The organism is Burkholderia ambifaria AMMD (genome assembly GCF_000203915.1).
GTDB classification, from domain to species: Bacteria; Pseudomonadota; Gammaproteobacteria; order Burkholderiales; family Burkholderiaceae; genus Burkholderia; species Burkholderia ambifaria.
Genome location: NC_008390.1, coordinates 516,326 through 573,299, shown reverse-complemented (window position 1 = coordinate 573,299; position 56,974 = coordinate 516,326). Strand labels below are relative to the sequence as shown.

General features: G+C 66.4%; 54 protein-coding genes and 1 tRNA gene (2 of these 55 cut by a window edge). 23 read left to right on the top strand and 32 right to left on the bottom strand.

Annotated features, from left to right (window positions below):
* The 9 genes from BAMB_RS02605 to BAMB_RS02565 all read left to right on the top strand — a co-directional run.
* Positions 1-9 carry the end of a TlpA family protein disulfide reductase gene (locus tag BAMB_RS02605; protein ID WP_011655922.1) on the top strand. Its footprint begins 546 nt before the window's first position, so 9 of the gene's 555 nt are visible here — the last part of the coding sequence; the start codon falls outside the window, past its left edge; its stop codon occupies positions 7-9.
* 194 nt (positions 10-203) lie between these two features.
* Positions 204-656: a type II 3-dehydroquinate dehydratase gene (gene aroQ, locus BAMB_RS02600; RefSeq protein WP_006756005.1), complete on the top strand. Its 453-nt coding sequence runs from the start codon at positions 204-206 to the stop codon at positions 654-656.
* 66 nt (positions 657-722) lie between these two features.
* Entirely contained in the window at positions 723-1,196 is a 474-nt protein-coding gene (accB, locus tag BAMB_RS02595; protein ID WP_011655921.1) for an acetyl-CoA carboxylase biotin carboxyl carrier protein, read from the top strand.
* Positions 1,197-1,281: 85 nt separating this feature from the next.
* A complete protein-coding gene (accC, locus tag BAMB_RS02590; protein ID WP_006752252.1) occupies positions 1,282-2,649 on the top strand; it encodes an acetyl-CoA carboxylase biotin carboxylase subunit in 1,368 nt (455 codons plus the stop codon).
* A 2-nt stretch (positions 2,650-2,651) separates the two neighbouring features.
* Positions 2,652-3,554 carry a 50S ribosomal protein L11 methyltransferase gene (prmA, locus tag BAMB_RS02585; RefSeq protein WP_011655920.1) on the top strand — a complete coding sequence of 301 codons (903 nt, stop codon included), beginning with the start codon at positions 2,652-2,654 and terminating at the stop codon, positions 3,552-3,554.
* A gap of 45 nt (positions 3,555-3,599) precedes the next feature.
* Positions 3,600-5,015, top strand: coding sequence for a DUF3426 domain-containing protein (locus BAMB_RS02580; RefSeq protein WP_011655919.1), 1,416 nt, complete (start codon positions 3,600-3,602; stop codon positions 5,013-5,015).
* Between the two features lie 72 nt (positions 5,016-5,087).
* The gene (gene tpx / locus BAMB_RS02575) at positions 5,088-5,591 is read left to right on the top strand and encodes a thiol peroxidase (protein ID WP_006758913.1); all 504 of its coding nucleotides are present in this window, start codon (positions 5,088-5,090) and stop codon (positions 5,589-5,591) included.
* A gap of 93 nt (positions 5,592-5,684) precedes the next feature.
* Positions 5,685-6,623 carry a carbohydrate kinase family protein gene (locus tag BAMB_RS02570; protein WP_041491084.1) on the top strand — a complete coding sequence of 313 codons (939 nt, stop codon included), beginning with the start codon at positions 5,685-5,687 and terminating at the stop codon, positions 6,621-6,623.
* A 19-nt stretch (positions 6,624-6,642) separates the two neighbouring features.
* The gene (locus tag BAMB_RS02565) at positions 6,643-7,116 is read left to right on the top strand and encodes an outer membrane lipoprotein (RefSeq protein ID WP_006752247.1); all 474 of its coding nucleotides are present in this window, start codon (positions 6,643-6,645) and stop codon (positions 7,114-7,116) included.
* 229 nt (positions 7,117-7,345) lie between these two features.
* On the opposite strand, the gene BAMB_RS33305 is transcribed toward BAMB_RS02565, so the two are convergent.
* The 7 genes from BAMB_RS33305 to BAMB_RS02535 all read right to left on the bottom strand — a co-directional run bounded on the left by BAMB_RS33305 (position 7,346) and on the right by BAMB_RS02535 (position 15,291).
* The gene (locus BAMB_RS33305) at positions 7,346-8,008 is read right to left on the bottom strand and encodes a histone H1-like DNA-binding protein (protein WP_011655917.1); all 663 of its coding nucleotides are present in this window, start codon (positions 8,006-8,008) and stop codon (positions 7,346-7,348) included.
* Positions 8,009-8,036: 28 nt separating this feature from the next.
* A complete protein-coding gene (locus BAMB_RS33300; RefSeq protein WP_011655916.1) occupies positions 8,037-8,363 on the bottom strand; it encodes a hypothetical protein in 327 nt (108 codons plus the stop codon).
* A gap of 83 nt (positions 8,364-8,446) precedes the next feature.
* On the bottom strand, positions 8,447-9,658 hold the full coding sequence (locus BAMB_RS02555) for a ribonucleotide-diphosphate reductase subunit beta (RefSeq protein ID WP_011655915.1): 1,212 nt from the start codon (positions 9,656-9,658) through the stop codon (positions 8,447-8,449).
* A gap of 359 nt (positions 9,659-10,017) precedes the next feature.
* Positions 10,018-13,017, bottom strand: a complete 3,000-nt coding sequence (locus tag BAMB_RS02550; protein WP_011655914.1) for a ribonucleoside-diphosphate reductase subunit alpha — start codon at positions 13,015-13,017, stop codon at positions 10,018-10,020.
* A gap of 465 nt (positions 13,018-13,482) precedes the next feature.
* The gene (ampD, locus tag BAMB_RS02545) at positions 13,483-14,073 is read right to left on the bottom strand and encodes a 1,6-anhydro-N-acetylmuramyl-L-alanine amidase AmpD (RefSeq protein WP_011655913.1); all 591 of its coding nucleotides are present in this window, start codon (positions 14,071-14,073) and stop codon (positions 13,483-13,485) included.
* On the bottom strand, positions 14,070-14,384 hold the full coding sequence (locus BAMB_RS02540) for a PP0621 family protein (RefSeq protein WP_011655912.1): 315 nt from the start codon (positions 14,382-14,384) through the stop codon (positions 14,070-14,072). The genes ampD and BAMB_RS02540 overlap by 4 nt, the downstream gene beginning before the upstream one ends.
* 13 nt (positions 14,385-14,397) lie before the next feature.
* Positions 14,398-15,291, bottom strand: coding sequence for a cytochrome C assembly family protein (locus BAMB_RS02535; protein WP_011655911.1), 894 nt, complete (start codon positions 15,289-15,291; stop codon positions 14,398-14,400).
* Positions 15,292-15,380: 89 nt separating this feature from the next.
* On the opposite strand from BAMB_RS02535, the gene ffh reads away from it, so the two are divergent.
* Together ffh and BAMB_RS02525 are read left to right on the top strand one after the other, a co-directional pair.
* Positions 15,381-16,748 carry a signal recognition particle protein gene (ffh, locus tag BAMB_RS02530; protein WP_006752240.1) on the top strand — a complete coding sequence of 456 codons (1,368 nt, stop codon included), beginning with the start codon at positions 15,381-15,383 and terminating at the stop codon, positions 16,746-16,748.
* Between the two features lie 94 nt (positions 16,749-16,842).
* Positions 16,843-17,394 (top strand): hypoxanthine-guanine phosphoribosyltransferase, encoded by a 552-nt coding sequence (locus BAMB_RS02525; protein ID WP_006756843.1) that lies wholly within the window; start codon positions 16,843-16,845, stop codon positions 17,392-17,394.
* 78 nt (positions 17,395-17,472) lie between these two features.
* Here BAMB_RS02525 and BAMB_RS02520 read toward each other — a convergent pair whose 3' ends face one another.
* Both BAMB_RS02520 and BAMB_RS02515 read right to left on the bottom strand, forming a co-directional pair.
* Complete coding sequence (locus BAMB_RS02520; RefSeq protein WP_011655910.1) at positions 17,473-18,075, bottom strand: MarC family protein; 603 nt, start codon at positions 18,073-18,075, stop codon at positions 17,473-17,475.
* Between the two features lie 21 nt (positions 18,076-18,096).
* Complete coding sequence (locus tag BAMB_RS02515; RefSeq protein WP_011655909.1) at positions 18,097-19,833, bottom strand: proline--tRNA ligase; 1,737 nt, start codon at positions 19,831-19,833, stop codon at positions 18,097-18,099.
* A 218-nt stretch (positions 19,834-20,051) separates the two neighbouring features.
* Here BAMB_RS02515 and BAMB_RS02510 point away from each other — a divergent pair, with 218 nt between their 5' ends.
* Positions 20,052-20,702, top strand: coding sequence for an RNA pyrophosphohydrolase (locus tag BAMB_RS02510; protein WP_011655908.1), 651 nt, complete (start codon positions 20,052-20,054; stop codon positions 20,700-20,702).
* 13 nt (positions 20,703-20,715) lie between these two features.
* A complete protein-coding gene (locus BAMB_RS02505; RefSeq protein WP_011655907.1) occupies positions 20,716-21,324 on the top strand; it encodes a CNP1-like family protein in 609 nt (202 codons plus the stop codon).
* 113 nt (positions 21,325-21,437) lie between these two features.
* On the opposite strand, the gene proB is transcribed toward BAMB_RS02505, so the two are convergent.
* The 4 genes from proB to rplU form a co-directional block, all read right to left on the bottom strand.
* Positions 21,438-22,556 (bottom strand): glutamate 5-kinase, encoded by a 1,119-nt coding sequence (gene proB / locus BAMB_RS02500; protein WP_006752234.1) that lies wholly within the window; start codon positions 22,554-22,556, stop codon positions 21,438-21,440.
* A 90-nt stretch (positions 22,557-22,646) separates the two neighbouring features.
* Positions 22,647-23,759, bottom strand: coding sequence for a GTPase ObgE (gene obgE / locus BAMB_RS02495; RefSeq protein WP_011655906.1), 1,113 nt, complete (start codon positions 23,757-23,759; stop codon positions 22,647-22,649).
* A gap of 190 nt (positions 23,760-23,949) precedes the next feature.
* Positions 23,950-24,213: a 50S ribosomal protein L27 gene (gene rpmA, locus BAMB_RS02490; RefSeq protein ID WP_006476999.1), complete on the bottom strand. Its 264-nt coding sequence runs from the start codon at positions 24,211-24,213 to the stop codon at positions 23,950-23,952.
* Positions 24,214-24,237: 24 nt separating this feature from the next.
* Positions 24,238-24,549: a 50S ribosomal protein L21 gene (gene rplU, locus BAMB_RS02485; protein WP_006025184.1), complete on the bottom strand. Its 312-nt coding sequence runs from the start codon at positions 24,547-24,549 to the stop codon at positions 24,238-24,240.
* A 210-nt stretch (positions 24,550-24,759) separates the two neighbouring features.
* Between rplU and BAMB_RS02480 the strand changes: the two genes are divergently transcribed.
* From BAMB_RS02480 to BAMB_RS02440, 9 genes are all read left to right on the top strand, one after another.
* A complete protein-coding gene (locus BAMB_RS02480) occupies positions 24,760-25,755 on the top strand; it encodes a polyprenyl synthetase family protein (RefSeq protein WP_006752232.1) in 996 nt (331 codons plus the stop codon).
* A 146-nt stretch (positions 25,756-25,901) separates the two neighbouring features.
* Positions 25,902-25,978: transfer RNA gene (locus BAMB_RS02475), tRNA-Pro, on the top strand.
* A 149-nt stretch (positions 25,979-26,127) separates the two neighbouring features.
* Entirely contained in the window at positions 26,128-27,417 is a 1,290-nt protein-coding gene (locus BAMB_RS02470) for an HlyC/CorC family transporter (RefSeq protein WP_011655905.1), read from the top strand.
* A gap of 82 nt (positions 27,418-27,499) precedes the next feature.
* Positions 27,500-28,777 carry a GspE/PulE family protein gene (locus BAMB_RS02465; protein ID WP_041491081.1) on the top strand — a complete coding sequence of 426 codons (1,278 nt, stop codon included), beginning with the start codon at positions 27,500-27,502 and terminating at the stop codon, positions 28,775-28,777.
* A 5-nt stretch (positions 28,778-28,782) separates the two neighbouring features.
* Positions 28,783-29,988, top strand: a complete 1,206-nt coding sequence (locus BAMB_RS02460; RefSeq protein WP_041491080.1) for a type II secretion system F family protein — start codon at positions 28,783-28,785, stop codon at positions 29,986-29,988.
* A 44-nt stretch (positions 29,989-30,032) separates the two neighbouring features.
* On the top strand, positions 30,033-30,944 hold the full coding sequence (locus BAMB_RS02455; RefSeq protein WP_011655902.1) for a prepilin peptidase: 912 nt from the start codon (positions 30,033-30,035) through the stop codon (positions 30,942-30,944).
* Between the two features lie 84 nt (positions 30,945-31,028).
* A complete protein-coding gene (gene coaE, locus BAMB_RS02450) occupies positions 31,029-31,637 on the top strand; it encodes a dephospho-CoA kinase (protein WP_011655901.1) in 609 nt (202 codons plus the stop codon).
* Between the two features lie 109 nt (positions 31,638-31,746).
* Complete coding sequence (gene zapD / locus BAMB_RS02445; RefSeq protein ID WP_006754990.1) at positions 31,747-32,502, top strand: cell division protein ZapD; 756 nt, start codon at positions 31,747-31,749, stop codon at positions 32,500-32,502.
* A 28-nt stretch (positions 32,503-32,530) separates the two neighbouring features.
* Positions 32,531-32,731: a DNA gyrase inhibitor YacG gene (locus BAMB_RS02440; protein ID WP_006756830.1), complete on the top strand. Its 201-nt coding sequence runs from the start codon at positions 32,531-32,533 to the stop codon at positions 32,729-32,731.
* A gap of 60 nt (positions 32,732-32,791) precedes the next feature.
* Here BAMB_RS02440 and BAMB_RS02435 read toward each other — a convergent pair whose 3' ends face one another.
* From BAMB_RS02435 to secA, 4 genes are all read right to left on the bottom strand, one after another.
* Positions 32,792-33,250: an NUDIX domain-containing protein gene (locus BAMB_RS02435; protein ID WP_011655900.1), complete on the bottom strand. Its 459-nt coding sequence runs from the start codon at positions 33,248-33,250 to the stop codon at positions 32,792-32,794.
* The gene (locus tag BAMB_RS02430; protein ID WP_011655899.1) at positions 33,247-34,116 is read right to left on the bottom strand and encodes an ATP-binding protein; all 870 of its coding nucleotides are present in this window, start codon (positions 34,114-34,116) and stop codon (positions 33,247-33,249) included. Before BAMB_RS02430 ends, BAMB_RS02435 begins: the two co-directional genes overlap by 4 nt.
* A 19-nt stretch (positions 34,117-34,135) precedes the next feature.
* Entirely contained in the window at positions 34,136-35,377 is a 1,242-nt protein-coding gene (argJ, locus tag BAMB_RS02425) for a bifunctional glutamate N-acetyltransferase/amino-acid acetyltransferase ArgJ (RefSeq protein WP_011655898.1), read from the bottom strand.
* Between the two features lie 142 nt (positions 35,378-35,519).
* The gene (gene secA / locus BAMB_RS02420) at positions 35,520-38,315 is read right to left on the bottom strand and encodes a preprotein translocase subunit SecA (protein WP_011655897.1); all 2,796 of its coding nucleotides are present in this window, start codon (positions 38,313-38,315) and stop codon (positions 35,520-35,522) included.
* 267 nt (positions 38,316-38,582) lie between these two features.
* Here secA and BAMB_RS02415 point away from each other — a divergent pair, with 267 nt between their 5' ends.
* On the top strand, positions 38,583-39,062 hold the full coding sequence (locus BAMB_RS02415) for a DciA family protein (protein WP_011655896.1): 480 nt from the start codon (positions 38,583-38,585) through the stop codon (positions 39,060-39,062).
* Between the two features lie 78 nt (positions 39,063-39,140).
* Here the strand turns inward: BAMB_RS02415 and lpxC are convergent, their stop codons facing one another.
* The 15 genes from lpxC to ftsL form a co-directional block, all read right to left on the bottom strand.
* Positions 39,141-40,058 (bottom strand): UDP-3-O-acyl-N-acetylglucosamine deacetylase, encoded by a 918-nt coding sequence (lpxC, locus tag BAMB_RS02410; RefSeq protein WP_006756824.1) that lies wholly within the window; start codon positions 40,056-40,058, stop codon positions 39,141-39,143.
* Between the two features lie 240 nt (positions 40,059-40,298).
* Positions 40,299-40,805: a peroxiredoxin gene (locus BAMB_RS02405; protein WP_011655895.1), complete on the bottom strand. Its 507-nt coding sequence runs from the start codon at positions 40,803-40,805 to the stop codon at positions 40,299-40,301.
* A gap of 198 nt (positions 40,806-41,003) precedes the next feature.
* Positions 41,004-42,200, bottom strand: coding sequence for a cell division protein FtsZ (gene ftsZ / locus BAMB_RS02400; protein ID WP_006752448.1), 1,197 nt, complete (start codon positions 42,198-42,200; stop codon positions 41,004-41,006).
* A gap of 191 nt (positions 42,201-42,391) precedes the next feature.
* On the bottom strand, positions 42,392-43,624 hold the full coding sequence (gene ftsA / locus BAMB_RS02395) for a cell division protein FtsA (RefSeq protein ID WP_006752447.1): 1,233 nt from the start codon (positions 43,622-43,624) through the stop codon (positions 42,392-42,394).
* A 26-nt stretch (positions 43,625-43,650) separates the two neighbouring features.
* Positions 43,651-44,403: a cell division protein FtsQ/DivIB gene (locus BAMB_RS02390; protein ID WP_006752446.1), complete on the bottom strand. Its 753-nt coding sequence runs from the start codon at positions 44,401-44,403 to the stop codon at positions 43,651-43,653.
* 19 nt (positions 44,404-44,422) lie between these two features.
* Positions 44,423-45,364, bottom strand: a complete 942-nt coding sequence (locus BAMB_RS02385) for a D-alanine--D-alanine ligase (RefSeq protein ID WP_011655894.1) — start codon at positions 45,362-45,364, stop codon at positions 44,423-44,425.
* Between the two features lies 1 nt (position 45,365).
* Complete coding sequence (gene murC, locus BAMB_RS02380; RefSeq protein WP_011655893.1) at positions 45,366-46,763, bottom strand: UDP-N-acetylmuramate--L-alanine ligase; 1,398 nt, start codon at positions 46,761-46,763, stop codon at positions 45,366-45,368.
* Positions 46,760-47,863 (bottom strand): undecaprenyldiphospho-muramoylpentapeptide beta-N-acetylglucosaminyltransferase, encoded by a 1,104-nt coding sequence (gene murG / locus BAMB_RS02375; RefSeq protein WP_011655892.1) that lies wholly within the window; start codon positions 47,861-47,863, stop codon positions 46,760-46,762. The genes murC and murG overlap by 4 nt, the downstream gene beginning before the upstream one ends.
* 121 nt (positions 47,864-47,984) lie before the next feature.
* Positions 47,985-49,268 carry a putative lipid II flippase FtsW gene (gene ftsW / locus BAMB_RS02370; RefSeq protein WP_006756816.1) on the bottom strand — a complete coding sequence of 428 codons (1,284 nt, stop codon included), beginning with the start codon at positions 49,266-49,268 and terminating at the stop codon, positions 47,985-47,987.
* A complete protein-coding gene (murD, locus tag BAMB_RS02365; protein ID WP_011655891.1) occupies positions 49,265-50,773 on the bottom strand; it encodes a UDP-N-acetylmuramoyl-L-alanine--D-glutamate ligase in 1,509 nt (502 codons plus the stop codon). Before murD ends, ftsW begins: the two co-directional genes overlap by 4 nt.
* A 27-nt stretch (positions 50,774-50,800) precedes the next feature.
* Positions 50,801-51,970 carry a phospho-N-acetylmuramoyl-pentapeptide-transferase gene (gene mraY, locus BAMB_RS02360; protein ID WP_006752439.1) on the bottom strand — a complete coding sequence of 390 codons (1,170 nt, stop codon included), beginning with the start codon at positions 51,968-51,970 and terminating at the stop codon, positions 50,801-50,803.
* Between the two features lie 16 nt (positions 51,971-51,986).
* A complete protein-coding gene (locus tag BAMB_RS02355; RefSeq protein WP_011655890.1) occupies positions 51,987-53,393 on the bottom strand; it encodes a UDP-N-acetylmuramoyl-tripeptide--D-alanyl-D-alanine ligase in 1,407 nt (468 codons plus the stop codon).
* Positions 53,390-54,928: a UDP-N-acetylmuramoyl-L-alanyl-D-glutamate--2,6-diaminopimelate ligase gene (locus tag BAMB_RS02350; protein WP_011655889.1), complete on the bottom strand. Its 1,539-nt coding sequence runs from the start codon at positions 54,926-54,928 to the stop codon at positions 53,390-53,392. The genes BAMB_RS02355 and BAMB_RS02350 overlap by 4 nt, the downstream gene beginning before the upstream one ends.
* Positions 54,925-56,772, bottom strand: coding sequence for a peptidoglycan D,D-transpeptidase FtsI family protein (locus tag BAMB_RS02345; RefSeq protein WP_011655888.1), 1,848 nt, complete (start codon positions 56,770-56,772; stop codon positions 54,925-54,927). Before BAMB_RS02345 ends, BAMB_RS02350 begins: the two co-directional genes overlap by 4 nt.
* Positions 56,769-56,974: the 3' portion of a cell division protein FtsL gene (gene ftsL / locus BAMB_RS02340; protein ID WP_011655887.1), read on the bottom strand. 136 nt of this gene lie beyond the right edge of the window; 206 of the gene's 342 nt are visible here — the last part of the coding sequence; its start codon lies beyond the right edge, outside the window; the stop codon is at positions 56,769-56,771. The genes BAMB_RS02345 and ftsL overlap by 4 nt, the downstream gene beginning before the upstream one ends.

The following is a 56,974-nucleotide window of genomic DNA, read 5'->3' as shown; positions in this document are numbered from 1 at the left end:
GCGCTGTGATCGTCCTGAACGGCCGCCCGCACGTTGGCGGCGATTTGTGCGTCGATCGCCGCAATTTCACGGAAATTCGCTGATACTTTGCGGTCCTGCCGGTAATTCTTGCAGGTCCGGCGCGCCTGGCCGTTCGGCAAAACTAGACAAATTTCTCTAAATAGCGCTAAAGTTCGCGCAATTCCGCAGAAATAGAAGCGACCATGACACGATTGCTGGTGCTGCACGGCCCCAACCTGAACCTTCTCGGCACCCGGGAACCGGAGGTGTACGGCCGCGTCACGCTCGCGCAGATCGATCAGGCGCTTGCCGCGCGGGCGCAGGAAGCCGGCGCCGAGCTGTCGTCGTTCCAGAGCAACCATGAAGGCGCGCTCGTCGACCGCATCCAGGCCGCGCGGGAGGAACAGACCGATTTCATCCTGATCAATCCCGCCGCGTATACGCACACCAGCGTCGCGATCCGGGACGCGATCGCCGGCGTAGGCATCCCGTTCGTCGAGATTCACCTGTCGAACGTGCACCGCCGCGAAGCGTTCAGGCATCACTCCTACTTTTCCGACCAGGCCGAAGGCGTCATCTGCGGGCTCGGCTGGAAAGGTTATCTGTACGCGCTCGAGTACGCGCTGGACAAGCTGCAAGGCGCGTCGCGCGGCTGATTTCGCGATCTAGATTCAGCGCCGGCCCCTAACCGGCGCTTTCACGTATTGAAAGGGGAATTCCCGATGGATCTTCGTAAGCTGAAAACTCTGATCGACCTCGTTTCCGAATCCGGCATCTCCGAGCTGGAAGTCACGGAAGGTGAAGGCAAGGTGCGCATCGTCAAGAACGCGCCGCCGGTCTACGTGCAGCAGACGGCTGGGTTTGCCCCGCAGGTCAGCGCGCCCGCTCCGTCGGCCGCGCTGCCGACCGACGGCGCCGCCGCGCCGGCCGCAGGCGCGGCAGCCGCACCGGCCGTCCCGCAGGGCCACGTCGTGACGTCGCCGATGGTCGGCACGTTCTATCGCGCGCCGTCGCCCGGCGCCGACCCGTTCGTCCAGGTGGGCGACACGGTCAAGGAAGGCCAGACGATCTGCATCATCGAAGCGATGAAGCTGCTCAACGAGATCGAGTCGGACAAGGCCGGCGTCGTCAAGGAAATCCTCGTCGAGAACGGCCAGGCCGTCGAATACGGCCAGCCGCTTTTCGTGATCGGCTAAGTCCGCCGCGCGGCCCTGCCGGCCGCGCGCCGCCGATGCTCGCCAGGCGCCGTTCGCGCGCCCCTCGAAGAGACGAATACTCGCTATGTTTGAAAAAATCCTCATTGCCAACCGCGGTGAAATCGCGCTGCGCATCCAGCGCGCGTGCCGCGAACTCGGCGTCAAGACGGTGGTTGTCTACTCGGAAGCCGACAAGGAAGCCAAGTACGTGCGCCTCGCGGACGAAGCCGTCTGTATCGGTCCCGCCCCGTCGAACCTGAGCTACCTGAACATGCCCGCGCTGATCAGCGCCGCGGAAGTCACCGATGCCGAGGCGATTCACCCCGGCTACGGCTTCCTGTCGGAGAACGCCGATTTCGCGGAGCGCGTCGAGCAGTCGGGCTTCACGTTCATCGGGCCGCGCCCGGAAACGATCCGCATGATGGGTGACAAGGTCACCGCGAAGCAGACGATGATCAAGACCGGCGTGCCGTGCGTGCCAGGCTCGGAAGGCGCGTTGCCGGACGATCCGAAGGAGATCGTCAAGATTGCGCGCACGATCGGCTATCCGGTCATCATCAAGGCAGCGGGCGGCGGCGGCGGGCGCGGCATGCGCGTCGTGCACACCGAGGCCGCGCTCGTCAACGCGGTCAACATGACCCGCGAGGAAGCCGGCCGTGCGTTCGGCAACCCGCAGGTGTACATGGAGAAGTTCCTCGAGAACCCGCGCCACATCGAAATCCAGGTGCTGTCGGACGCGCACAAGAACGCGATCTGGCTCGGCGAGCGCGACTGCTCGATGCAGCGCCGTCACCAGAAGGTGATCGAGGAAGCGCCGGCGCCCGGCATTCCGCGCCGCCTGATCGAGCGCATCGGCGACCGCTGCGCGGACGCGTGCAAGAAGATGGGCTACCTCGGCGCGGGCACGTTCGAATTCCTGTACGAGAACAACGAGTTCTACTTCATCGAGATGAACACGCGCGTGCAGGTCGAGCACCCGGTGTCCGAGATGATCACCGGCGTCGACATCGTGCAGGAACAGATCCGCATCGCGGCCGGCGAGAAGATCGCGCTGCGCCAGCGCGACATCCAGTTCCGCGGACATGCGATCGAATGCCGGATCAACGCGGAAGATCCGTTCAAGTTCACGCCGTCGCCGGGCCGGATCACGTCGTGGCATACGCCGGGCGGCCCCGGCGTGCGCGTCGACTCGCATGCATACAATGGCTATTTCGTGCCGCCGAACTATGATTCGATGATCGGCAAGCTGATCACCTACGGCGCGACACGCGACCAGGCGATCCGCCGGATGCGCATCGCGCTGTCGGAAATGGTCGTCGAAGGCATCCACACGAACATTCCGCTGCACCGCGAGCTGATGATCGACTCGAAGTTCGTCGAAGGCGGCACCAGCATCCACTACCTCGAACACCGGCTCGCCCAGAAGCAGCAGGTCGCACCGGAAGAAGCGTAAGCATGAGCTATCGCGAACTCGTCGTCGAACTGGCCCGTGAGCATGCGGAGGCGCTGTCCGACGCGCTGCTCGAACTCGGCGCGCTGTCGGTGTCCGTCGAAGACGCCGATGCCGACACGCCCGACGAACAGCCGCTCTTCGGCGAGCCCGGCCTGGTTCCCGATCGCACCGCGTGGCAGCGCTCGCGCGTGATCGCGCTGCTGTCGCCCGATCACGAGCCGGCCGTGCTGCTCGCGGCGGCCGTGAACGACATCGGCGTCACTGAAACCCCGAAGTTCGACGTGCGCGAAGTCGAGGAACAGGACTGGGTGCGGCTCACGCAGTCGCAATTCGAGCCGATTCCGATCGGCGAGCGGATCTGGGTCGTGCCGTCGTGGCACGACGCGCCCGACCCCGACGCGTTGATCCTCGAACTCGACCCCGGTCTCGCGTTCGGCACCGGTAGCCACCCGACCACGCGCCTGTGCATGGAATGGCTCGAGCAGTCGGTGAAGCCCGGCCAGTCGGTACTCGACTACGGCTGCGGCTCCGGCATTCTCGCGATCCTCGCGCGCAAATGCGGGGCGAACCCCGTGGTGGGCATCGACATCGATCCGCAGGCGGTCGAGTCGGCGCGCCAGAACAGCGAACGCAACCATGCGGAAGTCACGTACGGGCTGCCCGACGCGTGCCCGGCCGGCGAATTCGACATCGTCGTCGCGAACATCCTGTCGAACCCGCTGAAGCTGATGGCGTCGATGCTCGCGTCGAAGGTGAAACCGGGCGGGCGCATCGCGCTGTCGGGTGTGCTCGCGCGCCAGGCGGACGAAGTCGCGGCCGTCTATGCGCGCTACGTCGACATCTCGGTCTGGCGCGAACACGAAGGTTGGGTGTGCCTCGCCGGAACCCGGCGCGAAAGCCATTAGAATAGCGCTGTCCTTCACTCTGGCCAGCAGGCCGCCCGGCTCGACATGCTTCTTGCGACGCGCTGCCCTCATTGCGAAACCGTCTTCCGGCTGCAGCAGGAACAGCTCTCGCTGCATGACGGGCTCGTGCGCTGCGGACACTGCCAGCAGGTCTTCAACGCCGCGCAGTCGCTCGTACCTGATCCGGCTCGGCAGCCCGACCCGGCGCTGACCGAAGCGGCACCGGCCGGGCCGGGCGCCGCCGCCCCGCAATCCGACGCCGCACCCGACGCCGCCCCCGCGCGGCTCTTCGCCACCGACGCCCCCGTCAAGTCAGCATCCGATATCGACTACAAGCCGGAAGGCTGGGACATGTGGGCGCCGTGGCTCGATGCCGGCGTCGATCCATCGTTGCAGCACACGGTGCAGACCGTGCGCGCCGAGCCGCTGGTGCCGCTCGCGCTGCCGGCCATCGAAGCCGGTGTCGTGCGCCTTTCCGGCACGCCCGCACCGATTGCCTCCGCCCCTGCCGAGCTGGACGCCGCGCACATGCAAGCGGCCGAGCCGGACGCGACGCTGCACGAAACCGACGCGTCGGGCACGTCGTTCGCCGCGCCCACCGCCGAGCCGGACCTGCGTGAACCGCGCTTCGTCGCGCACACGCCGTCGGCCGAACCAGCCGCAGCGGAGCCCGCTGAACCGGTTGGCAACGCGCGCTTCGCGGTGCCCGACGACGAGCACGCACCGCGCGAACCGCGCTTCGCGTTCAGGCCGGCGCAAGCCGTATCCGAACCCGAATCGGCACCCGAATCCGGACCCGACACCCACGCCGACGAACGCGCGCCCGCACCGACCGCGGCCGCCAGCGAACCGACCGCCGAACCGGACATCCAACCGGCCGCCCAACCGGCCCTCCCCTTCCCCGCCGCGCTAACCGATGACGACCGCCCGCATTTCGCCGTGACGCGCGAGACGCGGGAGACGGGCGCGCCGCCGCGACGCGGGATGCTCGGCGGCTTTTTCGGCGGGCTCGTCGCCGCGGCGCTCGCGGTGCTGCTCGTCGCGCAACTCGCGTGGTGGCAGCGCGAAACCGTGATGATCTACTGGCCGGTCACGCAGAGCTGGTTCCGGCAGGCGTGCGCGCCGCTCGGCTGCAGGCTCACGCCGCCGCGCGCGATCGACGGCCTGCGGCTCGACGCGACCGACCTGCGCCAGATCGACGGCCCGCGCACGCTCGAGCTGAAGGTGCCGCTGACGAACCGCTACCGCGTCGCGCTCGCCTATCCGTCGCTCGAGCTGACGCTGCTCGACGACACGAATCACGTGACCGTGCGCCGCGTGCTCGCGCCGCGAGACTACGTGCGTCCGGGCACGCCGATCGACGCCGGGCTGCCGCCCGGCTCGACGCAGACGATGGTCGTCCGCCTCGACACGAACGGCACGCCCGCCTCGAATTTCCGCGTCCAGATCTTCTATCCGTGACGCCCCGCGGCGCGCGCATGCGCGCCGTCTCAACCCGCGCGCCGCAGCGGCGCGCTATTTCGGAGCACGAACATGAGCAAAGTTACGCTGGGTGGCAACCCGATCGATCTCGCCGGCACGTTCCCGGCCGTCGGCTCGCAAGCCCCCGACTTCAAGCTGGTCGGCAAGGACCTCGCCGATCTGTCGCTCGCCAGCTTCGCCGGCAAGCGCAAGGTGCTGAACATCGTCCCGAGCCTCGACACGCCGACCTGCGCGACGTCGACCCGCAAGTTCAACGAAGCCGCGTCGTCGCTGGACAACACGGTCGTGGTCGTCGTGTCGGGCGACCTGCCGTTCGCCGCCACGCGCTTCTGCACGACCGAAGGCCTGGCGAACGTCGTGACGGCTTCGACGTTCCGCGGCGGCCGCGCCTTCGCGAACGCCTACGGCGTCGACGTGACGAGCGGCCCGCTGAACGGCCTGACGGCCCGCGCGGTCGTCGTGCTCGACGCGCAGGACAAGGTGATCCACGCGCAACTCGTCGACGAGATCAAGGACGAGCCGAACTACGACGCAGCACTCGCCGCACTGAAGTAATCCGCTGCCACCCGCCCTGCCGCGCGAGGCCGGACGGCCTGCGCGCGCCGGCCGGGTGGCCGCTCCCCTTTGCTCTCTACAGGAACGCACGCCTTGACTACGCTGATTTGCGGCTCGCTCGCCTACGACAACATCATGACCTTCGAAGGCCGGTTTCGCGAGCACATCCTGCCCGACCAGGTTCACCTTCTGAACGTGAGCTTCCTCGTGCCGACGATGCGTCGCGAATTCGGCGGTTGCGCGGGGAACATCGCTTACGCGCTGCACATGCTCGGCGGCGACGCGCGCATCATGGCGACGGTCGGCGCGAACGACGCCGATCGCTATCTCGAGCGTCTCGACAGCCTCGGCCTGTCGAAGGCCAGCGTGCGCGTGGTGCCCGAAGCGCACACCGCGCAGGCAATGATCACGACCGATCTCGACAACAACCAGATCACCGCATTCCACCCGGGCGCGATGATGGTGTCGCACCTGAACCGCGCGGACGAAGTGGCGGGCGTGAAGCTCGGCATCGTCGCGCCGGACGGCTTCGACGGGATGGTCCAGCACGCCGAGCAATTCGCGAAGGCCGGCGTCCCGTTCGTCTTCGATCCGGGCCAAGGCCTGCCGTTGTTCGACGGTGCGACGCTGCGCCGCATCATTGAACTCGCGACCTTTGTCGCGGTCAACGACTACGAGGGCAAGCTCGTCAGCGACAAGACGGGCTGGTCCGAACAGGACATCGCCAGCCGGGTTCAGGCGCTGATCATCACGCGCGGCGAGCACGGCTCGACCATTCTTCACAAAAACGGCGAAGAACAGATTCCGGTCGTGCAAGCAGAACGTGTCGTGGATCCGACCGGCTGCGGCGACGCCTTCCGGGGCGGCCTGCTGTACGGCATCGAGAATGGCCTCGACTGGGCAACCACGGGCCGTCTCGCGAGCCTGATGGGCTCGATCAAGATTGCCCACCAGGGGCCCCAGACTTACGCACTGACGCGCGCCGAAATCGACGCGCGCTTCGAGGCTGCCTTCGGGTACAGTCTCAAATGAATATTGTGGGAGAGCAAAGATGTTGACCAAAAAAACCCTCACGCTCGCGGCCATGTTGACCGCCACGCTGACGCTCGCCGGCTGCTTCACGGCGCCGGGCTCGGCGGATGTCTATAGCGTCGGCCAGGCGCAGCGCGAGCAGACCGTCCGCATGGGTACGGTCGAAAGCGTCCGTGCGGTGCGCATCCAGTCCGACGGCGGCGGTAGCGCGATCGGCACGCTCGGCGGCGGCGCGCTCGGCGCGGTCGCGGGCAGCGCGATCGGCGGCGGCAAGGGGTCGATCCTGACGGCCATCGCGGGCGGCCTCGTCGGCGCGGTCGCGGGCAACGCGGTCGGCGAAAACCTCGGCACGGCGAACGGTGTCGAAATCACCGTGCGCCTCGATAACGGCGACCTGCGCTCGATCACGCAGGCGGCAAGCGGCGAAATGTTCCGCGCCGGCGAGCGTGTGCGACTGCTGTCGAGCGGCGGCGTCACGCGCGTCACGCACTAACGAGCATCCTCAGCACGCGGCGCAAGCCGCGGTCGAACGCATGTGCGAAGCTGCACATGCGTTTTTTTTCGTCCGCTATTCGCTGCCGGCCGCCGGCCGCTGGTCAGCACTTCGATGAATACGGACGAAAAAAATCCCGCCACCTGAGCCAGATGGCGGGATCGATTGAGTAGCGCTACTCAACCCACGGACACCGCATGAGTGTCCGGGTGGTACTGGCCAGCCGCGATTACGGACGGCTGCCGGTCGGGAACGGCCATGCCGCTGCCGGGTTGAGCGCGGTCTTCACGCCCGATGCCGGCGCAACCGATGCGGTCGACGCGGTGGTTGCCGGTGCAGCCTTCTTCACGACGGCCTTCTTCGGAGCAGCAGCCTTCTTCGCCGGGGCAGCAGCCTTCGGTGCGGCAGCCTTCTTCGCAGGGGCAGCCTTCTTGGCAGGCGCAGCCTTCTTCGCAGCGGCCTTCTTCGCAGGCGCAGCCTTTTTGGCGGCAGCCTTCTTCGCCGGCGCGGCCTTCTTCGCAGCAGCCTTCTTCGCCGGTGCGGCCTTCTTCGCAGCAACCTTCTTCGTTGCGACCTTCTTGGCTGCAACCTTCTTCGCAGCGGCCTTCTTCGCCGGTGCTGCCTTCTTCGCGGCAACCTTCTTCACCGCGACTTTCTTGGCAGCGACCTTCTTGGCTGCAACCTTCTTCGTTGCGACCTTCTTGGCCGCGACCTTCTTCGCAGCGGCCTTCTTCGCCGGTGCTGCCTTCTTCGCGGCAACCTTCTTCACCGCGACCTTCTTGGCAGCAACCTTCTTCACCGCGGCAGCCTTCTTGGCCGGAGCAGCCTTCTTCGCAACGGTCTTCTTGGCAGCAACCTTCTTCGCAGCCGGTTTTTTCTTGGCAGTAGCCATGTTGTTCTCCTTCAGGTTCAGATGAGAGTCAGTTCAAACTACACCCTTCGTCAAAACCCGCTTCCCGCGGACGCTGTTCAGCACGTGCGCTTCGAAGCGGGCTATTCATCGGCGTACGCGGATACCGCGCGCTTACGCTAATGAATACGGTATGGCGCGCGTGACCCCATGGCCTCGCGCGCCAAATCAAGTCGGTAGCCGGCGCACCTCGCGCCGCTACCCCTAATCGCTTGATAAAGCAGACCGCCACACGGCCGTCCGCTTTTTCCGGAGGGAAGTTTGCCCATCCCACTGAAGGGTTCGCAAAGTGCCGATCATGTCGTTGGGCCGTTAAGGCACCGGGCATGCTTTGCATCAGGCGTTCTTGCTCCTAAACCTTGGGCCGGGGCCGAGAGGCCGCCGGCTGCTCACATCATGTGACGGGTTCGCTGCTGCGGGTTATTCCCAGGACAGCGCGCCGCCCGTCTGATACTCGATCACACGCGTCTCGAAGAAGTTGCGTTCCTTCTTCAGGTCGATCATCTCGCTCATCCACGGGAACGGGTTTTCCTCGTTCGGATACAGCGGGTCGAGGCCGATCTGCTGGCAACGGCGGTTGCTGATGAAGCGCAGATAGCTCTTGAACATCGACGCGTTCAAACCCAGCACGCCGCGCGGCATCGTGTCCTCGGCGTAGCGGTATTCGAGTTCGACAGCCTGCTTGAACAGCTCGCGGATCTCGGCGCGGAATTCCGCGGTCCAGAGATGCGGGTTCTCGAGCTTGATCTGATTGATCAGGTCGATGCCGAAATTGCAGTGCATCGACTCGTCGCGCAGGATGTACTGATATTGCTCTGCAGCACCCGTCATCTTGTTCTGGCGGCCGAGCGCGAGGATCTGCGTGAAGCCCACATAGAAGAACAGGCCTTCCATGATGCAGGCGAACACGATCAGCGACTTCAGCAGCTTCTGGTCCGCTTCGAGCGTGCCGGTCTTGAAGGCCGGATCCGTCAGCGTGTGGATGAACGGGATCAGGAATTCGTCCTTCGCGCGGATCGACGTAACCTCGTGGTACGCGTTGAAGATCTCGCCTTCGTCGAGACCGAGCGATTCGACAATGTATTGATACGCGTGCGTGTGGATCGCCTCTTCGAACGCCTGGCGCAGCAGGAACTGCCGGCACTCGGGCGCCGTGATGTGGCGGTACGTGCCGAGCACGATGTTGTTCGCGGCGAGCGAATCGGCCGTCACGAAGAAGCCGAGGTTGCGCTTGACGATGCGGCGCTCGTCCTCGGTCAGACCGTTCGGGTCCTTCCACAGTGCGATGTCGCGGGACATGTTGATTTCCTGCGGCATCCAGTGGTTCGCGCAACCGGCCAGATACTTTTCCCACGCCCACTTGTACTTGAACGGCACCAGCTGATTGACGTCAGTCTGGCCGTTGATGATGCGCTTGTCCGCAACGTTGACCCGCGCTTCCGAACCCGCAGCGGGAACAGCCGATGCTTGCGGCGGCACCGCGAGATCGCCTTCGAAAATGTCGCGGACCTGATGGGCGGCAGGCGCTGTCGCCTGCAGTCCGACAGCCATCCCAGCGGAGGTGCGCAACGCGTTCTGCTGCGCTCCGCTCGCGGGGGTTACGGCAGTCTTCTCGTCATCCCAGTTGAGCATAAATTCTCACCATCAATTTAGAACGGTTTGTACCATCTTTTCCTGAGCGATAAAAGGGTTCGCTCACGAAAAATCCTTTTTTCGATTCGCGTTGCGACCTCGATACAACACTTTGAGCAACGCATCGTCGTTCATGCAGAGCGCGACGCGTGTCGCACACGTATCGCGAGGTGCGCTCGACGCATCGAACGCTGATCGAAACGCGACGTCGTCGGGGATGTTTCGATCGCTCGTCACTGCCTGCAACGCGAGTGGCGCGTTACAGATTCCTTATCATTTTTTTAGTTGAGAGCGGCGCACACTTCAACCTCCATCGGTTGTCGTGCGCGCCGCACGAACCTTAGTTCATACGCGCTGCGTTACTGACAGGCTTCGCACTCGTCGAAACCCGCATCGCCCGGACGCATCGTGCATACCGGACCGTCTGCTTCGACCGGCGCCAGCGCCGCTGCCGCATTGACCGCGCCCGACGATGCATCGCCGCCTGCCGCACCGAACCCGCCTGCCGCGCCTTGCGCGCCGCCGCTGCTCGAGCCGCCCGCACCGCCCGTCGGCACCGCGTTCAGCGCGCCGTGCGCGACCGTCGACTTCTCGACGTGCGTCGCCGCCATCGTGCGGAGGTAGTAGGTCGTCTTCAGACCGCGCAGCCACGCGAGCTTGTAGACCTCGTCGAGTTTCTTGCCCGACGCGCCGCCCATGTAGATGTTCAGCGACTGCGCCTGGTCGATCCACTTCTGGCGACGCGATGCCGCTTCGACAAGCCACGTCGGGTCGACTTCGAACGCGGTCGCGTAGATCGCGCGGAGGTCGGCCGGGATGCGGTCGATGCGCGACAGCATGCCGTCGAAGTACTTCAGGTCGGCGACCATCACTTCGTCCCACAGGCCGCGTTCCTTCAGGTCGCGAACGAGGTACTCGTTGACCACCGTGAACTCGCCCGACAGGTTCGACTTCACGTACAGGTTCTGGAAGGTCGGCTCGATGCACGCCGACACGCCGATGATGTTCGAGATCGTCGCCGTCGGCGCGATCGCGACGCAGTTCGAGTTGCGCATGCCGTGTGCCGCGATCCGCGAGCGCAGCGTCGTCCAGTCGAGCGACTCCGACGTGTCGACCTCGACGTAGCCGCCGCGTGCTTCCGTCAGCAGCTTCAGCGTGTCCTGCGGGAGGATGCCGCGATCCCACAGCGAGCCGCGGTAGCTCGAGTAGCGGCCGCGTTCCTCGGCCAGCTCGGTCGACGCGTAGTACGCGTAGTAGCAGACCGCTTCCATCGAGCGATCGGCGAACTCGACGGCCGCTTCCGACGCGTACGGCGTGCGCAGCAGGTGCAGGCAGTCCTGAAAGCCCATGATGCCCATGCCGACCGGACGGTGCTTCAGGTTCGAGTTACGCGCCTTCGGCACCGCGTAGTAGTTGATGTCGATCACGTTGTCGAGCATGCGCATCGCGACGCTGATCGTGCGCTTGAGCTTGTCGTGGTCGAGCGCGTAGCTGCCGTCGGCCTGCTTCACCAGGTGGGCGACGAGGTTCACCGAGCCCAGGTTGCACACCGCGATTTCGGTGTCGCTCGTGTTCAGCGTGATTTCCGTGCACAGGTTCGACGAATGGACGACGCCGACGTGCTGCTGCGGCGAACGCACGTTGCACGGATCCTTGAACGTGATCCACGGGTGGCCCGTTTCGAACAGCATGCCGAGCATCTTGCGCCAGAGTTGCTGCGCCGGGATCTTCTTGAACAGCTTGATCTCGCCGCGCGCGACCTTGTCTTCGTAAGCCGTGTAAGCCGCCTCGAACTCCGCGCCGAACTTGTCGTGGAGATCCGGGCAGGTCGACGGCGAGAACAGCGTCCAGTCGGCGCCTTCCATCACGCGCTTCATGAACAGGTCGGGAATCCAGTTCGCCGTGTTCATGTCGTGCGTGCGGCGGCGATCGTCGCCGGTGTTCTTGCGCAGCTCGAGGAACTCCTCGATGTCGAGGTGCCACGATTCGAGGTACGCGCACACCGCGCCCTTGCGCTTGCCGCCCTGGTTGACCGCGACGGCCGTGTCGTTGACGACCTTCAGGAACGGCACCACGCCTTGCGACTTGCCGTTCGTGCCCTTGATATGCGAGCCGAGCGCACGCACGCGGGTCCAGTCGTTGCCGAGACCGCCGGCGAACTTCGACAGCAGCGCGTTTTCCTTCAGCGCTTCATAGATGCCGTCGAGGTCGTCCGCGACCGTCGTCAGGTAGCACGACGACAGCTGCGAGCGGTGCGTGCCCGAGTTGAACAGCGTCGGCGTCGAGCTCATGAAGTCGAAGCTCGACAGCACGTTGTAGAACTCGATCGCGCGCGTTTCGCGGTCGATCTCGTTCAGCGACAGGCCCATCGCGACGCGCATGAAGAATGCCTGCGGCATTTCGATGCGGGTGCCTTCGACGTGCAGGAAGTAGCGGTCGTACAGCGTCTGCAGGCCGAGGTAGCCGAACTGCAGGTCGCGGTTCGCGTCGAGCGCTTCGCCGAGACGCTTCAGGTCGAACTGCAGCAGCTTGTCGTCGAGCAGGCCGGCATCGACGCCGCGCTTCAGGAACTGCGGGAAGTATTCCGTGTAGCGGGTCGTCATCTCGGCCTGGAGCACTTCCTCGCCGAGGATCTCGCGGCGGATCGTGTGCAGCAGGATGCGGGCCGTGACCTGGCTGTACGCCGGGTCCTTCTCGATCATCGTGCGCGCCGCGAGGATCGCCGAGTCGTAGACCTGGCTCATCGGCACGCCGTCGTACAGGTTCTTCACCGTCTCCGCGACGATCGGCTCAGGGTTAACCGCAGCGCCGAGACCGGCGCATGACGACACGATCAGCTCGCGCAGCGCGTTCATGTCGAGCGGGCGCGTGACGCCGTTGTCGACCACGTTGATGCCCGCGCTCGCCTCGCCGCCCGCTGCGGCCGCTTCTTCGCCCGCATGCTGGCGCTCGAGGTGGCGCTTCTCGCGATACAGCACGTACGCACGCGCGACGTTGTGCTCGCCGCCGCGCATCAGCGCGAGTTCGACCTGGTCCTGGATGTCTTCGATATGGAACGTACCGCCGTTCGGACGGCTGCGCACGAGCGCGCGCACGACGTTGTGCGTGAGCTGCTCGACCTGCTCGCGCACGCGCGCCGATGCCGCGCCCTGCCCGCCGTTGACGGCCAGGAAAGCCTTGGTCACCGCGATCGCGATCTTCGAAGGCTCGAACGACACCACACTGCCGTTGCGGCGGATCACCTTGTAGTCGGCGAACGTGGCCTGCGGCGCGAGCGCCTTCGCGCCCTGTTCGGTCCCGCCGAGCGGACGGCTCGAGGCGCTCTCGTACTGGGACGTCGCGTTGTCGGTGGTTTGCATGTGCAAAGCTCCTGGTGTTGGATGGTGCGGAGAGAACCGCGGATTAAAACGAACGCTGCGCGATGGAGTGCGCGAGCGGTAAGAGGCGAGCGATGCGGCGGGGACGCCGGTGCGGTCGATGCGCGACAACCGAGCCGGTCGTGTGCTTCGTCATGTGTACCCCTGCCCCGTCGAAGTTCGCTGCGCTTGATCGCGACGCCCGGACCGCCCGGCCCTGGCGCGCCGCCCTGAGAACCCTGTCCGCCGGCGTTGGCCGCCGGCCGGTGCCGCTCGGGTTTCCCCTGCGACACACACTATATCTAGTACAGAACCGCTCAACTGGCACCAAGTATAGTGGACATTCGGACGAGGTCAAAACGGATAATTTGCGCTGAAGGTATTGACATCACCCCCGCCCCGCGCAGGCGCAGACGTGACAAGGCATTGGTCGGAAAAATTTTTTTCGCGGGCTCGAAAACCCTGCGCTCAGTGCTGACGGAAAGGAAAGTATTCGGCCGAAAAGCCGGCATCGCCTGCGAAGCGTTGCCAATCGAAATGCGGACCCGGGTCGGTCTTGCGGCCCGGCGCGACATCGGAATGCCCGGCGACCGCATCGATCGGGTAGCGCGCGGCGAGCGTGCGGGCGAGCACGCCGAGCGTCGCGTACTGCGCCGGGTCGAACGGCACGTCGTCCGCGCCCTCGAGCTCGATGCCGATCGAGAAATCGTTGCAGCGCGGCCGGCCGAAGAATTCCGACGAGCCCGCATGCCATGCGCGCTCGTCGCACGACACGAACTGCACGAGCTCGCCGTCGCGGCGGATCAGGAAGTGCGCGGACACGCGCACGCCGCGCAGGTGGCTCTGGTAATAGGGATGCGCATCGCAATCGAGGCGATTCAGGAACAGCGACTCGATCGCGTCGCCGCCGAACTCGCCGGGCGGCAGGCTGATGTTGTGGACGACGACGAGCGTCGGCACCGCGCCCGCGGGCCGCGCCTCGAAATTCGGCGACGGCGCATGGCGCGCTTCGCGCACCCAGCCGTGTGCGTCGACCGACAGCGGCGCTGCGTCGCTCATCGCGCGTCGTGGCCGCTCGCGCGTGCGCCGTGGCGCCGCGCATGGTCGGTGCTGCAGAAGTATTCGCCGCCCGCGGCGACGGCGTCGCCCTTCGGCGCATGCACGCCGCATTCCGCGCAGCGCACCATCGGCTCGGGCAGCGAGCGCGTGCCGCCGTTCGGGCGTGCCGCACCCGCGCCGCCGTGACCGGGCGCGTCGGCGCCGTCACCGCGGCCGGTGCGCGCGTGCGCTTGCTCCTGGGCCTGGCGCAGCTTGCGCGCAAGCCACGAGCCCGCGAAGAGAAGAAGAATCAGGAGAAGAATCTGTCGCATCGGAAACCTGCGTTCAAACCACGGAGCGGTGCAGCAGCACCTCGAAAACGAACCGGCTGCCGACATACGCGAGCAGCAGCGCCGCAAACGACACGAGCACCCAGCGCGCGGCGCCGCGCCCGCGCCAGCCCGACGTCTTGCGGGCGACCAGCAGGCCGCCGAACATCAGCCACGACAGCACCGCGAACACGGTCTTGTGATCGAGCCGCATCGCGCGCGCATCGACCTGCTCGCTGAACAGGATCCCCGATGCGAGCGTCAGCGTCAGCAGCACGAAGCCGGCGCCGATCAGGCGGAACAGCAGCTTCTCGAGCGTGAGCAGCGGCGGCAGCGTTTCGAGCCAGCTCGCGATCCAGCCGGTCGAGCCGTCGCGCCCGCCGCTCCTGAGCGACTGCAGGCGCCGCTCGACCATCAGCATCAGGACCGCGTGCAGCGCGGCGATTGCAAAGAGGCCGTACGCGATGTTCGCGATCAGGAAGTGCATCTTGAACAGCGGCGCCGCGGCATAAGGCAGCACCCGCACGCCGCCGAACACGAGCGGCAGCAGCGACGCGCCGCACGCGAGCGGCAGCACCAGCAGGCGCAGGCTGTCGAGCGGGAAGAAGAAGCTCTCGATCCAGTAGATGCCGGCGCCGAGCCAGAACATCGCCGACAACGCAAACGCGAACCCGAAGATCATCGCGTCGTGCGGGAAGATCGTCATGTGCAGCAGCACGCCGTGCGCGACGAGCGCCGCGAACAGCAGCGCGCGGCCGGCCGCGCTCATCCCCGACGCGGCGGACGCCGGAACCGGCACGGCGGGCACGCTCGCGACGAGCGGCGTCGCGCCCTGGCGGTGCGTGCGCCAGCCTGCGACGGCGAGGCCGCCGTACAGGAATGCGGTGAGGGCATACAGTACAATATCCATGTTCGAAGTTTACACTAGGCCCCCTTCCCGCGACGGCTCCCTTTGTTCGGTTCCGTTGCGCCTTCGGGCCCCACTGTCCAACGCTCCCCATGCTCGACAATCTCACTCAACGGATGGCGCGCGTCGTCAAGACGCTGCGCGGCGAGGCCCGGCTTACCGAGGCGAACACCCAGGAAATGCTCCGCGAGGTGCGTCTCGCGCTGCTCGAGGCCGACGTCGCGTTGCCCGTCGTCCGCGAATTCATCGCCAAGGTCAAGGAAAAGGCGCTCGGCGAGGAAGTGATCAGCAGCCTGTCGCCGGGTCAGGCGCTCGTCGGCGTGGTCCAGAAGGAACTGACCGCCGTGATCGGCGGCGACTACGAAGGCAAGGCCGCCGAGCTGAACCTCGCGGTCACGCCGCCCGCCGTGATCCTGATGGCGGGCCTGCAGGGCGCCGGCAAGACCACGACCGTCGGCAAGCTCGCGAAGCTGCTGCGCGAGAAGCACAAGAAAAAGGTGCTGACGGTCTCGTGCGACGTGTATCGCCCGGCCGCCATCATGCAGTTGAAAACGGTGAGCGAACAGGTCGGCGCCGACTTCTTCCCGTCCACGCCGGACCAGAAGCCCGTCGATATCGCGGTCGCGGCCGTCGACTGGGCGAAGCGCCACTACCATGACGTGCTGATCGTCGACACGGCCGGCCGCCTCGGTATCGACGAGGCGATGATGCAGGAAATCGCCGCGCTGCACGGCACGCTGAAGCCGGCTGAAACGCTGTTCGTCGTCGACGCGATGCTCGGCCAGGATGCGGTCAACACCGCGAAGGCGTTCAACGACACGCTGCCGCTCACCGGCGTCGTGCTGACCAAGCTCGACGGCGATTCGCGCGGCGGTGCCGCGCTGTCGGTGCGCCACATCACGGGCAAGCCGATCAAATTCGTCGGTGTCGCCGAAAAGCTCGACGGCCTCGAGGTGTTCCACCCGGATCGCATGGCGAACCGGATCCTCGGCATGGGCGACATCCTCGCGCTCGTCGAGGAAGCGCAGCGCGGCGTCGACGTGCAGGCCGCGCAGAAGCTCGCCGACAAGGTAAAGAAAGGCGGCGACTTCGACCTGAACGATTTCCGCGCGCAGATCTCGCAGATGAAGAACATGGGCGGCCTGTCGTCGCTGATGGACAAGCTGCCCGCGCAATTCCAGCAGGCGGCGGCCGGCGCCGACATGGGCCAGGCCGAGAAGTCGATCCGCCGGATGGAAGGCATCATTAGCTCGATGACGCCCGCCGAGCGCGCGAAACCCGAAATCATCAAGGCGACGCGCAAGCGCCGCATTGCGGCCGGCGCGGGTGTGCCGGTGCAGGAAGTCAACCGGATGCTGAACCAGTACGACCAGATGCGTACGATGATGAAGAAGCTGAAGGGCGGCAACATGCAGAAGATGATGCGCGGCCTGAAGGGCATGATGCCCGGCATGCGCTGATCGCGCCCATCGGCCGGCGCGCGGGTTTTTGCTGTAGCGCGCGCCGTCCGTTCTGCTTCATTCTTATTTGTATACCGACTGCTCGCCAGAACACATGAACCGCGAAGAAGCCCTCCACATTTTCGACCACTCCGAAGAGATCGTCTCGGCAGACGCCGTCAATGCTTCGATCTCCAGGATGGCCGACGCGATCCGCGCCGAGATCGGCGACGCGTTCCCGCTCGTTCTTTCGGTGATGGGCGGCGCCGCCGTGTTTACCGGGATGCTGCTGCCGCGCCTCGATTTCCCGCTGGAATTCGACTACATCCACCTGACCCGCTACCGCAACACGACGCAGGGCAGCCCGGAGATGCACTGGCGCGTCGCGCCGCGCGAATCGGTGAAGGACCGGATCGTGCTCGTGCTCGACGACATCCTCGACGAAGGCGAGACGATGGCCGCGATCCGCGACCGCATCCTCGACATGGGCGCGACGCGCTTCATGTCCGCCGTGCTGTGCGAGAAGACGCTCGCGAAGGCGAAACCGCTGCATCCCGACTTCTGCGGCTTCCCGGTGCCCGACCGCTACGTGTTCGGTTGCGGGATGGACGCCAAGGGTTACTGGCGCAACCTGCCGACGATCCGCGCGCTGACCGCCAACGTCTGACCGCCCGGCCGGCAATAAAGAAAAGCGGCGCTCCGGTTTCCCGGAGCGCCGCTTTTTTTGTCGGCCGCGCCGCCCGTGCTACAGCTGGTGCACGAACGCCCGCACGCCGGCCAGCAGCATCTCGACCGAGATCGCGACGAGCACGAGGCCCATCAGCCGCTCGAACGCCGCGACGGTCCGCTCGCCGAGCCACTGCTGGATCCGTTCGGCCAGCACCAGCGTGATCGCGCAGACGATCATCGTGACCGTCAGCGCGCCGACCCACTCGAACATCTTGCCCGGCGCCTGCGACGTCAGCAGCATCACCGTCGCGAGCGCGGACGGCCCGGCGAGCGCGGGAATCGCGAGCGGCACGATGAAGGGTTCGCCACCCGCGCGCGGATCGGTGCCGAGCGCGCCGTCCGGATGCGGAAAGATCATCCGCAGCGCGATCAGGAACAGCACGATCCCGCCGCCGAGCCGCAGCGACAGGTCGGTGAGGCTCATCATCCGCAGGAAGCGGTCGCCGACCACCATGAAGAACAGCAGGATCACGAACGCGATCCCCACCTCGCGCAGGATCAGTTTCACGCGCCGCTCGCGCGGCACGTCCCGCATCGCCGTGATGAACAGCGGGATGTTGCCGAGTGGATCCGTAATCAGCACGAGGAGCACGGTGGCCGACAGGAAGGTGTATTCCACCGTGTCCCCCGGTCGCGGCGCTTAGTGCGCGAGCGCGGCGCGGATCTTCTCCGTCACCGTCGCCGCAGCCTCGTCCGCCGGCAGCAGCGTCGCCTCCGCGTCGCGGCGGCCCTGGTACTCGATCTTGCCTTCCTTCAGGCCGCGCTCGCCGATCACCAGGCGATGCGGCACGCCGATCAGTTCCCAGTCGGCGAACATCACGCCCGGGCGCTCGCCGCGATCGTCGAGGATCACGTCGATGCCGGCGGCGGCCAGTTCCGCGTACAGCTTGTCGGCGGCCTCGCGGACCATGTCGCTGCGATCGTAGCCCATCGGGCACAGCACGACCTCGAACGGCGCGATCGACTCGGGCCAGATGATGCCCTTATCGTCGAAGTTCTGTTCGATCGCCGCGCCGAGAATCCGCGTGATGCCGACGCCGTAGCAGCCCATCAGCATCGGCTGCGGCTTGCCCGATTCATCGAGGAACGTCGCGCCCATCGCGTCCGAATACTTGGTGCCGAGCTGGAACACGTGACCGACTTCGATGCCGCGGCAGATGTCGATCGTGCCCTTGCCGTCCGGCGACGGATCGCCCTTCTTCACGTCGCGCACATCGGCGACTTCCGGTTCCGGCAGGTCGCGGCCCCAGTTCACGCCCGCGATGTGATAGTCGACCTCGTTCGCGCCGACGACGAAGTCGCTCATGTTCGCGACCGTGCGATCGGCGATCACCTTCACCGGCTTCTTCGTGCCGACCGGGCCGAGATAGCCCGGCGGCGTGCCGAACCAGTCGACGATTTCCTGCTCGGTCGCGAAGCGGTGGTTCTTCAGCCCCGGCAGCTTCGACACCTTGATCTCGTTCAGGTCGTGGTCGCCGCGCAGCATGATGAGCCAGATGGTCGGCTCGGCGCCTTCGTTCTCGGTGGCGAGCACGATCGACTTGATCGTGCGCTCGAGCGGGATTGCCAGCAGTTCGGCGACCGCTTCGCACTTCGCCTTGCCGGGCGTCGCGACCTTCTCCATCGCTTCGGCCGGTGCGGCACGCTCGGCGATCAACGGCAGCGCCTCGGCCGCTTCGATGTTCGCCGCGAAGTCGGACGTCGGGCAGTACGCGATCGCGTCCTCGCCGGTATCAGCGATCACGTGGAACTCGTGCGAGAAGTTGCCGCCGATCGAGCCGCTGTCGGCCGCGACCGCCCGGAACTCGAGGCCGAGGCGCGTGAAGATGCGCACGTACGCGTCGTACATCTTGCGATACGACTCGTTCAGGCCGGCCGTGTCCTTGTCGAACGAATACGCGTCCTTCATGAGGAATTCGCGGCCGCGCATCACGCCGAAGCGCGGACGGATCTCGTCGCGGAACTTCGTCTGGATCTGGTAGAAGTTCACCGGCATCTGCCGGTAGCTCTTGATCTGGTTGCGCGCGATGTCGGTGACCACTTCCTCGTGCGTCGGCCCGATCACGAAGTCGTTGTCCTTGCGGTCCTTGAAGCGCAGCAGCTCGGGGCCGTACTGTTCCCAGCGGCCCGACTCCTGCCACAGCTCGGCCGGCTGCACGGCCGGCATCAGCAGCTCGATGGCGCCTGCCCGGTTCATTTCCTCGCGCACGATCGCTTCGACCTTGCGAATCGAACGCAGGCCGACCGGCAGGTAGTTATAGATGCCGCCGGCGACACGACGGATCATGCCGGCGCGCACCATCAGCTTGTGGCTGACGATCTCTGCGTCGGCCGGTGCTTCTTTGAGGGTGCCGATAAAGAAACGGGAAGCTTTCATGCGGACGGTTCCAAATACGGCGCCCCCAGGCGGGGCGCCCGAAAAAGTTTCAAGGTGAAAAAGCTGCGCGCGACGAACGACGATGGCGCAGATGACGTAGCAGACAAATCAGGGACAATTCAGCCGCCGTACCCCGCGCGGATTCGCTCCGTCACGGTGCGCAGCGCCCGTTATCTGTTTATAATCAAAGCAATTTTAAAGGATTCGAAGGTGGTTGTATGCTGGATCGTGAAGGCTTTCGCCCGAACGTCGGCATCATCCTCTTGAACGCGCGCAACGAGGTGTTTTGGGGCAAGCGGCTCCGCGAGCATTCCTGGCAGTTTCCTCAAGGTGGGATCAAGTACGGCGAGACCCCCATGCAGGCGATGTACCGGGAGCTGCACGAGGAAACCGGCCTGCACCCGGAACACGTCAAGATAATCGGCCGCACCCGCGACTGGTTGCGTTACGAGGTGCCTGACAAGTTCATCAAACGCGAAGTACGCGGCCATTACCGCGGCCAGAAGCAGATCTGGTTCCTGCTGCGGATGGTCGGACGCGATTGCGACATTTGCTTGCGCGCGACCGATCACCCGGAGTTCGATGCGTGGCGCTGGAACGAGTACTGGGTGCCACTCGATGCGGTGATCGAGTTCAAGCGGGATGTCTATCAGTTGGCGCTGACGGAACTGTCACGCTTCCTGCGCCGCCCGGCGCAGCGAGCCGACAAGCCGCAGGGGCCGCGTCCGTCGTCGCGCTATCCGCGCGTGATCGGCACGCAGTCCCAGCAGACGCTGACGATTGTCGACACATCGGTGGTCTGTTCGGAGATCGAAGTGGAGGCGAGCACGCTCGATGAGATGCCGCCCCGCGTGATCGTCGGCAAATGACCAGTCGGACTGCATGACCGGGCGCGACCTTGGTGTCGCGCCCTTTTTTTACGAGGAATGCATATTGAAAGCGATTGCTCTCGCGCTCGCATCGGTTGTCGCGGTGGCCACGCTGGCCGGTTGCGCCAATTCGAAAGCGCCGTCCAACAAGGACGACAGCGAGTTCGTCTATCTGCTCGACCGTAAGGGTGAGTGGAAGGAAAACCCGGTCGACACGCTGCCGCCGCTGCCGCAAGCGGGCGACCTGCTGCCGTTCACGGTGTCGCAGAACACGCCGCTCAAGTTCTTCGTCGATGCGAAGTCGCTCGCGGTCGGCACCGACGGCATCGTGCGCTACGCAGTCGTCATCACGAGCCCGGCCGGCGCGCGCAACGTGAACTACGAAGGCATCCGCTGCGACACCTACGAATGGCGTCAGTATGCAGGCCTAAATTCGGATCACGACGGCTGGGACCGCACGGTCGAGAACGACTGGCGTCGCATCGAGAACGGCGAACTGAACTCGTATCACTCGGCGCTGTACCAGGACTACTTCTGCTCGAACAAGATGCCGCAGGGCACGACCAAGCAGATCATCGAGAACATCAAGTTCCACCGCACGGCGATGAGCCAGCTGCGCTGACGGCGCAACGCAGGCCGCCTGGCCGGTCCTGCTCCGCTTCGTCGCAACGAAAAAGCCCGCGCAAATGCGGGCTTTTTAGCTTTTTGGCTGTCTCGCGACGCCGGGCCGAACCGTTACACCAGCACGAGGTTGTCGCGGTGAATCAGCTCCGGCTCCAGCATGTAGCCGAGCACAGTCTCGATCTCGCCGCTCGGCTTGCGATGAATCAGCTTCGTTTCCGCGCTGCTGTAGTTCGTGAGGCCGCGCGCCACTTCACGCCCGTCGGGGCCAACGCAGGCAATGACCTCGCCGCGCGCGAACGCACCCTGCACGCCGATCACGCCGATCGGCAGCAGGCTCTTGCCGCCGGCCGTCAGCTTCTCGACCGCGCCCGCATCGATCACGACGTGCCCGCGCACCTGCAGGTGATCGGCCATCCATTGCTTGCGCGCGGCCATCCGCGCGGTGCGCGCGATCAGCTGCGTGCCGATCGCCTCACCGGCCGCGAGCCGCACCAGCACGTCGGTTTCGCGGCCGCTCGCAATCACGGTGTTCGCGCCGCTGTGCGCCGCGCGCTTCGCCGCGAGGATCTTCGTCAGCATCCCGCCGCGGCCGAGGCTCGAGCCTGCGCCACCCGCCATCGCCTCGAGGTCCGGCGCGCCCGCGCTGGCTTCCGCGACGAGCGTCGCGTTCGGATCCTTGCGCGGATCGGCGGTGAACAGCCCCGACTGGTCGGTCAGGATGATCAGTGCGTCGCCTTCGATCAGGTTCGCGACGAGTGCGCCGAGCGTGTCGTTGTCGCCGAACTTGATTTCGTCGGTGACGACCGTGTCGTTCTCGTTGATGATCGGCACGACGCCGAGCCGCAGCAGCGTGAGCAGCGTCGAGCGTGCATTCAGGTAGCGTTCGCGATCTGCGAGGTCGGCGTGCGTGAGCAGGATCTGCGCGGTGCGGATGTCGTGCTCGGTAAAGCGGCTTTCATAGACTTGCGCGAGCCCCATCTGGCCGACCGCGGCGGCAGCCTGCAGCTCGTCGATCTCGCGCGGACGCTTGCTCCAGCCGAGCCGCTGCATCCCTTCGGCAATCGCACCCGAACTGACGAGCACCACTTCCTTGCCCTGCGCGCGCAGCGCGGCGATCTGGGCCGCCCAGCGGCCGATTGCAGCATGATCGAGCCCCTTGCCGTCGTTGGTCACGAGGCTCGAGCCCACCTTCACCACCAATCGCTTCGAATCCGCGATGATCGAACGCATCGTGCGCCGTCTCCTGTATCTGATGCCTGCCCGGCCGGGCGCGATTGAATTCCGGCACCGGGCGCGATGCCCGGTGCGTTTCGGGTCCGCTCAGGCGTCGTCGCCGGGCGTCGCCCCGCCATCGGCGGGCGGCGCGTCGCGGAACCGCACGTCCGTGGCCAGATCTTCCTCTTCCGCCGCGCGATGCGCGTCCGAATGCTCGGCGAGGTAATCGTAGATCGCGTAGCACAGCGCTTCGCAGCCCTGGCCCGTCAGCGCCGAAATCTCGAATACCGGGCCGTCCCACTCGAAGCGGGCGAGGAAATCGGCGACGCGCGCTTCACGCTCGTCTTCCGGCACCATGTCGAGCTTGTTGAGGACGAGCCAGCGCGGCTTCTCGTAGAGCGCCTCGTCGTACTTGCGCAGTTCGCCGACGATTGCCCTCGCTTCCGCGACCGGGTCGACGTTTTCGTCGAACGGGGCCAGATCGACGAGATGCAGCAGCACGCCCGTGCGCTGCAGATGTCGCAGGAACTGGTGGCCGAGGCCCGCGCCTTCGGCGGCGCCCTCGATCAGCCCCGGGATGTCGGCGATCACAAAACTCTTGCTCGGGCCGACCCGCACGACGCCGAGGTTCGGCGCGAGCGTCGTAAACGGATAGTCGGCGATCTTCGGCTTCGCGTTCGACACCGACGAGATGAAGGTCGACTTGCCTGCGTTCGGCATGCCGAGCAGCCCGACGTCGGCGAGCACCTTCAGCTCGAGCCGCAGCATGCGCCGTTCGCCCGGCTTGCCGTCGGTCTTCTGGCGCGGCGCACGGTTCGTGCTCGACTTGAAATGCAGGTTGCCGAGGCCGCCGGCACCGCCTTGCGCAAGCATCACCTGCTGGCCGTGCTCGGTCAGGTCGGCGATCAGCTCGCCGGTATCCATGTCGGTCACGACCGTGCCGACCGGCATGCGCAGCGTGACGTCGTCACCGCCCTTGCCGTAGCAATCCGAGCCGCGACCGTTTTCGCCGTTGCGCGCCAGGTGCTTCTTCGCGTAACGGTAGTCGATCAGCGTGTTGATGTTGCGGTCGGCAATCGCGTAGACGTTGCCGCCCCGGCCGCCGTCGCCGCCGTCCGGCCCGCCGAACGGAACGAACTTTTCGCGGCGCATCGACGCGCTCCCATCACCTCCGTCGCCGGCGATGACTTCGATTCGTGCTTCGTCAATGAACTTCATTCGTTACTCCGACCAGTATTTCCGCTATTGTGCCGCGCGCCGGCACGCTTGAACAATCTGCCGTTCGGCCGATTGCCCGCCGCTTCGCGACAGCCGCCGGCGCGCACATGCGCCCGGCGGCCAAATAAAAAAAGGCCCCGCGAAGACTGCGGGGCCTTTCGGCTACGAAGCCCGTGGGTGCCTAACTAACTTAGGCAGCCGCCGGGACAACGATGACCAGATGCTTCTTGTCCGCGCCCTTGGTCGCGAACTTGACGTGACCGTCGACCAGCGCGAACAGGGTGTGATCCTTGCCCATGCCGACGTTCTCGCCAGCGTGCATGCGCGTACCGCGCTGACGCACGATGATGCCGCCAGCGTTGATCGCCTGGCCGCCGTACACTTTCACGCCGAGACGTTTCGACTCGGAGTCGCGGCCGTTCCGGGAAGAGCCGCCTGCCTTTTTGTGTGCCATCTGATTGCTCCTTTACCGAGGCGCTTACGCGTTGATCGCGTCGATGCGCAGCTCAGTGTAGTTCTGGCGGTGGCCGCCGTGCTTTTGGTAGTGCTTCCGGCGACGCATCTTGAAGATGGTGACCTTGGCATGACGACCGTGCGACACAACGGTGGCCTTGACGGAAGCCCCACTGACCAGCGGCGTACCGAACTTAATCGATTCGCCTTCGCCCACTGCGAGAACCTGGTCGAGCGTGATTTCAGCGTCAATGTCAGCCGGTATCTGTTCTACTTTGAGTTTTTCGCCAACGGCAACCTTGTACTGCTTGCCGCCGGTTTTTATGACCGCGTACATTGAGAACCTCACTCTGGATCCAAATTTTCCGCACACCACGCGCGGAAAACACGTGATTATACATGGGCTTAGCACCCAAGTCAAAGCCGATCCGCGATTGCCGCGCGCAGGCCCTGGCCGGACGGCCAAAATCACGGTGCACGCGCGTCCGACAGACCGGGATATCGCGGATTGGACTTATAATCCGCCGCATCACCCATTTCGATCATCATGTCGTCGTCCACCGCCTCCCCCACCCTCAGCGCCGCCCACCTGCTCGCCCCGATCACAAGCGACATGGAGCAGGTGAATCGCGTTATCCGGCAAAGCCTCGCGTCCGACGTGCTGCTGATCAACCAGATCGCCGAGTACATCATCGGCGCGGGCGGCAAGCGGCTGCGTCCGGCCCTGCTGTTGCTCGTCGCCGGCGCGCTCGGCGAGACGTCGCACCAGCGGCACGTGCTGGCCGCCGTCGTCGAGTTCATCCACACGGCCACGCTGCTGCATGACGACGTCGTCGACGAATCCGAGCTGCGGCGCGGCCGCCAGACGGCCAATGCGCTGTTCGGCAACGCGGCGAGCGTGCTGGTGGGCGACTACCTGTATTCGCGCTCGTTCGAGATGATGGTCGGCGTCGGCAAGATGCGCGTGATGGAAATCCTGTCGGAAGCGACGACGATCATTTCCGAAGGCGAAGTGCTGCAGTTGCTGAACATGCACGACGCGGACGTCGACGAGACGCGCTACATGCAGGTGATCCGCTACAAGACGGCGAAGCTGTTCGAAGCATCGGCCCGCCTCGGCGCGGTGCTCGCGGGCGCCGATGCGCCGACCGAAGCCGCCGCGGCCGAATATGGCCGCCGGATCGGCACCGCGTTCCAGATCATGGACGACTGGCTCGACTACGCGGGCACGGCCGAAGCGATGGGCAAGAATGCCGGCGACGACCTGCGCGAAGGCAAGCCGACGCTGCCGCTCATCTATCTGATCGAACGCGGCACGCCCGAACAGTCGGCGCTCGCCCGCGAGGCGATCGAACAAGGCGGCACCGATCGCTTCGACACGATTTTCGACGCGATCACGCGTTCGGGCGCGCTCGACCACACGCTCGAATGCGCGCGCCAGGAAGCACAGGCCGCCGCTGCCGCGATCACTGCGTTCCCGGATTCGATCTACAAGGAAAGCCTGCTCGCGTTGTGCTCGTACTCGACGTCGCGGCAGTCGTAAGCGCGCGGAAAACACGAGGCGATATCCTGCCTCGAAAAATTTCTTCGCCAAGGTATTCCCTTTTTAAAAAAACATCGCTATAGTTATGTTCTTGCTCGACGACGCAGCGGTCTTGAAGAAGACGGCGAAGTCGGAAGAGTCCAAATCGGGGTGTAGCTTAGCCTGGTAGAGCGCTACGTTCGGGACGTAGAGGCCGGAGGTTCGAATCCTCTCACCCCGACCAGATTTAAAAAAACCGTGCACCGCGTGCACGGTTTTTTTTTGCCTGCTTTAGCCTCATCGCGCGGGCCCTCGTGCCGCGCGCGACACATCACGGCCGCCGGCCTCTGCTATATTCCCTCCATCCCTGTCCTTCACTGCCCATTCTGACGCGTGGACCAAATTCCCTTATGGGCGCAAATCGGCGCCGTCTTCCTGCTTCTCCTCTGCTCCAGCTTCTTTTCCATTTCCGAGACCGCGATGATGGCGCTCAACCGTCATCGGCTGAAGCATCTCGCCGGCCAGGGCGTGCTCGGCGCGAAAACCACGCAAGGTCTGCTCACGCGCACCGACCTGCTGCTCAGCGTGATCCTGATCGGCAACAACCTGTTCAACACGATCATCCCGGTCCTGACGACATCGCTCGCGCTGCACACGTTCGGCCGTAACAACCTCGCGCTGTCGATCGCGACCGGCATCGTCGCGTTCCTGATCATCGTGTTCGCGGAAATCGCGCCGAAGATCGTCGGCGCGACCTTTCCCGAGCGCATCGCGCTGCCCGCGAGTCTCGTGATCGCGCCGCTGATGCGCGTGTTCAAGCCGATCGTCTGGTTCGTCAACGCGCTCGCGAACGGCGTGCTCTGGGTGCTGCGCATCAATACGAAGAAGGGCCGCGACCAGCGGATGTCGGCCGACGAACTGCGCGCGATCGTGCTCGAGTCGAGCAGCTTCATGCCGACCAAGCACCGCAGCATCCTGCTCAATCTGTTCGACCTCGAGAACATCACGGTCGACGACGTGATGGTGCCGCGCCGCCAGATCGAGTCGCTCAACTTCTACGCGCCGCTCGACGGCATCCTGCATCAACTCGAGACCTGCTATCACAACCGGCTGGTCGTCTACGAAGGCGACATCGACAAGGTGCTCGGCGTGCTGCACGTGCGCAAGACGCTCACCGCGCTGCACAACCAGGATTTCGACCGCGAAACGTTGCGCACGCTGCTCGCCGAGCCGTACTACGTGCCGTCGGGCACGCCGGTCGTCCAGCAGCTGCAGTATTTCCAGGAAAGCCGGCAGCGCACCGCGCTCGTCGTCAACGAGTACGGCGAGCTCGAGGGGCTCGTCACGCCCGAGGACATCATCGAGGAACTGATCGGCGAATTCACGACGTCGATGCCGCGCGGCGAACGCGCGGGCGGCTGGGACGACAACGGCGAATGCATCGTCGCGGCCAGGATGCCGCTGCGCGAACTGAACCGCTGGCTGCACCTGCAACTGCCGACCGACGGGCCGAAGACGCTGAACGGCCTGATCCTCGAGATCCTCGAGGAAATTCCCGACGGCGACGTCTGCCTGAAAATCCGCGACGTGATGCTCGAAGTCATGCGCAGCGACGACCAGGCCGTGCGCACCGTCAAGCTCTTCAAGCCGCGCAGCACGCGCTCACGCGCCGTCGCGCGCTAGCCGAACGGCCGACTGTCGGCGCCGCCCGCGATACGCGACCATTGACCGGTCACGATCAACAGGCGGCCGAGCGCCGGCTCACATGCACTTCCCACCTCCCGGGGCGCCGCCACACATGCAGCGGCCACCTGCCTCCACCGACGCATCGCCCGCCGACCCGCCCCATTCGCTCGATGCGGCGCAACTCGACGACTCGCCCGCCGTACGGCTGCTGACCGACACGCTTCATGCCGCCCGCGTGCGCGACGCGTCCGACATCCACGTCGAACCATTCGAAGCAGGCTGGCGCATTCGCCTGCGCATCGACGGCGTCCTGCATGAACACGCGCGACCGCCCGTCCATCTGCGCGACGCGCTCGTGACGCGCATCAAGGTGCTCGCACGCATGGACATCGCCGAGCGCCGGCTTCCGCAGGACGGCCGGCTGCGCATCGCGGTCGACGCAGGCCTGCGAGGCGATTACCGGGTCAGTTCGCTGCCCACGCTGTTCGGCGAGAAACTCGTGTTGCGCCGCCTCGAAACGCTGCCGCCCGACCTCACGCTCGCGCGCCTCGGCTTCGACGCGCGACAGGCCGCGGCGATGGAGGCCGCGATACGCGCGCCGCACGGTCTCGTGCTCGTCACCGGCCCGACCGGCAGCGGCAAGACGCTGTCGCTCTACTGCGCGCTGCAGATGCTCGATCGCGACGCGCACAACGTCTGCACGGTCGAGGATCCTGCCGAGATTCAGCTCGACGGCATCAACCAGGTCGGCGTGGTGGAGAAAGCCGGGCTGACCTTCGCCACGGCGCTGCGCGCGCTGCTGCGGCAGGATCCGGACGTCATCATGGTCGGTGAGATTCGCGATGCGGAGACGGCCGACGTTGCGATCAAGGCCGCGCAGACCGGGCACCTCGTGCTGTCGACGCTGCATACGAACGATGCGCCGGCCGCTGTCGCGCGACTGCTCGATATCGGCGTCGCGCCGTACAACCTGGCCGCCGCGTTGCGCCTCGTCACCGCGCAGCGGCTCGTGCGGCGTCTGTGCGTGAGCTGCCGCACGCGTTCGGACGCGCCGGCGCACGCGCTGCGCGACGCGGGCTGCGATCCGGCGGCACTGGCATCCGGATGGCGCCCGTTCGTCGCACGCGGCTGTGCCGCCTGTCACGGTATCGGTTATCGAGGCCGCATCGGCCTGCATCAGACGATGCCGGTTTCACCGGAGATGGCCGAACGCATCGTCGCGCGCGCAAGCGTCGGTGCGCTCACGCAATGCGCGGCGACCGAAGGCGTGCGCAGTCTGCGCGACGCGGCACTCGCGCACGTTCGCGACGGCACGACGAGCGTCGCGGAAGCCCTGGCCGCGACGCCCGACGCGTGATCGCCATGCATGCGCCGCCTCACGAAACCCGCTTCGCGTGGCGCGGCCGTCGTCGCGACGGCACGCCGTGCCGCGGCAACGTCATCGCATTCGATGCAGCCGCCGCACGTGCGGCGCTCGCGCGCGACGGCGTCGCGGTGCTGTCGCTCGACATCCGCGGCACGGCCCGGCCGCCGGCGGCCGGCGCACGCGAGGTCACGCGCTTCACGCGTCAGCTCGCGAGCCTGCTGCAAGCCGGCCTGCCGCTCGCACCATCGCTCGAGATGCTTGCCCGCACCCGCACGCGCGACGGGCTCCCGCGCATCGCCGCAGGTCTCGCACGCGAGATTGTCGGCGGGCAGCGCTTCGCCGCCGCGCTGGCACGCTATCCGTCCCAGTTCGGCACGCTGTATCGCCAGTTGATCGAGGTCGGCGAAGCATCGGGAGCGCTCGGCGTCGTGCTGACCCGCGTCGCGGAGCACCGCGAACGCGCCGACGCGCAATGGCGCAAGCTGTGTGCCGCACTCGCTTACCCGGTCGCCGTCATCGTGTTCGCGCTCGCGATCTCGGCCGCGCTGATGGTATGGGTCGTGCCAACGTTCCGGCAGATCTTCGACGGATTCGGCGCGGCACTGCCGGCGCCGACCCGCGCGCTGCTCGCCCTGTCCTCCGCGACATCGGCCTGGGGCGGCACGTTCGTCGCGGGCGCCGCGGTGGCGGGGCTCGTCGCACGCCACGCGCTGCGGCGCTCGCCGTCGCTGCGCTACACGGCCGCGCGGCACGTGCTGAATGCGCCGTTGGTCGGCAGCGCACTCACGCGGTTCGCAGCCGCGCGCTGGTGCCGCTCGCTTGCCACGCTGCTCGGTGCCGGCGTACCGCTCGCCGATGCATTCGCCACGCTCGAACGCACGGCCGGCCACCCGGTGTTCGAGCAGGCCACCGCGCAAATCGCCGCGCGCGTGCTGCGCGGCGCGCGTCTTGCCGATGCGATGCACGCGGCAGGCTGCTTCCCGGACGACGTGGTACAGCCGATCGCCGTCGCCGAGGAAACCGGCGCACTCGATACGATGCTCGCCGACATCGCCGCGCTCTGCGAGCGTCAGCTCGACGCGCGTCTCGATGCACTCGCCGCGCTCGGCGAGCCGCTGATCGTGATCGTGCTGGGCGCCCTCGTCGGCGGCCTCGTGATCGCGATGTATCTGCCCATCCTTCAGCTGGGCAACGTGGTGTAGCATCGCAACCGTTTCTGTCGCCTTTCAAGCCCGAACCCGAGCCCATGACGCCCGCGCCCCTGACCACCGTTTTCGATTCGCCCGACAGCACGTTGCTCGCGCTGGCGATGCTGCCGCCCGCGGTGCAATATGCGTTCGCCGTCGTGCTCGGGCTGTGCGTCGGCAGCTTCGTGAACGTCGTCGCGCACCGGATCCCGGTGATGATGCAGCGCGCATGGCAGGCCGAAATCGCCGAAGCGACGGGCAGCGCGAGCGCCGCGCCCGACGACGGCTATCCGCCGCACTACGATCTGTGGCGCCCGCGCAGCGCCTGTCCGCACTGCGGCCACGTGCTGCGCGCGTGGGAAAACATCCCGCTCGTCAGCTACCTGATGCTGCGCGGACGCTGCCGCCAGTGCGGCCATGCGATCGGCGTGGGCTATCCGCTCGTCGAGGTCGCGGGTGCGCTGCTCGCCGCCGGCTCGCTCGCCGCGTTCGGCCCCACCGCCGCCGCACTCGCCGCGTTCGGGCTCTGCGCCGCGCTGCTCGCGATGAGCGCGATCGACATCCAGACCGGCTACCTTCCCGATTCGATGACGCTGCCGCTGCTGTGGGCAGGGCTCGCACTGAACCTCGGCGGCACGTTCACGTCGCTGCGTTCGGCCGTGGTCGGCGCAATGGCCGGCTACCTGTTCCTGTGGTCGATCTACTGGCTATTCAAATGGCTGCGCGGCATCGAGGGCATCGGCTTCGGCGACCTGAAGCTGCTCGCCGCGCTCGGTGCATGGATGGGCTGGGCCGCGCTGCCGCAGGTCGTGCTGTTCGCCGCGGTGACGGGCGCGATCGTCGGGCTCGTCGCAACCTGGCGCGGGCGCATGCGCTTCGAGGAGCCGATTCCGTTCGGCCCGTTCCTCGCGGCCGGCGGCGTCGCGACACTGTTTTTCGGCACCCCTTTCTATCTGGCGCTCGGCGGCTGACATGACGCACCGAACCCGTCCGACTTGTTCGCTGCGTCGCGGGGACGACGCTCGTCTCCTCGTGGCGGCCCGGCGGAGGCTCACATGTTTGCAATAGGACTCACCGGCGGCATCGGCAGCGGCAAGACGACCGTCGCCGACCTGTTCGCCGCACGCGGTGCATCGCTCGTCGATACCGACCTGATCGCGCACCGCATCACCGCGCCGGCCGGTCTCGCGATGCCGGCGATCGAACACGCATTCGGGCCGGACTTCGTCGCGGCCGACGGCTCGCTCGATCGCGCGAAGATGCGCGCACTGATTTTCAGCGACGACGACGCACGCCGGCGCCTCGAAGCGATCACGCATCCGCTGATCCGCGCGGAGACCGATCGCGAGGCCCGTGAAGCGCGGGGCCCGTACGTGATCTTCGTCGTACCGCTGCTCGTGGAGTCAGGTAACTGGAAGGCGCGCTGCGATCGTGTGCTGGTCGTCGACTGTCCGGTCGAAACGCAGATCGCACGTGTGATGCGGCGCAATGGTTTCACGCGCGAACAGGTCGAAGCGATCATCGCAAGACAGGCGACGCGTGAAGCGCGTCTCGCGGCGGCCGACGACGTGATCGTCAATGATGCGACGGCGCCCGATACGCTTGCCGCGCAGGTCGATGCACTGCACCAACGCTATCTCGGATTCGCGGCCGCCGCGCACTGACCGCCGCCGCAATCGTGATGGTGTACGAAATTGGCGCGTTGCTAGGGTAGAGAGTGAGCATTAGAATGTCCTGCATTGTTTCAATTCCTACCCCGAGAGGCGAGCGCGCTTGATTCTTTACGAGTATCCGTTCAACGAGCGAATTCGCACGCTGTTGCGCCTCGAAGACTTGTTCGAGCGCTTCGCGTTCTTCTTGGCTCAGGAGGACCCGCGTGAACATCACGTCGCGCTGACGACGCTGTTCGAAATCGCCGAGGTCACGGGCCGCGCGGACCTGAAATCGGATCTGATGAAGGAGCTCGAACGTCAACGTCAGACGCTCGCTCCCTTTCGCGGCAATCCGGGCATCGAACAGAATGCGCTCGAAGCCGTGCTCGGTGAAATCGAGCAGACGCTCGCCAATCTTGCGCAGATGCAGGGCAAGACCGGGCAGCACCTGGTCGACAACGAGTGGCTCGCCAGCATCCGCAGCCGCGCGGTGATTCCCGGCGGCACGTGCAAGTTCGACCTGCCGTCGTACTATGCGTGGCAGCAATGGCCCGCGGAACAGCGGCGCCAGGACATCGCGAAATGGATCATGCCGCTGCTGCCGCTGCGCGATGCGGCGGCAATCGTGCTGCGGCTCGCTCGCGAATCGGGTCAGGCATCGAAGGTGATGGCGATGCAGGGCAGCTACCAGCAGATGCTGTCGGGGCGCAGCTACCAGCTGATGCAGGTGCGCGTGCCGCCCGAACTGCGCGTGATTCCCGAAGCGAGCGCCAACAAATACATGCTGTGGGTACGGTTCACCATGCAGGACGGCGACGTGCGGCCGCGCGCGGTGGACATCGACGTGCCGTTCCATCTGACACTGTGCAATCTGTAACGGCCCCGCGCCGGTTCGACGCTTTCGTATGACTACCGTTGTGAAATGTCCTTCGTGCGGCGCAGAAGTGCGCTGGACGCCTGAAAACAAGTTCCGCCCGTTCTGTTCGGCCCGCTGCAAGCAGCTCGACCTCGGCGCATGGGCCGCGGAAAAGTACCGGATCGGCGGGTCCTCCGACGAAGGTCCGTCGTCCGAGGAAGACGGCACCGACGACCGCCGCGACAGCTGAGCGGCGCGCGGTACCGCCGCAGGCGGATGCGGCCCGCTTTTCAGGCGAGCCGCCGCGGCGTCATTGCGACGCCGCTTCCTTCTCGAGCAATTCCAGCACCGGCAGCGCCGCCGGCAACAGCGGCGCGACGTCGACCGGCAGTTGCTGCCACACGAACGCCTGGCCTTCCTTGCTGTGCGGCTCGCCCGTCCAGCCCGTCACCTTGCAGAAATAGAGCCGCACGTATGCATGCGGATAGTCGTGCTCGAGCGTATGCCAGCGGTGGCTCGCGGTGACGACGATGCCCAGTTCCTCGTGCAGCTCGCGCGCCAGCGCGTCCTCGACGCTCTCGCCGGCTTCCAGCTTGCCGCCCGGGAACTCCCAGTAGCCTTCGTACGGCTTGCCCTGCAGCCGCTGCGCAAGCAGGTAGCGGCAACGGCCGACCGCGTCGCCGGGCTGTACCATCACGCCGACCGCGACTTCCGTCACCTTGCGGCCGTCGGGCGCGCGCACGGCGCCCACTGCGGAATCCGTGCTCATGCCTGCTCCTTGCGACCCGACCAATCGCGCGCGAACTGCCAGGCGACGCGTCCCGAGCGCGAACCGCGCTCGAGCGCCCACACGAGCGCGTCGCCGCGCGCCGTCTCGATCTCGCCGTCCGCGCAGCCGAAATGGCGCAGCCAGTGCGCGACGATGTCGAGATAGTCGTCCTGCTTGAACGGGTAGAAGCTGACCCACAGGCCGAAGCGCTCCGACAGCGAAATCTTTTCCTCGACCACTTCACCGGGATGGATCTCGCCGTCCGGCAGATGCTTGTACGACTCGTTGTCGCTCATGTACTCGGGCAGCAGATGGCGGCGGTTCGACGTCGCGTAGATCAGCACGTTGTCGGACTGCGCGGCGATCGAGCCGTCGAGCGCGACCTTCAGCGCCTTGTAGCCCGATTCGCCTTCCTCGAACGACAGATCGTCGCAGAACACGATGAACCGCTCCGGACGCTGCGCGATCAGGTCGACGATGTCGCCGAGATCGTGCAGGTCGTCCTTGTCGACTTCGATCAGGCGCAGCCCGTCCTTCGCATAGGCGTTCAGGCACGCCTTGATCAGTGACGACTTGCCGGTGCCGCGCGCACCGGTCAGCAGCACGTTGTTCGCCGGCTTGCACTGCACGAACTGTCGCGTGTTCTGTTCGATCAGCCCTTTCTGCCGATCGATGTTGTGCAGATCGTCGAGCGTGATCGACGACGCGGCCGGCACCGGCTGCAGATAGCCGCGCCCCTGGCGCTTGCGCCAGCGGAACGCGGTGGCGGCATTCCAGTCGACCGCCGCCGGTGCGGGCGGCAGCATCCCCTCGAGGCGGCCGAGCAGCGCTTCGGCACGCGTCAGAAACTGTTCGAGCTTGTCCATGTCGTCCGAGCGCTCCCGATCAGGAGCGGTAATCCGCGTTGATGCTCACGTAATCGTGCGACAGGTCGCAGGTCCAGACGGTAGCCTGCGCGTCGCCGCGGCCGAGCAGCACGCGGATCGTGATTTCGCTCTGCTTCATCACGCGCTGGCCGTCCTCTTCCTGGTAGGCCGGGTTGCGGCCGCCGGCCTTCGCGACGAGCACGTCGTCGAGATAGAGATCGATCTTGTCGACGTCGAGATCCGTGACGCCCGCATAGCCGATCGCCGCGAGAATCCGGCCGAGGTTGGGGTCGGATGCGTAGAAGGCCGTCTTCACCAGCGGCGAATGACCGATTGCGTAGGCAATCTGGCGGCACTCGGCGACGCTCTTGCCGCCTTCGACCTGAACCGTCATGAATTTCGTCGCGCCTTCGCCGTCGCGCACGATCAGCTGCGACAGCACCTGGGCGACCTGCGTGACCGCTTCGCGCAGTGCCGCATAGGCCGGCGAGTCGGTCGACGTGATCGCGGGCAGCGTGCTCTTGCCCGACGCGATCAGGATGAACGAGTCGTTCGTCGACGTGTCGCCGTCGATCGTGATGCAGTTGAACGAGCGATCGGCCACTTCCTTCACGAGCGTGTCGAGCACCGGCTGCGCGACGTTCGCATCGAACGCCAGGAAGCCGAGCATCGTCGCCATGTTCGGCTTGATCATGCCCGCGCCCTTGCTGATGCCCGTCAGCGTGACCGTGTGACCGTCGATCGTCACCTGGCGCGACGTGGCCTTCGGCAGCGTGTCGGTCGTCATGATCGTCTGCGCGGCGTCGTACCAGTTCGCGGCCTTGCGGTTCGCGAGCGCGGCCGGCAGCCCGGCCTTCAGGCGGTCGATCGGCAGCGGCTCGAGAATCACGCCGGTCGAGAACGGCAGCACCTGGGCGGCGTCGATGCCCGCGAGGCGCGCGAGTTCCGCGCAGGTTTCGCGCGTGTGCGCGAGACCCGGCTCGCCGGTGCCCGCATTCGCGTTGCCCGTATTCACGACGAGCGCACGGATGCCCGCGCCGCCCGCACGCACGATGGCCAGATGCTCGCGGCATACGATTACCGGTGCGGCGCAGAAGCGGTTCTCGGTGAATACGCCGGCGACCGTCGCCCCTTCGTCGACGGAGATGACCAGCACGTCCTTGCGATTCTGCTTGCGGATGTTCGCTTCCGCCCAGCCGAGCGTGACGCCGGCGACGGGATGCAGTTGGGCGGGATCGATCGACGGAAAATTGACAGCCATGGGGCACACCTGCCGGATGGAAAATGCCGGCACGCGCCGGCATTGATTGGAAGAACCGACGGCCGCACGAGCGGCCGCCGCAACTCACTTCACTGACTCGAAGCTGCGGATGAAGCGGCACGCCGATGCGCGCCGCCGCCGATCATGACAGCTTCCCGTGACATTGCTTGTACTTCTTGCCGCTGCCGCACGGGCACGGGTCGTTGCGACCGACCTTCGGCAGCTCGCCGGCGTGGCCGTGGGTCATCGCGCTGCCGACCATGTCAGCCGTCGCGGTGGCCGCCGTGGCGGCCGCGACGTTCGCCACCGGCGCGCCGGATTCCGCGTAGTCGGCGTGCTGATACTCGACGTTCTCGAGATGACCGGTGCGCTCCTCGATCTGCTCGGCGGCTTCCTCGAGCTGCTCGGGCGACTGGATCTGCACGTTCATCACGATGCGCGTGACTTCCTGCTTGATCGCATCGAGCATCGCGGCGAACAGCTCGAACGCTTCGCGCTTGTATTCCTGCTTCGGGTTCTTCTGCGCATAGCCGCGCAGGTGGATGCCCTGACGCAGGTGGTCGAGTGCCGCGAGGTGCTCGCGCCAGAGGCGGTCGACCGTCTGCAGCATCACCGAACGCTCGAACGCACTGAACGATTCGCGGCCGACCATCGCGACCTTCGCCTCGTACTGCTCGTCGGCGGCGGTCGTCACGGCGTCGAGAATCTCGTCGGCCGTGATCGACGACGACTCGTTCACCATTTCCTGGATCGCGAGGTCGAGCTGCCAGTCGTTGCGCAGCGCTTCCTCGAGCTCGGGCACGTCCCACTGTTCCTCGATGCTGCCTTCAGGCACGAACTGGCGGACGACTTCGGTGATCACGCCGTGACGCATCGCCGAGATCGTCTCGGTGATGTCGTGGGCTTCGAGCAGTTCGTTGCGCTGCTGGTAGATCACCTTGCGCTGGTCGTTCGACACGTCGTCGTATTCGAGCAGCTGCTTGCGGATGTCGAAGTTGCGTGCCTCGACCTTGCGCTGCGCGGATTCGATCGAACGCGTGACGATGCCGGCCTCGATCGCCTCGCCTTCGGGCATCTTCAGGCGATCCATGATCGAACGCACGCGGTCGCCCGCGAAGATGCGCAGCAGCGGATCGTCCAGCGACAGATAGAAGCGCGACGAACCCGGGTCGCCCTGGCGGCCCGCACGGCCGCGCAGCTGGTTGTCGATCCGGCGCGATTCGTGGCGCTCGGTGCCGATGATGTGCAGGCCGCCCGCGGCCTTCACCTGCTCGTGCAGCGTCTCCCACTCGTCGTGCAGCTGCTTGATGCGGCGCGCCTTTTCGTCGGCCGGGATCGCTTCGTCGGCTTCGATGAACGCCGCCTGCTTCTCCGCGTTGCCGCCGAGCACGATGTCGGTACCGCGGCCGGCCATGTTGGTCGCGATCGTGATGCGTTTCGGACGGCCGGCTTCCGCGACAATCGCGGCTTCACGCTCGTGCTGCTTCGCGTTCAGCACTTCGTGCGGCAGCCCGGCCTGCTTCAGCAGGTGCGACAGCAGTTCCGAGTTCTCGATCGACGTCGTGCCGACCAGCACCGGCTGACCGCGCTCGTAGCACTCGCGAATGTCGCGGATCACCGCGTCGTAGCGCTCCTTGGCGGTCTTGTAGATCTGGTCCTGCTTGTCGATCCGCTTCGGCGGGCGGTTGGTCGGGATCACGACCGTCTCGAGGCCGTAGATCTCGTTGAATTCGTACGCTTCGGTGTCCGCCGTACCCGTCATGCCCGCGAGCTTCGCGTACATCCGGAAGTAGTTCTGGAACGTGATCGAGGCGAGCGTCTGGTTCTCGCTCTGGATCTTCACGTGTTCCTTCGCCTCGACCGCCTGGTGCAGGCCGTCGGACCAGCGGCGGCCCGCCATCAGGCGGCCCGTGAATTCGTCGACGATCACCACTTCGCCGTTCTGCACGACGTAGTGCTGGTCCTTGTAGAACAGCGTGTGCGCGCGCAGCGCGGCATACACATGGTGCATCAGCGTGATGTTCTGCGGCGCGTACAGGCTCTCGCCCTCGCCGATCAGGCCCCACTCGGCGAGCAGTCGCTCGGCCTTCTCGTGGCCCGACTCCGTCAGGAACACCTGGCGCGATTTTTCGTCCAGCGTGTAGTCGCCCGGCTTCTCGACGCCCGTGCCGTCCGCCTTCTCCTCGCCGATCTGGCGCTCGAGCAGCGGCGGCAGCGCGTTCATCCGCACGTACAGTTCGGTGTGATCTTCGGCCTGGCCCGAGATGATCAGCGGCGTACGCGCCTCGTCGATCAGGATCGAGTCCACTTCGTCGACGACCGCGAAGTTCAGTGCCCGCTGCACGCGCGCTTCGGTCTCGTAGACCATGTTGTCGCGCAGGTAGTCAAAGCCGAACTCGTTGTTCGTACCGTAGGTGATGTCCGACGCGTAGGCCTGCTGCTTCTGCTCGTGCTCCATGCCGGACAGGTTGATGCCGACCGACAGACCGAGGAAGTTGTAGAGACGCGCCATCCATTCGGCGTCGCGCTGGGCGAGGTAGTCGTTGACCGTCACGACGTGCACGCCGCGGCCGGCCAGCGCATTCAGGTACACGGGCAGCGTCGCGACGAGCGTCTTGCCCTCGCCGGTGCGCATTTCCGCGATCTTGCCGTAGTGGAGCACCATGCCGCCGATCAGCTGCACGTCGAAGTGGCGCATCTTCAGCACGCGGCGGCTCGCCTCCCGGCAGACCGCGAACGCCTCGGGCAGCAGCTTGTCGAGCGACTCCCCGGCCGCGACCCGCTGGCGGAACTCGTCCGTCTTGCCGCGCAACTGGTCGTCCGTCAGCTGCTCGATCTGCGTTTCGAGCGCATTGATCGTCTCGACGGTCTTTTGATATTGCTTGACGAGCCGCTGGTTGCGGCTGCCAAAAATTTTCTGGAGAAAACCGGTTGTCATCGGATCGGATCCTGCGTCGCAGCACCGGCGCCCGGCGCGTGTTGCGCGCCCCGACGCCCGAGCCTCGGCGGCTTAGCGAATTAGTGGAATCAAACGAGGAATTTTAGCACGCGGGGACGCATGCGCCCGTGTGCCGGCTGGACGCGCGCCGCGCGGCGGACCCGCGCGGGCCACCGGGCGCACGGCCCGAAAGCCGCCCGTGCGCGCGCCGGCGCGGGTACAATCGGCGTCAACGTCCGCGCAGGTGCGCGCCCGAAGAATGCCTCGATGAACCGATTTTCCAAGCGTTTCGGCCCGCTCTCCGCGTATCGCCCCCAACCCGTGTCCGAGGTGCTCAACCGCACCGACGCGTTCGCCGCGCTGCGCGCCGGCGTCGAACAGGTGGCGTCGCTGCAGCGCGACCTCACCGCGCTCCTGCCCGACTATCTTGCGAATCATGTCGAACCGGGCTCGATCAAGGACGGCACCCTGACCCTCTTTGCCGCGCACAATGCGCTCGCCGCCCGGCTGCGGCAGGTCGAGCCGCGGCTGCTCGCCGAGCTGCAGAAGCGGGGCTGGCCGGTGTCGGCGCTGCGCGTGCGCGTGCGGCCGAAGGACGCGCCGGAGCCGCCGCACGTGAAACAGGCGCGCATGACGACCGTCGGCGCGGCCGCGTTGCGCGAACTCGCCGATCACCTCGAGCCGTCGCCGCTGCAGGCCGCGCTCGCGCGGATGGCCGCGCGGCACGGCGCGAAGTCGTCGGGCTGAACGCGCCGCCGACCGCGGCCGCCCAGCAAAAAAGCGACCCGGAGGTCGCTTTTTTTATTCGCTCGGGACGAACGCCGATCAGGCGAAGGCCGTCTGCGCGTCGAACGCAAATCCTTTCGGCGCGGCCTGCGGATCGTCGAACGTGACGATCTCGTACGCGTCTTCGTGGGCGAGCAGTTCGCGCAGCAGCGCGTTGTTCAGCCCGTGACCCGACTTGTATGCCGTGTACGACGCCAGCAGCGGATGGCCGACCACGTACAGGTCGCCGATCGCGTCGAGCATCTTGTGCTTCACGAACTCGTCGTCGTAGCGCAGCCCGTCGTTGTTCAGGATCCGGTATTCGTCGAGCACGATCGCGTTGTCCATGCTGCCGCCGCGTGCGAGACCCAGCTCGCGCATCATTTCGACTTCGTGCGCAAAGCCGAACGTGCGCGCGCGCGCGATCTCGCGCACGTACGACGTGTTCGCGAAGTCGACCTCGAGCTCCTGGCCGGTCTTGTCGACGGCAGGATGACGGAAGTCGATCGTGAACTTCAGCTTGAAGCCGAAATACGGCTCGAGACGCGCGAACTTGTCGCCGTCGCGGATTTCGACCGGCTTGGTCACCTTGATGAAGCGCTTCGGCGCGTTCTGCTCCTCGATGCCCGCGGACTGGATCAGGAACACGAAGGACGCGGCGCTGCCATCCATGATCGGGATTTCCTCGGCCGTCACGTCGACATAGAGGTTGTCGATGCCGAGGCCGGCGCACGCCGACATCAGGTGCTCGACGGTCGACACGCGCGCGCCATCCTTCTGCAGCACCGACGCGAGCCGCGTGTCGCCGATCGACATCGCGGATGCCGGAATGTCGACAGGCGTGGGCAGATCGACGCGCGAGAAAACGATCCCCGTGCCCGGCGCGGCCGGACGGAGCGTCAGTTCAACCTTGCGGCCCGAGTGCAGACCGATACCCACGGTCTTCACGATCGATTTGATGGTGCGCTGCTTCAGCATGGTCTTCTTCAACTTGATTGAGAATATCAATCAGGAGTTATATTCGATAGGTGAGATTATAGCGTAATTCCCTATTCAACGCTGTTGGAAACTGCGTATCAATCTGTTTCGACTGTTTACCCGCGCCGATACGGGACGGGCCGATGCCCGGAACGGAGGCGTTTCCGGTCATCGGCCCGTGTTACAACTGCCCCGACGGCGGTGAGCAGCGTTGCCGGCAGGCAACGGCACACCGCACGATCAGGACGTCAACGTCGCGAGAACACTCGCCGCATCGCTCACTTCGAACTTGCCCGGCGCTTCGACGGCCAGCGTCTTGACCACACCGTCGTCGACCACCATCGCGTAGCGCAGGGAACGGATTCCCATGCCACGCGCGGACAAATCCTGCGTCAGCCCCAGCGCATGAGTGAAAGCAGCGCTGCCGTCCGCCATCATGCGCACCTTGCCCGCGGTGTGCAGATCACGTCCCCATGCGCCCATCACGAATGCGTCGTTGACGGACACGCACCAGAGCTCGTCGATGCCCGCCGAGCGCAGTTGCTCGGCGTGCTCGACATAGCCCGGCACATGCTGCGCCGAACAGGTCGGCGTGAAAGCACCGGGCAATCCGAAGATCACCACCCGCTTTCCCGCCACCTGATCGCGCACGCTGAAGGCGTTCGGCCCCAGCGTGCAGCCTGCGCGCGCGTCGTCGATGAACTCGAACAATTGCGCGTCGGGCAGCGCGTCGCCCACTTGAATCATGGCTGGTCCCTCATAGCGATACGGTTTTTCAGCGTATTGCGGACAGCACGTCCCATCCCGCTCCGCTCATGCGAAGAGGGCACGTTTCCCGGCCCGGCGTCGCATCCGACGCGGCCTGTCGTGGTCCGTGGCATCCGTCACGCCGGCGTTACCGCGGCAATCTCAGCGATTGCGCCGCGGCTTCGCCTGTGTGCGTCGTCAGTCAGCCTGCTTGCGCAGGAAAGCCGGGATGTCGTACGTATCGACACCCTTCTCCTGCAGCGCCTGCACGTGCGATGCCGCGGTTTCGCGCGAGTTGCGCCACACCGCCGGCGTATCGAGCGCGCCGTAGTCGGCCGTGCTGACGTGTTGCGGCTGCGCGTAACCGTGCGAGACCGCGCTGACCGGCTGGTTGTCGGTACCCGTGCGCAGCAGCGTCATCGGAGCCGACTGCTGCTTCTTCGCCGCACGGCCCAGACCCGTCGCCACGACCGTCACGCGCAGTGCATCGCCCATCGCGTCGTCGTACACCGCACCGAAGATCACCGTCGCATCTTCCGCCGCGTAGCTCTTGATCGTGTTCATCACTTCGCGCGTTTCCGACAGGCGCAGCGAGCGGCTCGACGTGATGTTGACCAGCACGCCGCGCGCGCCCGACAGATCGACGCCTTCGAGCAGCGGGCTCGCCACGGCCTGTTCCGCCGCGAGGCGTGCGCGATCGACGCCGGCGACCGTCGCCGTGCCCATCATCGCCTTGCCCTGCTCGCCCATCACCGTCTTCACGTCTTCGAAGTCGACGTTCACGAGACCATCGACATTGATGATTTCGGCAATGCCCGCGACCGCGTTGTTCAACACGTCGTCCGCGCACTGGAAGCACTTGTCCATCTCGGCGTCATCGCCCATCACGTCGAACAGCTTGTCGTTCAGGACGACGATCAGCGAGTCGACGTGATCCTCCAGTTGCTGCGAGCCTGCTTCCGCGACGCGCATGCGCTTGCCGCCTTCGAATTCGAACGGCTTGCTGACGACGCCAACCGTCAGGATGCCCATCTCCTTCGCGATCTGCGCGACCACCGGCGCCGCGCCCGTGCCCGTGCCGCCGCCCATGCCAGCGGTGATGAACACCATGTGCGCGCCGCGCAGTGCATCGGCGATGCGCTCACGCGCTTCTTCCGCCGCGGCACGGCCCATTTCCGGCTTCGCACCGGCGCCCAGGCCCGTATTGCCCAGCTGGATCACCGACGATGCGCGCGAACGCGACAGCGCCTGGGCGTCCGTGTTCATCACGATGAAGTCGACGCCCTGCACGCCGCGGTTGATCATGTGCTGAACGGCATTGCCGCCAGCGCCGCCAACGCCGACCACCTTGATGATGGTGCCGTTGGTTTCGGTTTCCAGCATTTCGAATTCCATTGTTGCCTCCGTCAAGAAAATAAGACTACTCGGCCGTTATTCGGCAGGAGATCGGGCAACCCCCTGTCGCGCGCCAGCCGCCGGCACCGGCGCGAATTTCGATTCGGTTCATCCTCAGGACAACGTCGGGCCGCCCCGCGTTTTCCTGGCCCCCGTCGGGGGCAGGCTCGGCGTACCGAGCCGTGGGGTGCTCAAAAATTGCTCAGGAACCATTCCTTCATCCGCGAGAAGATCTGCCCCGCGTTGCCGGACTGCACGGCGACCTTGCGGCCGCGCATGCGCTGCGCACTGCCTTCGACGAGCAGGCCCATCGCCGTCGAATAGCGCGGATTGCGCACGACGTCGGCGAGGCCGCCCGCGTATTCCGGCGCGCCGATGCGCACCGGCTTCAGGAAAATGTCTTCGCCGAGCTCGACCATGCCCGGCATCATCGAAGCCCCGCCGGTAATGACCACGCCGGAGCTCAGCAGTTCTTCGTAACCCGACTCGCGCACGACCTGCTGCACGAGCGAGAACAGTTCCTCGACGCGCGGCTCGATCACCGCCGCGAGCGCCTGGCGCGACAGCGTGCGCGGACCGCGTTCGCCGAGGCCCGGCACTTCGACCATCTCGTCCGGATCGGCGAGCGCCTGCTTTGCGATGCCGTAGCCGACCTTGATGTCTTCCGCGTCCGGCGTCGGCGTGCGCAGCGCCATCGCGATGTCGCTCGTGATCTGGTCGCCGGCGATCGGAATCACCGCGGTATGGCGGATCGCGCCTTCGGCGAAGATCGCGATGTCGGTCGTGCCGCCGCCGATGTCGACCAGCACCACGCCGAGATCCTTCTCGTCTTCCGTCAGCACGGCCAGCGACGACGCGAGCGGCTGCAGGATCAGGTCGTTCACTTCCAGCCCGCAGCGGCGCACGCACTTGACGATGTTCTGCGCGGCGCTGACCGCGCCCGTCACGATGTGCACCTTCACCTCGAGGCGGATGCCGCTCATCCCGATCGGCTCGCGCACGTCTTCCTGGCCGTCGATGATGAATTCCTGCGTGAGGATGTGCAGCACCTGCTGGTCGGTCGGGATGTTGATCGCCTTCGCGGTCTCGATCACGCGCGCGACGTCGGTCTGCGTGACTTCCTTGTCCTTGATCGCGACCATCCCGCTCGAGTTGAAGCTGCGGATGTGGCTGCCGGCAATCCCCGTGAACACGTTGGTGATCTTGCAGTCGGCCATCAGCTCGGCTTCCTCGAGCGCGCGCTGGATCGACTGCACGGTGGCCTCGATGTTGACCACCACGCCCTTCTTCAGACCTTTCGATTCGCTCTGGCCGAGGCCGATGACCTCGTAATGGCCTTCGCCCTTCAGCTCGGCGACGATGGCCACCACCTTCGACGTGCCGATGTCGAGGGAAACCAGCAGATCCTTGTAGTCTTTGCTCATAAAGTGCTCTTGCGTGTGATCTCTCGTTACTTCTTGCGCTTGTCGGTATCGGTCAGGAACCGCATGCCTGCCGCACGAATCGCGAATCCGTTCGGATAACGCAGGTCCGCGTACTCGATGTCGTTGCCCCAACGCTCCGTGACGGCCGGCCATGCGGCGACGAGGCGCTGGCTCCGGTCATGCAGGGTCTCGCTGGTGCGCTCCTTGCCCAGTTCGACCTGCATGCCGTTCGACAGCTTCACCGTCCACGCGTAGCGCGCCGACAGCGTCACTTCTTCCGGCGCCGCCTTCAGCGGCGCAAACCAATTCGCGAAGTCGCGATACCGCGTGACGACTTCCTTCGCACTGCCCTCCGGGCCGTCGAACGCCGGCAGTTCCTGATCGAGCTCGCCCTGGTTCGCGGTGAACAGCTCGCCGTCGACGCTCACGAGCTGCGCGCTGCCCCAGGTCCCGAGCGGTTTGTACTCCTCGAGCGTGACAGCCAGCGCATTCGGCCACACCCGGCGCACGCTCGCGTGACGCACCCACGGCATCTGCTCGAACGCGGCCCGCGCCGAGTCGAGATCGACCGTGAAGAAATTGCCTTTCAGCCGGCCGACCACGCCCGCGCGCACCGTCGGCGAGTTGATGTGCTCGGTGTCGCCGTCGATCCGGATCTCGCGCAACGCGAACGTCGGACGCTGGATCAGCCAGTAGCAGCCGGCCGCCGCCAACACGAGCAGCAGCAGCGCGTACAGCGCGCTGGCGGCAAGGTTGAGTTGGCGAACGTTGTTCCACATACGTCGTTCCGTTCCTGCGTCAGTCGTTGAGCGTAAGCGCCAGCACCTTCACGACCAGCTCCGAATAGCTGATGCCGATCGAGCGCGCGGCCTTCGGCGGCAGCGAATGGTCGGTCATCCCGGGGGCCGTGTTCACTTCCAGGAAATACGCGTTGCCGGCGGCGTCGAGCATGAAATCCGCGCGGCCCCAGTCGGTGCAGCCGAGCACATCGAACGCGCGGCGCGCGATGCGCTTCAGTTCGGTTTCCTGCTCCGCCGGCAGCCCGCACGGAATCAGGTACTGCGTGTCGTTGGCGACATACTTCGCGTGGTAGTCGTAGAACTCGCCCGCCGGCACGATCTTGATCAGCGGGAGATCGAGATCGCCGGCGATGCACGCGGTGTATTCGCCGCCGCCTTCGATGCTCTTCTCGACGATCACGATCTTGTCGTGCGTCGCGGCTTCCGACAGTGCGGCGGGCAACGCGTCGGCCGTCTTGACCTTCAGCACCGCGACGCTCGAGCCTTCGCTCGCCGGCTTCACGAACAGCGGCAGGCCGAGCTTCGCGACGATGTCCGTCGCGCGCGCCGCGTAGTCGTCGCCGCGCATCACCGTCTCGAACGGCGGCGTCGGCACGCCCGTCTGCTGCCACACGAGCTTCGTGCGGAACTTGTCGAGGCCGAGCGCCGAGCCGAGCACGCCGCTGCCCGTGTAGCGGATCCCGTAGAAATCGAGCGCGCCCTGGATCTGGCCGTTCTCGCCATAGCCGCCGTGCAGCGCGTTGAACGCGCGCACGAAGCCTTCATCCTTCAGTGCCGACAGCGGCCGCTCGGCCGGGTCGAACGGATGCGCGTCGATGCCCGCGTCGCGCAGGCCCTGCAGCACGAGGCGGCCCGAGGTGAGCGACACCTCGCGCTCGGCGGATTCGCCGCCGAACAACACTGCCACCTTGCCGAAACGTTTCGGATCGATTCCGCTCATGTCATGCCTTCTGTTGAATGTGTTGCACGATCTTCGCCGGCACGCCGCCGATCGAACCCGCGCCCATCGTGATCACCACGTCGCCGTTCCGGGCGACTCCCGCCAGGGCGTCCGGCACGTCGTCGACCGACGCGACGAACACCGGGTCGACCCTCCCCACCGCACGCAGCGCACGCGACAGCGCGTCGCCGTTGGCCGTCGTGATCGCCGCTTCGCCGGCGGCATAGACTTCCGTCAGCACCAGCGCGTCGACCGTCGACAGCACGTTGACGAAGTCGTCGAAACAGTCGCGCGTGCGCGTGTAGCGGTGCGGCTGGAACGCCAGCACGAGGCGGCGGCCCGGAAACGCGCCGCGCGCGGCCGCGACCGTCGCGGCCATCTCGACCGGGTGGTGGCCGTAGTCGTCGATCAGCGTGTACTGGCCGCCGTCCGCGCTCGGCACCTCGCCGTAGCGCTGGAAGCGCCGGCCGACGCCGTTGAATTCCGCCAGCGCCTGCTGGATCGCGTCGTCCGACACGCCGAGATCGGTCGCGATCGCGATCGCCGCGAGCGCGTTCTGTACGTTGTGCAGGCCCGGCAGGTTCAGCACCACCGCGAGCGGCGCACGACCTTCGCGGATCACCGTGAAGTGCATGCGGCCGTCGCGCGCGTCGATGTCTTCGGCGCGCACCTGCGCATCCGGCGACAGGCCGTAGCGCACGACCGGCTTCGAGATGAACGGGATGATCTGCCGCACGTTCGGATCGTCGACGCACACGACCGCGCTGCCGTAGAACGGCAGGCGCTGCGTGAATTCGATGAACGCCTGCTTGAGCCGCGCGAAATCGTGGCCGTAGGTGTCCATGTGGTCGGCGTCGATGTTCGTGATGACTTCGATCACCGGATACAGGTTCAGGAACGACGCGTCCGACTCGTCGGCCTCGGCGACGATGAAGTCGCCCGTGCCGAGCCGCGCGTTCGCGCCGGCGCTGATCAGCCGGCCGCCGATCACGAAGGTCGGATCGAGGCCGCCCGCCGCGAGCACGCTCGCGACGAGGCTCGTCGTCGTGGTCTTGCCGTGCGTGCCGGCAATCGCGATCCCCTGCTTCAGGCGCATCAGCTCCGCGAGCATCACCGCGCGCTGCACGATCGGCACGCCCTGGTGCCGTGCGGCCAGGACTTCGGGATTGTCCGAGCGCACGGCCGTCGACACGACGACCGCGTTCGCGCCCGCGATGTTCGCCGCGTCGTGGCCGATCGCGATCCGCGCGCCGAGCGCCTCAAGACGATCGGTCACCGCGTTGCGCGACAGGTCCGAGCCGCTGACCTCGTAGCCGAGGTTGACGAGCACTTCGGCGATGCCGCTCATGCCCGCGCCGCCGATCCCGACGAAATGAATCTGTTTGACGATGTGTTTCATTTGATTTCTTCCAGGTTCGCGCCGGCCACCGTCGCGCAGATGCGCGCGACTTCGTCGGTGGCCTCGGGCTTGGCCAGCGAGCGCGAACGCTCCGCCATGTCCGCGAGCGATGCACGCGACTGGCTGCGCAGCCAGTCGGCGAGCAACTCCGCCGACAGGTCGCGTTGTTGCACCAGCACCGCCGCGCCCGCATCGGCGAGGAACGCGGCGTTGGTCGTCTGGTGATCGTCGACCGCGTACGGGAACGGCACGAACAGCGCCGCCACGCCCACCGCCGCGATCTCCGACACCGTCATCGCGCCGGACCGGCAGATCACGAGATCCGCCGCCGCGTACGCACTTGCCATGTCGTCGATGAACGGCACGAGCCGCACGGCGTCGCCGCCCGCGAAACCGGCCGCTTCGTAATTCGCCTTCAGCGCGTCGATGTGCTTCGCGCCGGCCTGGTGCACGACGCGCGGGCGCTCGCCCGGCGCCAGCAGCGCCAGCGCGCGCGGCACGACTTCGTTCAGTGCGGCCGCACCCAGGCTGCCGCCGACCACCAGCAGGTTCAGCGGGCCGCTGCGCGATGCATAGCGTGCTTGGGGCGTTTCCGTGCGCGCAAGTTCCGCGCGAATCGGGTTGCCGGTCCATTCCGCGTGCGGCAGTGCGCCGGGGAACGCGACGAGCACGCGCTTCGCGAATTTCGCGAGCACCTTGTTCGCGAGGCCGGCAATCGAATTCTGCTCGTGCAGCACGAGCGGACGGCCCGACAGCGCGGCCATCACACCCGCCGGGAACGTGATGTAGCCGCCCATCCCGAGCACGACGTCGGGCCGCACGCGGCGCAATGCGCCGAGGCTCTGCCAGCACGCGCGCAGCAGATTGAACGGCAGCGTCAGCTTGGTCTTCAGGCCCTTGCCGCGCAGCCCGCCGAAGCGCACGTATTCCATCGGAATGCCGTGTTTCGGCACGAGCGTCGCTTCCATTCCGGCCGGATTGCCGAGCCATACGACGCGCCACCCCGCCGCTTCCATCCGGTGCGCGACAGCGAGCCCCGGGAACACGTGGCCCCCGGTGCCGCCTGCCATCACCATCAGCGTGCGTCGCGACGCGGTCATACCTTTCCTCCGCGCATGAGCAAGAATGAATCAATGTTTTGGCTACGGCCGCTACGCTTAACTTCGCACGCTGCGCGCACGAAGTTAGCCTTCGCCGAAATCGCGTACTGACACGGGGAGGTCATACCTTCCCTCCCCGCATCAATACGCGATTTTCATAATCGACCCGCAGCAGCACCGCGAGCGCGACGCAATTCAGCAGAATGCCCGAACCGCCGTAGCTCACGAGCGGCAGTGTCAGGCCCTTGGTCGGCAGCAGGCCGAGGTTCACGCCCATGTTGATGAACGTCTGCGCACCGAACCAGATGCCGATGCCCTTCGCCGTCAGGCCCGCGAACGTGCGGTCGAGCGCGAGCGCCTGGCGGCCGATCTCGAACGCGCGGCGCACGATCCAGTAGAACAGCAGGATCACGACCAGCACGCCGACGAAGCCGAGCTCCTCGCCGATCACCGCGAGGATGAAGTCGGTATGCGCTTCGGGCAGGTAGTTCAGCTTCTCGACGCTGCCGCCGAGGCCCACGCCCAACCACTCGCCGCGGCCGAACGCGATCAGCGAGTGCGTGAGCTGGTATGCCTTGCCCTGCGCGTAGCGTTCGTCCCACGGATCGAGATACGCGAAGATCCGCTCGCGACGCCACGGCGACAGCCACACGAGCATCGTGAACGTGCCGACCGCCGTCGCGACGAGGCCGCCGAACAGCTTGCCGTTCACGCCGCCGAGGAACAGCACGCCCATCGCGATCGCGGCGACCACCATGAACGCGCCCATGTCCGGCTCGAGCAGCAGCAGCGCGCCGACGAGACCGACCGCGAACGCCATCGGCAGGAAGCCCTTCGCGAAGCTCTGCATGTATTCCTGCTTGCGCACCGTGTAGTTCGCCGCGTAGATCGTCACCGCGAGCTTCATGATTTCCGACGGCTGCATGTTCGTGATGCCGAGCGGAATCCAGCGGCGCGCGCCGTTCACGCCCTTGCCGACGTGCGGAATCAGCACGATCACGAGCCCGACGAGCGCGATCAGGAAGAGATGCGGCGCGTACTTGTCCCACGTCGACACCGGGACGCGGAACGCGATCACCGCCGCGATGAACGCGACACCAAGCGACACGCAGTGACGCATCAGGAACGCGTAATCGTGATACGCCGCGTATTTCGGCGAATCGGGCATCGCGATCGACGCCGAATAGACCATCACGACGCCGAGCCCGAGCAACGCGATCGCGACCCACAGCAGCGAGTAGTCGAAATCGAGCATCCGCGAGCGGCTCGGCCGCACGCCGTTGACGACGCTGGCGAGGCCGCCCGTCGCGGCGCGCGTGGCCGACGCGACGCGGCCGCCCGCGGCATTGCCGCCGGTGCCGCGCCGGTCGTTGAAACGGGAGACGAGGCGATCGGACCAGCTCATGTCGTCGCTCCTTTGTCGATGGCGATTTCGTCCACGGCCGCGCGGAACACGTCAGCGCGGTGGGCGTAGTTCCTGAACATGTCGAGGCTCGCGCAAGCGGGCGACAGCAGCACCGCGTCGCCCGGCTCCGCGAGCTCGGCCGCCGCATGCACCGCCGCCTCGAGCGTCGCGTGGTCGGCAAGCGGCACGCCCGTCTCGGCGAGCGTGTCGCGGATCGCCGGCGCATCGCGGCCGATCAGCATCACCGCGCGGCACCACCGCGCGACGGGCGCGACGAGCGGCGCGAAATCCTGCCCCTTGCCGTCACCGCCCGCGATCAGCACGATCTTCTGCGCGAGTCCGTCGAGCGCGGCCACCGTCGCGCCGACGTTGGTTCCCTTGCTGTCGTCGACGTAGTCCACGTCGTCGATCGTCGCGATCACTTCGACGCGATGCGCTTCGCCGCGGTATTCGCGCAGCGCGTGCAGCAGCGGCGCGGCCGGCAGGTCGATCGCACGCGCGAGCGCGAACGCGGCCAGCGCGTTCGCCGCGTTGTGCAGCCCGCGGATGCGCAGCGCGTCGGCCGGCATCAGGCGCTTTTGTGCAATGTCGGGCGTATGCGCGCCGTCGCGCTTGCGCCGGCGGCTCGTCGTCTCGTCCGGCGCGTCGCGGTCGACCGCCTCGACCAGCCACGCGATGCCGTTGTCGCGCGACAGGCCGTAGTCGCCCTGCTGCGCCGGTTCGTTCAGGCCGAACGTGACCGTGCGCGCCGCATCGGCCGCGCCGGCGGCCGGCGCGAACTTCATCACGGCCGCATCGTCGCGATTGAGCACGCGGGTGGTCGTCGCGCCGAAGATCCGGCCCTTCGCCGCCGCATACGCGTCGAAGCTGCCATGCCAGTCGAGGTGATCCTGCGTGATGTTGAGAATCGCGGCCGCGTCGGGCGCGAACGTGCGCGCCGTCTCGAGCTGGAAGCTCGACAGTTCGAGCACCCAGACGTCGGGCAGCGCCGTCTCGTCGATCGCGCGCGCGAGCCGGTCGAGCATCGCCGGGCTGATGTTGCCGGCGACCGCGACCTTCTTGCCCGAACGCTGGCACAGCAGGCCCGTGAGGTTCGTCGTCGTGGTCTTGCCGTTGGTGCCGGTGATCGCGAGCACCTTCGGCTGGTAGCCGCTCGTGCCGAGCGCGCGCAGCGCCTGCGCGAAGAATTCGAGCTCGCCCCACACCGCGATCGCGCGCTCGTTCGCGGCCGCGATCAGCGCGGCGAGTGCCGGTTCGAGCGGCGACAGGCCAGGGCTCAGGCCGACGATCTCGACACCGCCGTCGAGCAGCGCGGGCGTGAACGGCCCGCCGACGAACTCGGCATCGATGCCTTCGGCCTGCAGCGCGGCAAGGTTAGGCGGCGCCTCGCGGGTATCGGCAATACGCAGCCGGCACCCGTGCCTCGCGCACCATCGCGCGATCGCGAGGCCCGATTCCCCGAGCCCCAGTACGAGCACCATCGGCCGCTGCCGATCTCCAAACATCTCGCCAGACATCCTTTTACCTTTCCTTTACCGCAACTTGAGGGTGGACAGACCGAACAGGCACAGCATCAGCGTGATGATCCAGAAACGCACCACCACCTGCGTTTCCTTCCAGCCGGACAATTCGAAATGGTGATGCAGCGGCGCCATCTTCAGCAGGCGCCGCCCTTCGCCGTAACGCTTCTTCGTGTACTTGAACCACGACACCTGCAGCATCACCGACAAGGTTTCCGCGACGAAGATGCCACCCATGATGAACAGCACGATTTCCTGGCGCACGATCACCGCGACCGTGCCGAGCGCGCCGCCGAGCGCCAGCGCGCCGACGTCGCCCATGAACACCTGCGCGGGGTGCGTGTTGTACCAGAGGAACGCGAGCCCTGCCCCCCCCATCGCCGAACAGAAGATCAGCAGTTCGCCCGCGCCCGGAATGTGCGGGAACAACAGGTATTTCGAATAGACCGAACTCCCCATCACATACGCGAACACGCCGAGCGACCCACCGACCAGCACGACCGGCATGATCACGAGGCCGTCGAGGCCGTCAGTGAGGTTCACCGCGTTGCTCGCGCCGACGATCACGAAGTAGGTCAGCACGATGAAGCCCCACACGCCCAGCGGGTAGCTGATCGATTTCAAGAACGGCAGCATCAGGTCGGCACGCGCGGGCAGCCCCATCGACAGGCCGCTGCGCACCCACGCCATGAACAGGTCGAACACGCGCACGTTGTTCGCCTCGGACACGCTGAATGCCAGGTAGACCGCCGCGAACAGCCCGATCACCGATTGCCAGAAATACTTTTCGCGCGACGACATCCCGCGCGGATCCTTGTAGACGACCTTGCGATAGTCATCGACCCAGCCGATCACGCCGAAACCGAACGTGACGAGCATCACGATCCAGATGAAACGGTTGGTCAGGTCGCCCCACAGCAGCGTCGCGACCGCGATGCCAATCAGGATCAGCACGCCGCCCATCGTCGGCGTGCCGGACTTCACGAGGTGGCTCTGCGGGCCGTCCTTGCGCACGGCCTGCCCCACCTTCATTTGCGTCAGCTTGCGGATCACCCACGGTCCGCACACGAGCCCGATCCCGAGCGCGGTGATGGTAGCCATCACCGCACGGAACGTCAGGTACGTGAACAAGCGCAAAAAGCTTGCGTCGCCCTGCAGCCATTGCGCCAGCGCCAGCAGCATGCTTCCTTCCTTCTACTCAGTGTGCGGCGGGCACCGTGCCCGCCGCGGATTGGTTCGTCAGCGCGTCGACCACGCGCTCCATCTTCATGTACCGCGAGCCCTTCACGAGCACCGTGGCCTGCGCGCCGTAGCCCGCCGCGAGCAGCGCAGTCAACAGCGCGCCGACGTCGCCGAAATGGCGGGCCGTGTCGCCGTACGCCGTGCACGCATCGCGCGACGCGTCGCCGAGCGCGAACAGCGCATCGATGCCGCGCTCGCGCGCATACGCGCCGATCTCGCGGTGGAATGCCGGGCCTTCGTCGCCGACCTCGCCCATGTCGCCGATCACCAACACGCGCGGCGCCGGTTGCGCGGCCAGCACGTCGATCGCCGCGCGCATCGAGTCGGGGTTCGCGTTGTAGGTGTCATCGACGACCGTCGCGCCCGCGAGGCTGCCGACGTCCGCCTGGCGGACCTGCAGACGCCCCTTGACCGGCTCGAACGATTCGAGGCCCTGCTTGATCGCGGCCAGTTCGATACCGGCCGCGAGCGCAGCAGCAGCAGCAGCCAATGCGTTGCGTGCGTTGTGCTCGCCGAGCGCGCGCAGCCGCACCGTTACCGCGCCCGACGGCGTGTCGATCGCAAGCTCGCCGCCGTGCAGACGGCCCGTGACCTGCGCTTCGACCTGCCGTTCGCCATCGTGCAGCGCGAAATCGAGGATCGGGTTGCCGGTCGCCGCGACGCGCCAGATGCTCGCGTACGCATCGTCGGCCGGGAACACCGCGACGCCGTCCGGCGTCAGCGCGTGGATCACGGCCGCGTGCTCGAGCGCAACGGCTTCGACGGTGGCCATGAATTCCTGGTGCTCGCGCTGCGCGTTGTTGACGAGCGCGACGGTCGGTGCCGCGAGGCGCGCGAGGATTTCCGTCTCGCCCGGATGGTTCATCCCGAGTTCGATCACCGCGACGCGATGCGCGCCGGACAGGCGCAGCAGCGTCAGCGGCACGCCGATGTCGTTGTTCAGGTTGCCGGCCGTCGCCAGTCGCGCGTCGGCGCCGACTGCCGCCGCGAAGATCGACGCGATCATTTCCTTGACGGTCGTCTTGCCGTTACTGCCCGTCACCGCGACGAGCGGCACCGCGAAGCGCTTGCGCCAGCCGTGCGCGAGCGCGCCGAGCGCGGCACGCGTTTCACCGCCCTCGACGACCGGCATCGCGAGACCCGCCGGCACGTGCGCGACGAGCGCCGCGGCTGCGCCACGCGCGGCCACGTCGCCGAGGAAGTCGTGCGCGTCGAAGCGGTCGCCCTTCAGCGCGACGAACAAGTCGCCCGGGCCGACCGTGCGGCTGTCCGTCGACACGCGCTCGAACGTCGTGTCCGGATCGCCGTGGACGGTGGCGCCAGGAATCAGGCGGGCGGCTTCGCCGAGACTGAGCATCGTCATTCAGCGCCTCCCTTGACGTGCGTCGCGCGTGCCGCGAGCGCGAGCCGTGCGTGATCCTGATCGGAGAACGCGCGCTTCTTGCCCATGATTTCCTGCGTCGCCTCGTGACCCTTGCCGGCCAGCACGACGACATCCTCGCGGGCGGCGCCACGCACGGCCTGCAGGATCGCGCTTGCGCGATCCTCGATGCGGCGCGCGTGATCGGGCGCCGTCATGCCCGCGATGACCTGGTCGATGATTCGCTGCGGATCTTCGCTGCGCGGGTTGTCGCTCGTGACGACGACTTCATCGGCGAGCCGCTCGGCGATCACGCCCATCAGCGGGCGCTTCGTCGCATCGCGATCGCCGCCGCAGCCGAACATGCACACGAGCCGACCGCCGCGTGCGGCCGCGATCGGGCGCAACGCGTCGAGCGTCTTCTCGAGCGCATCGGGCGTATGCGCATAGTCGATCACGACCAGCGGTTCGTCGTTCTGCAGCCGGCCGCCCAGGCGCTGCATGCGGCCATTGACGGACTCGAGCCGTGCGATCTCCGCGACCGCCGCGTCGAACGGCACGTCGGCCGCGAGCAGCGAGCCGAGCACCGCGAGCAGATTGCTGACGTTGAACGCGCCGAGCGTACCGACCTCGACGTCAGCGTCGCCCCACGACGAACGCAGGTGGAATGCCGTGCCCGTGGCGGTGGCGCGCACGTCGAGCGCGACCAGCTCGCGATCGGCGTCGGGCGCCTGCGCGTCGCCGATTCCGTATGCGATCGTGCGCACGCGGCCGGCCAGCTTCTCGAGCAGGCGGCGGCCGGCTGCGTCGTCGCGATTGACGACCGCCGCGCGCAGGCCGCGCCACGCGAACAGCTTCGCCTTCGCGGCTTCGTACGCGTCGAACGTGCCGTGATAGTCGAGGTGATCCTGGGTGAGGTTCGTGAACACGGCGATGTCGAATGCCGTGCCGTTCACGCGGCCCTGATGCAACGCGTGCGACGACACTTCCATCGCGACGGCCTTCGCGCCCGCGTCGTGCAACTGCGCGAGGCTGCGCTGCAGCTGCGGCGCGTCCGGCGTCGTGAAGCCGGTCGGCACCAGATGCCCGTGCATGCCGCTGCCGAGCGTGCCGATCACCGCGCACGGCTGGTGCAGCGCCGTCAGCGCGGCGGCGATCCATTGCGTGCACGACGTCTTGCCGTTGGTGCCGGTCACGCCGATTGCGAGCATGCTGTCGCTCGGGTCGCCGTACCAGCCGCTGGCGATCTCGCCGGCCAGTTGGTCGAGCGCCGGCACCGCGAGTGCGACGGGCACGGCCGGTGCGGCCGCGAGGCCTTCCGGCTGATACAGCACGGCGGCCGCGCCACGCGCGACGGCATCGGCAATGAAGGCGCGATTGTCTGCCCCGTCGACCGCATAGCCGAGAAACACGTCGCCGGCCCGCAGGCTGCGCGTGTCGGCATGCAGTTGCGCCGCGGGGGCCACATGCTGGCGCAGCCACGCAAGCGCGGCTGCGATCTGCTGATGCGCCGGATGGGAACTGCGAGCGGCGCTCATCGAACAACTCCTGGTGAATTACGTGTCGTGCTGGATACGATCATATGCTTCGCACCGCTGCCCGCGGCGAGCTTTTGCGGACCCGGCTTGGCGGGCGCGCCCGGTGCGTCGTCGGACACGACCAGCTGCTTGATCGGCATGTTCGGCGGCACGTTCAGCGCGCGCATCGTATCGCCGGCGATCGCCGAGAATACGGGGCCGGACACCTGGCCGCCGAAGTGGCTGCCGGCGGTCGGTTCGTCGACCGACACTGCAACGACGATGCGCGGATTCGGCATCGGCGCCATCCCGACGAACGACGCGCGGTACTTGCGCGTGTAGCCGTGGCCTTCATGCTTGTACGCGGTACCGCTCTTGCCGCCGACGCGATAGCCCGGCACGGCGGCGTCCGGCGACGTGCCGCCCGGCGCGACGACCGTCTCGAGCATCGCGCGTACTTCGCGGGCGGTGGTCGGGTTGAACACCCGCGTGCCGGCGATCGGCTGATTGGGGTCGGTCTTGAAAATGGTCACGGGCATCAGCTCGCCGTCGTGCGCGATCGCCGTGTACGCGCGTGCGAGCTGGAACAGCGACACCGACAGGCCATAGCCGTACGACATCGTGGCCTGCTCGATGCGGCGCCAGCTCTTCCACGGACGCAGGCGGCCGGCTACCGCGCCCGGGAACCCGACCTTCGGCGCCTGGCCGAGGCCGATGCTCGTATACATATTCCACATTTCCTCGGGCCGCATCGTCATCGCGATCTTCGTCGCGCCGATGTTGCTCGACTTCTGGATCACGCCGCCGACCGTCAGCGTGCCGAAGCCCGCGTCGTCGGTGATCGGCGCGCCGTCGAGCACGAAATGCCCGTTGCCCGTCTCGACGAGCGTGTTCGGCGTCACGCGGTGCAGGTCGAGCGCGAGCGATACCGTGAACGGCTTCATGATCGAGCCCGGCTCGAACACGTCGGTCATGATCCGGTTGCGCAACTGCTCGCCCGTCATCCGCGAGCGGTCGTTCGGGTTGTAGGTCGGATAGTTGACCAGCGCGAGCACCTCGCCGGTGCGCACGTCGACGACCATCGCCGCGCCGGCCTTCGCCTTGAACTTCTCGACGGCGGCCTTCAGGTTCGCATAGGCGATGTACTGGATCTTGCTGTCGATCGACAGGCCGACGTCCGTCCCGTTGTGCGGGGGAACCTGTTCGGCGACGTCCTCGACGATGTGCCCCAGCCGGTCCTTGATCACGCGACGCACGCCGGACGTGCCGGACAGCAGCTTCTGGTCGCCGAGCTCGACGCCTTCCTGACCTTCGTCCTCGACGTTCGTGAAGCCGATCAGGTGCGCGGTGATCTCGCCTTCCGGATAAAAGCGCTTGTACTCGTTGCGTTGATAGATACCGGGGATATCGAGCGCGGCGACCTTGTCCGCGACGTCGATCGGCACCTGGCGCTTCACGTAGACGAAACCCTTGTCTTCCGACAGCTTCACGCGCAGTTCCTTCGGCGTCATGCCGAGGAGCTTGCCGAGCTGGTTGATCTTGTCCGCGCCGAGATCGTCCGGCACGGCGTCGGGAATCGCCCAGATCGCGCGCACGGGCAGACTCGTCGCGAGCACGAGCCCGTTACGGTCGAGGATCTTGCCGCGCGTGGCGGGCAGCTCGAGCGTGCGCTGATAGCGGCTCTCGCCCTGCTTCTGATAGAACGCGTTGCCGGGCCCCTGGATCCAGAACGCCCGCGCGGCGAGCGCGACGAACGCCATGAACAGCATGAACACGACGAGTTTCGAGCGCCACATCGGCAGGTGCACGCCGAGCACCGGGCTCGACGAGAATTTCACGTCCTGGCGCTTTTGCGACGGCTTCATCGCGCGCCTCCGTGGCCCTTGGCGGCCGCGTCGGCCGACGCGGGAATCGGCGCGTCGATCGCCTTCACGGCGCCCGGCGGCAGCGTCAGGTATTGGGTGCGGCCCGTCGTGATCGGCTGCATCTTCAGCGAATCGTTCGCGAGTTGCTCGATGCGCGACGTCTTCGACAGCGCGCTCTGCTGATATTGAAGCTGCGCATAGT

Coding starts and splice junctions, on each gene's coding strand:
- aroQ (WP_006756005.1), top strand. CDS start 204: ATGACACGATTGCTGGTGCTGCACGGCCCCAACCTGAACCTTCTCGGC.
- accB (WP_011655921.1), top strand. CDS start 723: ATGGATCTTCGTAAGCTGAAAACTCTGATCGACCTCGTTTCCGAATCC.
- accC (WP_006752252.1), top strand. CDS start 1,282: ATGTTTGAAAAAATCCTCATTGCCAACCGCGGTGAAATCGCGCTGCGC.
- prmA (WP_011655920.1), top strand. CDS start 2,652: ATGAGCTATCGCGAACTCGTCGTCGAACTGGCCCGTGAGCATGCGGAG.
- BAMB_RS02580 (WP_011655919.1), top strand. CDS start 3,600: ATGCTTCTTGCGACGCGCTGCCCTCATTGCGAAACCGTCTTCCGGCTG.
- tpx (WP_006758913.1), top strand. CDS start 5,088: ATGAGCAAAGTTACGCTGGGTGGCAACCCGATCGATCTCGCCGGCACG.
- BAMB_RS02565 (WP_006752247.1), top strand. CDS start 6,643: ATGTTGACCAAAAAAACCCTCACGCTCGCGGCCATGTTGACCGCCACG.
- BAMB_RS33305 (WP_011655917.1), bottom strand. CDS start 8,008: ATGGCTACTGCCAAGAAAAAACCGGCTGCGAAGAAGGTTGCTGCCAAG.
- BAMB_RS33300 (WP_011655916.1), bottom strand. CDS start 8,363: ATGCAAAGCATGCCCGGTGCCTTAACGGCCCAACGACATGATCGGCAC.
- BAMB_RS02555 (WP_011655915.1), bottom strand. CDS start 9,658: ATGCTCAACTGGGATGACGAGAAGACTGCCGTAACCCCCGCGAGCGGA.
- BAMB_RS02550 (WP_011655914.1), bottom strand. CDS start 13,017: ATGCAAACCACCGACAACGCGACGTCCCAGTACGAGAGCGCCTCGAGC.
- ampD (WP_011655913.1), bottom strand. CDS start 14,073: ATGAGCGACGCAGCGCCGCTGTCGGTCGACGCACACGGCTGGGTGCGC.
- BAMB_RS02540 (WP_011655912.1), bottom strand. CDS start 14,384: ATGCGACAGATTCTTCTCCTGATTCTTCTTCTCTTCGCGGGCTCGTGG.
- BAMB_RS02535 (WP_011655911.1), bottom strand. CDS start 15,291: ATGGATATTGTACTGTATGCCCTCACCGCATTCCTGTACGGCGGCCTC.
- ffh (WP_006752240.1), top strand. CDS start 15,381: ATGCTCGACAATCTCACTCAACGGATGGCGCGCGTCGTCAAGACGCTG.
- BAMB_RS02525 (WP_006756843.1), top strand. CDS start 16,843: ATGAACCGCGAAGAAGCCCTCCACATTTTCGACCACTCCGAAGAGATC.
- BAMB_RS02515 (WP_011655909.1), bottom strand. CDS start 19,833: ATGAAAGCTTCCCGTTTCTTTATCGGCACCCTCAAAGAAGCACCGGCC.
- BAMB_RS02510 (WP_011655908.1), top strand. CDS start 20,052: ATGCTGGATCGTGAAGGCTTTCGCCCGAACGTCGGCATCATCCTCTTG.
- BAMB_RS02505 (WP_011655907.1), top strand. CDS start 20,716: ATGACCGGGCGCGACCTTGGTGTCGCGCCCTTTTTTTACGAGGAATGC.
- proB (WP_006752234.1), bottom strand. CDS start 22,556: ATGCGTTCGATCATCGCGGATTCGAAGCGATTGGTGGTGAAGGTGGGC.
- obgE (WP_011655906.1), bottom strand. CDS start 23,759: ATGAAGTTCATTGACGAAGCACGAATCGAAGTCATCGCCGGCGACGGA.
- rpmA (WP_006476999.1), bottom strand. CDS start 24,213: ATGGCACACAAAAAGGCAGGCGGCTCTTCCCGGAACGGCCGCGACTCC.
- rplU (WP_006025184.1), bottom strand. CDS start 24,549: ATGTACGCGGTCATAAAAACCGGCGGCAAGCAGTACAAGGTTGCCGTT.
- BAMB_RS02480 (WP_006752232.1), top strand. CDS start 24,760: ATGTCGTCGTCCACCGCCTCCCCCACCCTCAGCGCCGCCCACCTGCTC.
- BAMB_RS02465 (WP_041491081.1), top strand. CDS start 27,500: ATGCACTTCCCACCTCCCGGGGCGCCGCCACACATGCAGCGGCCACCT.
- BAMB_RS02460 (WP_041491080.1), top strand. CDS start 28,783: ATGCATGCGCCGCCTCACGAAACCCGCTTCGCGTGGCGCGGCCGTCGT.
- BAMB_RS02455 (WP_011655902.1), top strand. CDS start 30,033: ATGACGCCCGCGCCCCTGACCACCGTTTTCGATTCGCCCGACAGCACG.
- coaE (WP_011655901.1), top strand. CDS start 31,029: ATGTTTGCAATAGGACTCACCGGCGGCATCGGCAGCGGCAAGACGACC.
- BAMB_RS02440 (WP_006756830.1), top strand. CDS start 32,531: ATGACTACCGTTGTGAAATGTCCTTCGTGCGGCGCAGAAGTGCGCTGG.
- BAMB_RS02435 (WP_011655900.1), bottom strand. CDS start 33,250: ATGAGCACGGATTCCGCAGTGGGCGCCGTGCGCGCGCCCGACGGCCGC.
- BAMB_RS02430 (WP_011655899.1), bottom strand. CDS start 34,116: ATGGACAAGCTCGAACAGTTTCTGACGCGTGCCGAAGCGCTGCTCGGC.
- argJ (WP_011655898.1), bottom strand. CDS start 35,377: ATGGCTGTCAATTTTCCGTCGATCGATCCCGCCCAACTGCATCCCGTC.
- secA (WP_011655897.1), bottom strand. CDS start 38,315: ATGACAACCGGTTTTCTCCAGAAAATTTTTGGCAGCCGCAACCAGCGG.
- BAMB_RS02415 (WP_011655896.1), top strand. CDS start 38,583: ATGAACCGATTTTCCAAGCGTTTCGGCCCGCTCTCCGCGTATCGCCCC.
- lpxC (WP_006756824.1), bottom strand. CDS start 40,058: ATGCTGAAGCAGCGCACCATCAAATCGATCGTGAAGACCGTGGGTATC.
- BAMB_RS02405 (WP_011655895.1), bottom strand. CDS start 40,805: ATGATTCAAGTGGGCGACGCGCTGCCCGACGCGCAATTGTTCGAGTTC.
- ftsZ (WP_006752448.1), bottom strand. CDS start 42,200: ATGGAATTCGAAATGCTGGAAACCGAAACCAACGGCACCATCATCAAG.
- ftsA (WP_006752447.1), bottom strand. CDS start 43,624: ATGAGCAAAGACTACAAGGATCTGCTGGTTTCCCTCGACATCGGCACG.
- BAMB_RS02390 (WP_006752446.1), bottom strand. CDS start 44,403: ATGTGGAACAACGTTCGCCAACTCAACCTTGCCGCCAGCGCGCTGTAC.
- BAMB_RS02385 (WP_011655894.1), bottom strand. CDS start 45,364: ATGAGCGGAATCGATCCGAAACGTTTCGGCAAGGTGGCAGTGTTGTTC.
- murC (WP_011655893.1), bottom strand. CDS start 46,763: ATGAAACACATCGTCAAACAGATTCATTTCGTCGGGATCGGCGGCGCG.
- murG (WP_011655892.1), bottom strand. CDS start 47,863: ATGACCGCGTCGCGACGCACGCTGATGGTGATGGCAGGCGGCACCGGG.
- ftsW (WP_006756816.1), bottom strand. CDS start 49,268: ATGAGCTGGTCCGATCGCCTCGTCTCCCGTTTCAACGACCGGCGCGGC.
- murD (WP_011655891.1), bottom strand. CDS start 50,773: ATGTTTGGAGATCGGCAGCGGCCGATGGTGCTCGTACTGGGGCTCGGG.
- mraY (WP_006752439.1), bottom strand. CDS start 51,970: ATGCTGCTGGCGCTGGCGCAATGGCTGCAGGGCGACGCAAGCTTTTTG.
- BAMB_RS02355 (WP_011655890.1), bottom strand. CDS start 53,393: ATGACGATGCTCAGTCTCGGCGAAGCCGCCCGCCTGATTCCTGGCGCC.
- BAMB_RS02350 (WP_011655889.1), bottom strand. CDS start 54,928: ATGAGCGCCGCTCGCAGTTCCCATCCGGCGCATCAGCAGATCGCAGCC.
- BAMB_RS02345 (WP_011655888.1), bottom strand. CDS start 56,772: ATGAAGCCGTCGCAAAAGCGCCAGGACGTGAAATTCTCGTCGAGCCCG.